Annotated in this window: 50 protein-coding genes and 5 tRNA genes (1 of these 55 running past the window's edge); 28 read left to right on the top strand and 27 right to left on the bottom strand. The window is 41.2% G+C overall.

The window, feature by feature from the left end:
• From AFM12_RS19080 to AFM12_RS19010, 15 genes are all read left to right on the top strand, one after another.
• Positions 1-2,585 carry the 3' portion of a TAT-variant-translocated molybdopterin oxidoreductase gene (locus AFM12_RS19080; RefSeq protein WP_055151957.1) on the top strand. 472 nt of this gene lie to the left of the window's left edge, so only the last 2,585 of its 3,057 coding nucleotides appear in the window; its start codon lies off the left edge, out of view; its stop codon occupies positions 2,583-2,585.
• Between the two features lie 47 nt (positions 2,586-2,632).
• Positions 2,633-3,994, top strand: coding sequence for an NrfD/PsrC family molybdoenzyme membrane anchor subunit (gene nrfD, locus AFM12_RS19075; RefSeq protein ID WP_055151954.1), 1,362 nt, complete (start codon positions 2,633-2,635; stop codon positions 3,992-3,994).
• 30 nt (positions 3,995-4,024) lie between these two features.
• A complete protein-coding gene (locus AFM12_RS19070; protein ID WP_055151951.1) occupies positions 4,025-4,546 on the top strand; it encodes a DUF3341 domain-containing protein in 522 nt (173 codons plus the stop codon).
• 9 nt (positions 4,547-4,555) lie between these two features.
• On the top strand, positions 4,556-5,164 hold the full coding sequence (locus tag AFM12_RS19065) for a c-type cytochrome (RefSeq protein WP_055151948.1): 609 nt from the start codon (positions 4,556-4,558) through the stop codon (positions 5,162-5,164).
• A gap of 51 nt (positions 5,165-5,215) precedes the next feature.
• Positions 5,216-6,571, top strand: coding sequence for a hypothetical protein (locus AFM12_RS19060; RefSeq protein ID WP_055151946.1), 1,356 nt, complete (start codon positions 5,216-5,218; stop codon positions 6,569-6,571).
• Positions 6,572-6,609: 38 nt separating this feature from the next.
• The gene (locus AFM12_RS19055) at positions 6,610-7,710 is read left to right on the top strand and encodes a cytochrome c oxidase subunit II (RefSeq protein ID WP_055151943.1); all 1,101 of its coding nucleotides are present in this window, start codon (positions 6,610-6,612) and stop codon (positions 7,708-7,710) included.
• 33 nt (positions 7,711-7,743) lie between these two features.
• Positions 7,744-9,606 (top strand): cytochrome c oxidase subunit I, encoded by a 1,863-nt coding sequence (locus tag AFM12_RS19050; RefSeq protein ID WP_055151940.1) that lies wholly within the window; start codon positions 7,744-7,746, stop codon positions 9,604-9,606.
• A gap of 85 nt (positions 9,607-9,691) precedes the next feature.
• Positions 9,692-10,624 carry a COX15/CtaA family protein gene (locus tag AFM12_RS19045; RefSeq protein WP_055151937.1) on the top strand — a complete coding sequence of 311 codons (933 nt, stop codon included), beginning with the start codon at positions 9,692-9,694 and terminating at the stop codon, positions 10,622-10,624.
• Positions 10,624-11,505, top strand: a complete 882-nt coding sequence (gene cyoE, locus AFM12_RS19040) for a heme o synthase (RefSeq protein WP_055151934.1) — start codon at positions 10,624-10,626, stop codon at positions 11,503-11,505. Before AFM12_RS19045 ends, cyoE begins: the two co-directional genes overlap by 1 nt.
• Entirely contained in the window at positions 11,502-12,083 is a 582-nt protein-coding gene (locus AFM12_RS19035; RefSeq protein ID WP_055151931.1) for a cytochrome c oxidase subunit 3, read from the top strand. Before cyoE ends, AFM12_RS19035 begins: the two co-directional genes overlap by 4 nt.
• Positions 12,084-12,167: 84 nt before the next feature.
• Positions 12,168-12,899 carry a cytochrome c oxidase subunit 3 gene (locus AFM12_RS19030; protein WP_055151928.1) on the top strand — a complete coding sequence of 244 codons (732 nt, stop codon included), beginning with the start codon at positions 12,168-12,170 and terminating at the stop codon, positions 12,897-12,899.
• 25 nt (positions 12,900-12,924) lie between these two features.
• Positions 12,925-13,260 (top strand): cytochrome C oxidase subunit IV family protein, encoded by a 336-nt coding sequence (locus tag AFM12_RS19025; protein WP_055151925.1) that lies wholly within the window; start codon positions 12,925-12,927, stop codon positions 13,258-13,260.
• A gap of 1 nt (position 13,261) precedes the next feature.
• Positions 13,262-13,951 (top strand): SCO family protein, encoded by a 690-nt coding sequence (locus AFM12_RS19020; protein WP_055151922.1) that lies wholly within the window; start codon positions 13,262-13,264, stop codon positions 13,949-13,951.
• 26 nt (positions 13,952-13,977) lie between these two features.
• On the top strand, positions 13,978-14,502 hold the full coding sequence (locus AFM12_RS19015; RefSeq protein WP_055151919.1) for a DUF420 domain-containing protein: 525 nt from the start codon (positions 13,978-13,980) through the stop codon (positions 14,500-14,502).
• Entirely contained in the window at positions 14,495-14,785 is a 291-nt protein-coding gene (locus AFM12_RS19010; protein ID WP_055151916.1) for a CAMCR motif-containing small membrane protein, read from the top strand. The genes AFM12_RS19015 and AFM12_RS19010 overlap by 8 nt, the downstream gene beginning before the upstream one ends.
• Before the next feature lie 10 nt (positions 14,786-14,795).
• Here the strand turns inward: AFM12_RS19010 and glmM are convergent, their stop codons facing one another.
• From glmM to AFM12_RS18920, 18 genes are all read right to left on the bottom strand, one after another.
• Positions 14,796-16,196: a phosphoglucosamine mutase gene (gene glmM / locus AFM12_RS19005; RefSeq protein WP_055151913.1), complete on the bottom strand. Its 1,401-nt coding sequence runs from the start codon at positions 16,194-16,196 to the stop codon at positions 14,796-14,798.
• Positions 16,197-16,496: 300 nt separating this feature from the next.
• Positions 16,497-20,804, bottom strand: coding sequence for a DNA-directed RNA polymerase subunit beta' (gene rpoC / locus AFM12_RS19000; protein ID WP_055151910.1), 4,308 nt, complete (start codon positions 20,802-20,804; stop codon positions 16,497-16,499).
• Between the two features lie 33 nt (positions 20,805-20,837).
• Positions 20,838-24,695, bottom strand: a complete 3,858-nt coding sequence (gene rpoB, locus AFM12_RS18995) for a DNA-directed RNA polymerase subunit beta (RefSeq protein WP_055151974.1) — start codon at positions 24,693-24,695, stop codon at positions 20,838-20,840.
• A gap of 286 nt (positions 24,696-24,981) precedes the next feature.
• Positions 24,982-25,362 (bottom strand): 50S ribosomal protein L7/L12, encoded by a 381-nt coding sequence (rplL, locus tag AFM12_RS18990; protein WP_055151907.1) that lies wholly within the window; start codon positions 25,360-25,362, stop codon positions 24,982-24,984.
• 41 nt (positions 25,363-25,403) lie between these two features.
• Positions 25,404-25,937, bottom strand: a complete 534-nt coding sequence (rplJ, locus tag AFM12_RS18985) for a 50S ribosomal protein L10 (RefSeq protein WP_055151904.1) — start codon at positions 25,935-25,937, stop codon at positions 25,404-25,406.
• A complete protein-coding gene (rplA, locus tag AFM12_RS18980; RefSeq protein ID WP_055151901.1) occupies positions 25,934-26,638 on the bottom strand; it encodes a 50S ribosomal protein L1 in 705 nt (234 codons plus the stop codon). The genes rplJ and rplA overlap by 4 nt, the downstream gene beginning before the upstream one ends.
• Before the next feature lie 60 nt (positions 26,639-26,698).
• Positions 26,699-27,136 carry a 50S ribosomal protein L11 gene (gene rplK, locus AFM12_RS18975; protein ID WP_055151898.1) on the bottom strand — a complete coding sequence of 146 codons (438 nt, stop codon included), beginning with the start codon at positions 27,134-27,136 and terminating at the stop codon, positions 26,699-26,701.
• Between the two features lie 347 nt (positions 27,137-27,483).
• Positions 27,484-28,038 carry a transcription termination/antitermination protein NusG gene (nusG, locus tag AFM12_RS18970; RefSeq protein ID WP_055151895.1) on the bottom strand — a complete coding sequence of 185 codons (555 nt, stop codon included), beginning with the start codon at positions 28,036-28,038 and terminating at the stop codon, positions 27,484-27,486.
• Between the two features lie 3 nt (positions 28,039-28,041).
• Entirely contained in the window at positions 28,042-28,233 is a 192-nt protein-coding gene (gene secE / locus AFM12_RS18965) for a preprotein translocase subunit SecE (RefSeq protein WP_055151892.1), read from the bottom strand.
• Between the two features lie 16 nt (positions 28,234-28,249).
• Positions 28,250-28,320, bottom strand: a tRNA-Trp gene (locus tag AFM12_RS18960).
• A 72-nt stretch (positions 28,321-28,392) separates the two neighbouring features.
• Positions 28,393-29,610 (bottom strand): TCR/Tet family MFS transporter, encoded by a 1,218-nt coding sequence (locus AFM12_RS18955; RefSeq protein WP_055151890.1) that lies wholly within the window; start codon positions 29,608-29,610, stop codon positions 28,393-28,395.
• Positions 29,611-29,673: 63 nt separating this feature from the next.
• Positions 29,674-30,861, bottom strand: a complete 1,188-nt coding sequence (gene tuf / locus AFM12_RS18950; RefSeq protein ID WP_055151887.1) for an elongation factor Tu — start codon at positions 30,859-30,861, stop codon at positions 29,674-29,676.
• Between the two features lie 107 nt (positions 30,862-30,968).
• A tRNA-Thr gene (locus AFM12_RS18945) sits at positions 30,969-31,040 on the bottom strand.
• 8 nt (positions 31,041-31,048) lie between these two features.
• Positions 31,049-31,121 (bottom strand) — tRNA-Gly (locus tag AFM12_RS18940).
• A 29-nt stretch (positions 31,122-31,150) separates the two neighbouring features.
• Positions 31,151-31,233: transfer RNA gene (locus AFM12_RS18935), tRNA-Tyr, on the bottom strand.
• Between the two features lie 159 nt (positions 31,234-31,392).
• A complete protein-coding gene (locus AFM12_RS18930; protein ID WP_055151884.1) occupies positions 31,393-32,451 on the bottom strand; it encodes an outer membrane beta-barrel protein in 1,059 nt (352 codons plus the stop codon).
• A gap of 18 nt (positions 32,452-32,469) precedes the next feature.
• A complete protein-coding gene (locus AFM12_RS18925; RefSeq protein ID WP_055151881.1) occupies positions 32,470-33,387 on the bottom strand; it encodes a hypothetical protein in 918 nt (305 codons plus the stop codon).
• Positions 33,388-33,401: 14 nt separating this feature from the next.
• The gene (locus AFM12_RS18920; RefSeq protein WP_055151878.1) at positions 33,402-33,968 is read right to left on the bottom strand and encodes an RNA polymerase sigma factor; all 567 of its coding nucleotides are present in this window, start codon (positions 33,966-33,968) and stop codon (positions 33,402-33,404) included.
• Positions 33,969-34,193: 225 nt separating this feature from the next.
• Here AFM12_RS18920 and AFM12_RS18915 point away from each other — a divergent pair, with 225 nt between their 5' ends.
• Positions 34,194-34,664: a thioredoxin family protein gene (locus AFM12_RS18915; RefSeq protein WP_055151875.1), complete on the top strand. Its 471-nt coding sequence runs from the start codon at positions 34,194-34,196 to the stop codon at positions 34,662-34,664.
• 129 nt (positions 34,665-34,793) lie between these two features.
• Here AFM12_RS18915 and AFM12_RS18910 read toward each other — a convergent pair.
• Together AFM12_RS18910 and tgt are read right to left on the bottom strand one after the other, a co-directional pair.
• Positions 34,794-34,867, bottom strand: a tRNA-Asn gene (locus tag AFM12_RS18910).
• Positions 34,868-34,978: 111 nt separating this feature from the next.
• Positions 34,979-36,109 carry a tRNA guanosine(34) transglycosylase Tgt gene (gene tgt / locus AFM12_RS18905; protein WP_055151872.1) on the bottom strand — a complete coding sequence of 377 codons (1,131 nt, stop codon included), beginning with the start codon at positions 36,107-36,109 and terminating at the stop codon, positions 34,979-34,981.
• An 88-nt stretch (positions 36,110-36,197) separates the two neighbouring features.
• Here tgt and AFM12_RS18900 point away from each other — a divergent pair, with 88 nt between their 5' ends.
• From AFM12_RS18900 to AFM12_RS18890, 3 genes are all read left to right on the top strand, one after another.
• Positions 36,198-37,403 carry a glycosyltransferase gene (locus AFM12_RS18900; protein ID WP_055151869.1) on the top strand — a complete coding sequence of 402 codons (1,206 nt, stop codon included), beginning with the start codon at positions 36,198-36,200 and terminating at the stop codon, positions 37,401-37,403.
• 2 nt (positions 37,404-37,405) lie between these two features.
• Positions 37,406-38,071 carry a 16S rRNA (guanine(527)-N(7))-methyltransferase RsmG gene (gene rsmG / locus AFM12_RS18895; protein WP_055151866.1) on the top strand — a complete coding sequence of 222 codons (666 nt, stop codon included), beginning with the start codon at positions 37,406-37,408 and terminating at the stop codon, positions 38,069-38,071.
• A 90-nt stretch (positions 38,072-38,161) separates the two neighbouring features.
• Positions 38,162-39,355 carry a TIM barrel protein gene (locus tag AFM12_RS18890; protein WP_131458492.1) on the top strand — a complete coding sequence of 398 codons (1,194 nt, stop codon included), beginning with the start codon at positions 38,162-38,164 and terminating at the stop codon, positions 39,353-39,355.
• Position 39,356: 1 nt separating this feature from the next.
• On the opposite strand, the gene AFM12_RS18885 is transcribed toward AFM12_RS18890, so the two are convergent.
• Together AFM12_RS18885 and AFM12_RS18880 are read right to left on the bottom strand one after the other, a co-directional pair.
• Positions 39,357-39,977 carry a hypothetical protein gene (locus AFM12_RS18885; protein ID WP_095533247.1) on the bottom strand — a complete coding sequence of 207 codons (621 nt, stop codon included), beginning with the start codon at positions 39,975-39,977 and terminating at the stop codon, positions 39,357-39,359.
• Positions 39,978-40,053: 76 nt separating this feature from the next.
• Complete coding sequence (locus AFM12_RS18880; RefSeq protein ID WP_055151856.1) at positions 40,054-41,151, bottom strand: DUF2911 domain-containing protein; 1,098 nt, start codon at positions 41,149-41,151, stop codon at positions 40,054-40,056.
• A 315-nt stretch (positions 41,152-41,466) separates the two neighbouring features.
• On the opposite strand from AFM12_RS18880, the gene AFM12_RS18875 reads away from it, so the two are divergent.
• Positions 41,467-42,123, top strand: a complete 657-nt coding sequence (locus AFM12_RS18875) for a hypothetical protein (RefSeq protein WP_055151853.1) — start codon at positions 41,467-41,469, stop codon at positions 42,121-42,123.
• 57 nt (positions 42,124-42,180) lie between these two features.
• A complete protein-coding gene (locus AFM12_RS18870) occupies positions 42,181-43,470 on the top strand; it encodes a Gfo/Idh/MocA family protein (protein WP_055151972.1) in 1,290 nt (429 codons plus the stop codon).
• A 228-nt stretch (positions 43,471-43,698) separates the two neighbouring features.
• Here the strand turns inward: AFM12_RS18870 and rpsG are convergent, their stop codons facing one another.
• The 4 genes from rpsG to AFM12_RS18850 all read right to left on the bottom strand — a co-directional run bounded on the left by rpsG (position 43,699) and on the right by AFM12_RS18850 (position 47,916).
• On the bottom strand, positions 43,699-44,166 hold the full coding sequence (gene rpsG / locus AFM12_RS18865; protein WP_055151850.1) for a 30S ribosomal protein S7: 468 nt from the start codon (positions 44,164-44,166) through the stop codon (positions 43,699-43,701).
• 126 nt (positions 44,167-44,292) lie between these two features.
• A complete protein-coding gene (rpsL, locus tag AFM12_RS18860) occupies positions 44,293-44,676 on the bottom strand; it encodes a 30S ribosomal protein S12 (RefSeq protein WP_055151847.1) in 384 nt (127 codons plus the stop codon).
• 204 nt (positions 44,677-44,880) lie between these two features.
• A complete protein-coding gene (locus AFM12_RS18855) occupies positions 44,881-46,422 on the bottom strand; it encodes a YifB family Mg chelatase-like AAA ATPase (RefSeq protein WP_055151844.1) in 1,542 nt (513 codons plus the stop codon).
• A 27-nt stretch (positions 46,423-46,449) separates the two neighbouring features.
• Positions 46,450-47,916 (bottom strand): M28 family peptidase, encoded by a 1,467-nt coding sequence (locus tag AFM12_RS18850; RefSeq protein ID WP_055151841.1) that lies wholly within the window; start codon positions 47,914-47,916, stop codon positions 46,450-46,452.
• 401 nt (positions 47,917-48,317) lie between these two features.
• Here AFM12_RS18850 and AFM12_RS18845 point away from each other — a divergent pair, with 401 nt between their 5' ends.
• Positions 48,318-50,024 carry a DUF6089 family protein gene (locus AFM12_RS18845; RefSeq protein ID WP_055151838.1) on the top strand — a complete coding sequence of 569 codons (1,707 nt, stop codon included), beginning with the start codon at positions 48,318-48,320 and terminating at the stop codon, positions 50,022-50,024.
• 82 nt (positions 50,025-50,106) lie between these two features.
• Here AFM12_RS18845 and AFM12_RS18840 read toward each other — a convergent pair whose 3' ends face one another.
• The gene (locus tag AFM12_RS18840) at positions 50,107-52,518 is read right to left on the bottom strand and encodes an alpha-ketoacid dehydrogenase subunit alpha/beta (RefSeq protein WP_055151835.1); all 2,412 of its coding nucleotides are present in this window, start codon (positions 52,516-52,518) and stop codon (positions 50,107-50,109) included.
• A 216-nt stretch (positions 52,519-52,734) separates the two neighbouring features.
• On the opposite strand from AFM12_RS18840, the gene AFM12_RS18835 reads away from it, so the two are divergent.
• The 6 genes from AFM12_RS18835 to trpA all read left to right on the top strand — a co-directional run bounded on the left by AFM12_RS18835 (position 52,735) and on the right by trpA (position 57,206).
• A complete protein-coding gene (locus AFM12_RS18835) occupies positions 52,735-53,118 on the top strand; it encodes a DUF1573 domain-containing protein (RefSeq protein WP_055151832.1) in 384 nt (127 codons plus the stop codon).
• Between the two features lie 126 nt (positions 53,119-53,244).
• Positions 53,245-54,039 carry an indole-3-glycerol phosphate synthase TrpC gene (gene trpC, locus AFM12_RS18830; RefSeq protein ID WP_055151829.1) on the top strand — a complete coding sequence of 265 codons (795 nt, stop codon included), beginning with the start codon at positions 53,245-53,247 and terminating at the stop codon, positions 54,037-54,039.
• Positions 54,040-54,675, top strand: coding sequence for a phosphoribosylanthranilate isomerase (locus tag AFM12_RS18825; RefSeq protein WP_055151826.1), 636 nt, complete (start codon positions 54,040-54,042; stop codon positions 54,673-54,675). It abuts the gene before it with no gap.
• A 68-nt stretch (positions 54,676-54,743) separates the two neighbouring features.
• Positions 54,744-55,937: a tryptophan synthase subunit beta gene (trpB, locus tag AFM12_RS18820; protein WP_055151823.1), complete on the top strand. Its 1,194-nt coding sequence runs from the start codon at positions 54,744-54,746 to the stop codon at positions 55,935-55,937.
• 18 nt (positions 55,938-55,955) lie between these two features.
• Complete coding sequence (locus AFM12_RS18815; RefSeq protein WP_055151821.1) at positions 55,956-56,375, top strand: Dabb family protein; 420 nt, start codon at positions 55,956-55,958, stop codon at positions 56,373-56,375.
• 57 nt (positions 56,376-56,432) lie between these two features.
• Entirely contained in the window at positions 56,433-57,206 is a 774-nt protein-coding gene (gene trpA / locus AFM12_RS18810; RefSeq protein ID WP_055151818.1) for a tryptophan synthase subunit alpha, read from the top strand.
• The last annotated feature ends 465 nt before the right edge of the window (positions 57,207-57,671 follow it).

The following is a 57,671-nucleotide window of genomic DNA, read 5'->3' as shown; positions in this document are numbered from 1 at the left end:
TTATGGCTGGTCTGTCATCCGCTTCAAACATCAGAATCGTTTCTTCAAGTGTGTTTTCTCCAACCACCAAAAAGGTAGTTGCTGATTTTACTTCGAAATATCCTTCAGCCGTTCATGTAACTTATGATGCTAATTCAGCATCAGGAATCATTGAAGCTAATGAGGCTTCTTTTGGAAAGGCTGCTATTCCTTCGTATAATTTTGATAAAGCCAATGTCATCGTGGGTGTTAACTGCGATTTTCTTGGTACATGGCTTTCGCCAGTTGAGTTTGCCGGACAATGGGCAAAAGGAAGAAAGCTAACCAGTGGTAAGGATGGTAAGCATACTATGTCTCGTCATTATCAGTTCGAGACCGGCCTTACAACAACTGGTGCTTCTGCCGATTATAGAGGTATGATTAAGCCTTCACAAGAAGGAGCATTGTTGGTAGCTCTTTACAATAAACTTGCTGGCAACACCATCGGTAATTCAGCGTTCAGTGATGAGTTGCTTGACAAGTGCGTTGCTGATCTTAAAGCGGCTTCGGGTTCTGCCCTCGTCGTTTCAGGTTCAAATGACAAGGCAATTCAAACTGTTGTCAACGGTATCAACAGTTTACTTGGAAGCTACGGCAATACCATCAGTTTTGCTAAAACATTAAACAATCGTCAGGGAACAAGTGCTGAAGTAGCACAGTTTGTTTCTGATTTGAATGGGGGTAAAGTGGATGCGGTTATCTTTATGGATGCCAATCCGGTTTACAGTCACCCACAAGGTGCTAAAATTGCTGAGTCTTTAGCAAAGGTAAAGACTTCAGTGTCTTTTGCTGACAGAGCTGACGAGACAGCGGCTATTTGTAAATTTATTGCCCCTGCTCCTCATTATCTGGAGTCTTGGGGTGATGTTGAGCCTAAAACCGGCTCTTACTCACTTCAACAGCCTACAATTTCTTTGATATATAACACTCGTCAGGCTCAATCAAGCCTTTTGGCTTGGGCCGGTCTGGATAGTGATTATCATAAATACCTTAAGTCTAACTGGAAATCGAATATCCTAAGTGGTAAGTCTTGGGTTTCTGTTCTTCATGATGGAGTATATGATTCAGGTGCCTCTTCTGATGGTACTGTTTCATTCGCAGGTGATTTGGGTGCTGCAGCGGCTTCAATTGCGTCATCAAAAGATGGTGGTCTTGAAATAGCAGTATTTGAATCTGTGGCTATCGGAACTGGAAATCAGGCAAATAATCCTTGGCTTCAGGAAGTTCCGGATCCTATATCTAAGGTTACTTGGGAAAATACCCTGGCGGTTTCTCAAAAAACGGCTAATGAATTAGGTCTTGAAAAAGGAGACTGGGCGAAACTTTCAGCTGGTGGATATGAAATTGAATTGCCTGTATTGATTCAACCGGGTCAGGCTCACAGCACGGTTTCAGTAGCTATGGGCTACGGCCGTACAGCCGCTGGTAAAGCTGGTAATGTTGGTGCGAATGCCAATCCGTTTACAAATGGTGTGAATTGGACTGGCGGTGCTTCAATTGAAAAAACGAAATCAGGTTACACCCTTGCTCAAACACAAACTCATGAAACAGTTATGGGCCGATCGGCTGTGGTTCAGGAGTCAGTTTTAAGTGAGTACGTAAAAGATAATAAGGCTGGTCGTTTCGAGCCAATGATTGAGACGTCTGAAGGTGCCGTTAAACCTTACACCATTACCTTATGGAATGGTCACGAGAAAAAGAACCATAGCTGGGGAATGGTCATTGACCTTAACACCTGTACGGGATGTGCCGCTTGTTTAGTTTCTTGTCAGGCAGAAAATAACGTAGCTGTTGTAGGTAAAAAAGAGGTGGTTAGAGCTCGCGAGATGCACTGGATCCGTCTTGACAGATATTACAGCACAGATGCAGATACTGAGTATCAGATTAACCCAAGTCATCTGGAGAAAATGGAGCATGCTTCAGAAAATCCGGAGGTGGTTATTCAGCCAATGATGTGTCAGCATTGTAGTAATGCACCTTGTGAAACGGTTTGTCCGGTGTTGGCAACAACACATAGTTCAGAAGGTCTTAACCAGATGACATACAACAGATGTGTGGGTACGAGATATTGTGCAAACAACTGTCCTTACAAAGTTCGTCGTTTCAACTGGTGGAAGTACTATGAGAATGATCAGTTTGACTATAACATGAATAATGAACTGGGCAGGATGGTTCTTAACCCAGATGTTACAGTTCGTTCAAGAGGGGTTATTGAGAAGTGTTCAATGTGTGTTCAGCGTATTCAGGCTGGCAAACTCACAGCGAAGAAAGAGAAGCGTCGCCCGGTAGATGGTGAGATTGAAACAGCATGTTCGCAGTCTTGTCCTACAGGAGCTATCTTATTCGGTGATATGCTTGATCCTAATTCAAGAATCTCCAAGGCCCTGGAGGTTGAGAAAGAGGGAAGAGCATTCCACGTTCTCGAAGAAATTAACGTTCAGCCGCAAATCAGCTATCTGACAAAAATCAGAAACAAAGATTTGGTAGATTCAAAGGCTCCAGGTATGCATAGTGCAACTGAGCATCATGAAGAAGAGGCTCATGCCGAAGAAGAGCATAACGGATAAGAAAAAAGAATTTAAACTAAACATAAAAGGCTAAAAGCGTAGCAATTATGCAAGTAGTTTCGCCAATAAGAGAAAAATTAGTTACAGGTGGTAAGACCTACCACGATGTTACTGAAGACATCAGCAGGCAGGTTGAAGGGCCTGTAACCAAAGAATGGAAAGTTGTCTTTGGTATTTCCTTAATCGTTTTGCTTTACGGTGCCTACTGGGTTTACCAAACATGGTGGAATGGTCTTGGTAACTGGGGTCTTAACAAGACAGTAGGTTGGGCATGGGATATCACTAACTTCGTTTGGTGGGTAGGTATTGGTCATGCCGGTACATTGATTTCAGCCATCCTTTTGTTATTCCGTCAGAAATGGAGAACATCAATCAACCGTGCGGCAGAAGCCATGACGATTTTCGCGGTACTTTGTGCGGGAACATTTATTTTCCTTCACATGGGGCGTCCGTGGTTAGCTTATTGGGCATTACCACTTCCAAATACTTTTGGTTCTCTTTGGGTTAACTTTAACTCTCCTCTCGTTTGGGACGTTTTCGCGATCTCTACCTACCTTTCAGTTTCGTTACTTTTCTGGTATATCGGTTTGATTCCTGACTTAGCAACTATCAGAGACAGAGCAACTGGTATCAGAAAAACAATTTACGGAGCTCTATCAATGGGTTGGACAGGTGGAGCAAGAGCTTGGGCGAGATACGAAGATGTTTCTTTGATTCTTGCAGGTCTTTCTACACCTCTTGTACTTTCAGTACACACCATTGTATCCTTTGACTTCGCAACCTCGGTAATACCGGGATGGCACACCACCATCTTCCCTCCTTATTTCGTTGCAGGTGCAATTTTCTCTGGTTTCGCTATGGTTCAAAACCTGATGTTGATCACGAGAGTTGTTTACAAGCTTGAAGATTACATCACAATGGAGCACATCTCCTTAATGAATAAGATCATTACAGTAACTGGTTCAATTGTGGGTGTTGCTTATATCACAGAGTTCTTTATTGCTGCCTATTCAGGAGTTCAGTATGAAAGCTACGCATTCATCAACAGAGCAACCGGTCCTCTTTGGTGGTCATATGCTGCTATGATGACCTGTAACGTATTGTCTCCTCAGATTTTCTGGTTTAAAAAATTGAGAGAGAACATTGTTGTTTCGTTCGTAATCGCTGTGGTTGTAAACATCGGTATGTGGTTTGAACGTTTTGTAATTATTGTGACTTCATTGCACAGAGATTATCTGCCTTCAAGCTGGACGTACTTTACCCCTCGTATGGGTGATATTGGTGACTATTTATTCACCTTCGGTTTCTTCTTTGTTTGTTTCTTATTATTTGCCAAATACCTTCCTGTAATCAACATGGCAGAGGTTAAGGCGGTTTTGAAATCATCTTCAGAGAAATCAGAAAAATAAGGTTTAGAAAGTTAATTTTATAAGTCAATAATGGCACATAAAAAATACATATTAGGGGTATTTGATGACGAAGAAGAGGTGATGCACGCGGTGTCTGATGTACGCGGACAGGGTGTTAAAATTCACGAAGTTTACTCGCCATTCCCTATTCATGGTCTTGATCAGGCCTTAGGTTATCCAAGAGCTCGTATGGGTGTTCCAGCTTTCCTTTTTGGGATTACCGGGACAACACTGGCCTTTTTATTAACTTTTTGGACTTTAGGTTGGGACTGGCCAATGAATATTGGTGGTAAGAACTTTATTCCGTTCCCTACGAACATTCCTATTGTTTTCGAATTAACTGTTCTTTTGGCCTCTTACGGTATGTCTTTCGTTTTCTTCGGAATGGAAGGATTGAGTCCGGTAGCCAAGCCGGTCATTTTTGATAAGCGTATTACAGATGACAAGTTTGTAATGGCAATCGAATTGAGTAAAAACAGTGCTTCAGAAAAGGAGATTGCAGATGCTTTGAAAGGCTCAGGTGCTTCTGAAGTTAATATTAAAGAGATATAAACAGAAGAGATGAATATTTTGAAAAATAGAATTTCGCTTTTTTCAGCAGTTGCTTTAGGCTTTCTTCTGGTTTCATGTAATGATCCGGAAAGTACAGGTTGGGAGTACGCCCCCAATATGTATAACTCAAGAGCTTATGAAGCTCAGACTCAATGGAGAGCTAACGAAGTAAATCCAAATGGGATGAACATGCGTGAGCCTGTAGAGGGTACTGTAGCAAGAAGAAACTACAACACCTCTTTTGTTCAGGAAGATGGTACGGTGTTAAATGATCTTATGATTTACAACACTCATGCCGATAGCCTTGAATGGGCTGCTGCTAATTTAAGTAACCCTATTCCTTGGTCTGAGGAAGTAGAAGACGAAGGGAAGGTGCTTTATCAAAGAAACTGTCAGCATTGTCATGGTGCAAAGGGTGCTGGTGATGGTAAAGTGGCTGCAATTTACAAGGGTGTGCCAAACTACTCTTCTGACGCCTTGAGCTCTATCAGTGGTGGCCATATTTATCACGTGATTACACATGGAAAGGGTAGAATGTGGCCTCATGCTGCACAGGTTCTTCCAGAAGAGAGATGGAAAATTGTACATTATGTACAACGTTTACAATTGGGTAGCTAAAGTTTAAAATAAATCTTCCTTTACCGGAAAAAGATATACAAGAATAAAGAGATGGCTCACAAGCACGAAATAACTTCTGTTGAAGAAACATTTGACTTCTCTCCCGAGCTGAAGAAGAAATTCCTTATCGGGGGAGTAATTGGCCTGGTTTTAATAGCAATTGGAGCATTTTTAATAAACGCTGGTATCTGGGGTCCTGAAGGCTTTGCTGGTGGTGCTCATGAAGCTGCTGCTCACGGAGCAGAGGCCGCTGGCCACGGTGCTGAAGCTGCCGGCCATGGTGAAGAGCACGGTTCAGGTGCAACTTTACTGACCAGAATCATTGCTAATATTTGGATGAACTCTGTTTATTTCCTGGGTATTTCTGTAATCGGGGTATTCTTTATCTCCTATAATTACGTCGCCAAAGCTGGATGGTACACTTCATTTAAGAGAGTTCCTGAGGCTTTTCCGGCATTTATGATTATACCGGCCGCAATTATCCTTGTTTTATTCCTGGTGCCATCGACAAGACATATGATCATGCACTGGACGCATGATGGTATCATGGACCCTGCAAGTCATCATTACGACAAAATTATTGCAAGTAAAGAATGGTGGTTAAATATGCCCTTCTACATCGTGAGATTGGTGGTGTATTTCGTTGTGTGGTATTATCTGTGGACACAGATTCGTAAGAACTCTTTACTTGAGGACGCTCATGGAGATATTGAGTATTACCATAAAAGCAGACTTTATGCGAAATACTTCTTGGTATTCTTTGCCGTAACAAGTTCTACAGTAGCTTGGGATTTGTCAATGGCTATTGATACACACTGGTTCAGTACTATGTTCGGATGGTATCACTTGGCCAGTTGGCATGTGGCAGGTTTGGCAGCGATCATGCTGGTCGTTTTGACGCTGAAATCTAAAGGATACTTGTCAGGTGTAAATGATTCTGCACTTCAGGATTTGGGTAAACTAATGTTTGGTTTCTCAATTTTCTGGACTTATGTATGGTTCGACCAGTATTTATTGATTTTCTACGCTAACCTTCCAGAAGAAACTATCTATTTCAGAGAAAGAATTAGTGGATACGGCGGTAGATATTTCGCTCCTTTCATGATCAGCTTAGTGTTGAACTTCATTTTCCCTTTGCTTGTTTTAATGGCGAGAGGTTCAAAAAGGAATTATACACTATTGAAGTTAGCTTCTTGGGCGATTTTGATTGGTCACTGGTTTGATTTCTACCAAATGCACATGCCTGGTATCGCTAAAGATCAGGGTGGTATTGGCCTGATAGAGTGGGGTACTACAGCAGTATTTGTTTGCGGGTTCGCTTATGTTGTTCTGAATCAATTGAGTAAGGCAAATATGTACGCTAAGAATCACCCGTTCATTGAAGAAAGTTTACATCACGATATTTAATAGGAAGCAACATTCTATAGCTTAAAGAATTAGAAAAGATGACACTTATTATTGGAATTTTAGCTCTGTTATTTCTGGTATTGACCGTTTTGGTGATTGGAAAGACGCAGGATTTGCTCAAGAGTGTAAAGGGCGTAAAAGAAGTCGAGGACGATTCTGAAGTAGATGGTGCAAACGATTGGAATGCACTTGGATTGATGGTATTCTGGGTATTGAGTGTAGTTGGAGTTGTATGGTCTTTCCTGGATGCTAAGAAAGATTTTCTACCTGAGGCTTCATCACCACATGGTCGCGAAACTGACTATTGGTTCTGGGTTTCAATGGCAGTTATTACAGTAGCTTTTTTCATTGTAAATACTCTTCTGTTTTATTTCCCTTTGAGATACAAGTATAACAAAAACAGAAAGGCTACATTCTATCCTCACAATAATAAATTGGAGGTCATATGGACTGTGATTCCGGCATTAGTAATGGCTGGTTTGGTATTTACTGGTTTGAGAGTATGGAACAGAGTAATGGATGATGCTCCTGAGGACGCTGAAGTAATTGAAATAATGGGTCGTCAGTTTGCCTGGGCTGTTCGTTACCCTGGTGTAGATGATAACGAACTTGGTAATTACGACTACCGTCTTATGGATGATGCCGCAGGTAATAACTTCGGTATTGACTTTACGGATCCGAATTCTTTTGATGATTTTACGAATGGTACAGAAATGCACATCCCAAAGGGTAAGCCTGTATTATTGAAAATCAGAGCAAGAGACGTTTTGCACTCTGTTTTTATTCCTCACATGAGAGTTAAAATGGATGCCGTACCAGGTATGCCCACTAAATTTTGGTTTGTGGCTGACAAGTCAACTGAAGACATGCGTGCCGAATTGAACAATCCTGATTTCAACTACGAGATTGCTTGTACTGAGATTTGTGGTCGTAGCCACTTTGGTATGAAGTTACTTTTAGTAGTTGATGAACCAGAGGAATATGAGGCATGGAAGAAAGAGCAGCAGCCTTTCCTTTCACTTAACCCTGGATTCGTGGAGAAAGTACCTGATAACCTTAAGGCTCGTGCTTTGAAATATGTGGAAACGGAGGATGCTGAAGTAGCAATGGTTACAGAAGAGGTTGAGGTAGTTGAATAATTTTGCAAAAAAGAAAAAAAAGATAAGAAGTATATGGCAACGGTAGCAGCAGCACATTCAGATCACGCTCATGATGAGCACCATGATCTGGGTTTCATTAGATCTTATATATTTTCAGAAGACCACAAAGTAATTGCTAAGCAATACCTTATTTCAGGTATAATTTGGGCTATCATTGGTGGTTTAATGTCATTGGTTTTCCGTCTTCAATTAGGATTCCCTGACATGGATTTGTCTTGGTTAAAGCCAATCTTAGGGGAGTGGGTTAATGAGTCTGGTAAGTTGGATGCTAACTTCTATCTGGCTTTAGTAACCATGCACGGTACCATCATGGTTTTCTTTGTATTGACAGCAGGTTTGAGCGGTACATTCTCAAATTTCCTGATTCCATTACAGATAGGTGCAAGAGACATGGCATCGGGCTTTATGAATATGTTATCATACTGGTTTTTCTTTATCTCCAGTGTGATTATGTTCTGGTCTATTTTCATTGAAACAGGTCCTGCGGGAGGTGGTTGGGTGATTTATCCGCCTTTAAGTGCTTTAGCAGAAGCAAACCCTGGTTCAGGTACAGGAATGACTTTATGGTTGGTTTCGATGGCCTTGTTTATTGTATCATCTTTATTGGGTGGTATCAATTATGTAACAACTGTCATCAACCTGAGAACAAAAGGGATGACCTTTGATAAGATGCCACTGACAATTTGGGCGTTTACGTTTACCGCAATTTTGGGTATTCTTTCGTTCCCTGTATTGTTATCGGCTGCATTATTATTGATTTTTGACAGAAGCTTCGGTACAAGTTTCTACTTGTCTGATATCTATATTAACGGTCAGGCTCTTCCGAATCAGGGAGGTAGTCCGATTTTGTTCCAACACTTATTCTGGTTCCTTGGGCACCCTGAAGTGTACATCGTTATCCTTCCTGCTCTTGGTTTAACATCAGAGATTATCGCCACCAATTCTCGTAAACCAATCTTTGGTTACAAAGCGATGATTTTCTCAATGGCTGGTATCATGTTCCTGGCATTTATTGTGTGGGCTCACCACATGTTTATGACAGGTATGAATCCTTTCCTTGGATCCGTATTCATGTTATTGACCTTAATTATTGCGGTGCCTTCTGCGGTTAAAGCCTTTAACTATATTACCACTTTGTGGAAAGGTAATATAGTGTTTACCCCAGCTATGCTTTTTGCAATTGGTTTGGTTTCTTTCTTTGTATCGGGTGGTTTAACAGGAATTATCCTTGGTAATTCAGCATTGGACATTCAGCTTCATGATACTTACTTCGTGGTTGCTCACTTCCACCTTGTGATGGGATCTGCTGCTTTCTTCGGAATGATTGCTGGTGTTTATCACTGGTTCCCGAAAATGTTTGGGAAAATGATGAACAAAACTCTTGGATACGTTCACTTCTGGGCATCTATCATTGGTGTTTATCTGGTTTTCTTCCCTATGCACTACATCGGTATAGCTGGTTTTCCAAGAAGATATTATCAATGGTCTGGATTTGAGGCATTCAATACGTATGCTGATCTGAATGCATTCATTTCTGTTGCGGCCATTTTGACTTTTGGTGCACAGTTGATCTTCGTCTTTAACTTCATTTATTCAATTTTCTGGGGTAAGAAAGCGTCTGCTAACCCTTGGAAATCTAATACATTGGAGTGGACGACACCGGTTAATCCTGGTCATGGCAACTGGCCGGGTGAGATTCCAACAGTTTACAGATGGCCTTATGACTACAGTAAACCAGGAAGCGAATCAGATTTCATTCCTCAAAATATTCCATTCTCCGCAACTCCTGAGTCAAACTTACCGGAGGAGAATGAGTTGATCGAGGAGGAGAAGGATATAGAAAACATTGAGTACAATTATAACATTCCGGACTAAGGTTTCGGATCTATAAGGTACGATGATAACAAGTACGAAGTATGTGACTTATTGTGCCTCATGCTTCGTACTTTTTTGTTGAGAGATGTATAAGAAACTCGCTTTTATAACTATTGGAGCTGTTTTCTTCCTGATTTTGGTTGGAGGAATTGTCAGAGCTACCGGTTCCGGAATGGGTTGCCCAGATTGGCCAAAGTGTTTTGGTTCATGGGTTCCACCTACAGATGCGAGCCAACTGCCAGATGATTATAAAGAAATCTTTGGTGCAAAACTCAAAGGTGAGGTAGAATTCAATGTCTTTAAAACCTGGACGGAGTACATCAATAGGTTAGCAGGAGTTCTTATAGGTTTTTTGATTTTTGGAACTTTGTTAGCGGCAGTGAAGGAGTACAAAGGAAAAGACAACAAGGTCATTTTATATTCAGGCTTGGCTTTCATTCTTGTAGCATTTGAAGGTTGGTTGGGTTCCAAAGTTGTTTCAATGGAGTTAAGTCCGGCCATGGTTACAGTACATATGCTGCTGGCTATATTGGTCGTTTTTATGCTGATTATGGCTCTTTTGAGAGCGTATTCTTTTGAAGGATTGAAGCTGGGAGGTGTCGATGGTTCGAAATCAGATAGTTTCATCTTGGGTATTTTGCTGGCCTTAAGTACAGGTCAGTTGATTTTGGGGACACAGGTTCGGGAAATGATAGACGAGGCTTACTTGTCTGGATTGGCGAGAGAATTGTGGATTTCAACTTTAGATGGAAAATATTACACCCATATCGGGTTGGCAACAGTTTTATTAGCTCTTAATAGTTGGTATTTCATGAGCCGGAGAAATGAGGCTGAATATAGTGAAGGGAGCTTTTTGAGGTGGATGCTGGTTTTGGTCGTTGGTGAATTTCTGATTGGAGTATTTCTGGGACTGTTTAATATGCCGGCTTTTGGACAACCAATCCATCTGACTTTAGGTACAATGATCATAGCAGTGCAGTTTACTTTGCTCATGCTAAAACGAGAGGAAGCGATTTAATGGAGGCGATTGTAAATAAATATACTTTTTCAGAAAAGCTAAGGGCTTATTTTGACCTTACTAAATTCAGGCTATCAAGTACTGTAGTATTCTCAGGGGCTGTTGGCTTCATTATGGGAAGTGCGGCTTTAAACTATGGTCTTTTGGCTTTATTTGCTGTTGCGGCATTTCTGACTACCGCAGCCGCTAATATTGTAAATCAAATCATTGAGAAGGATCTTGATGTTTTGATGAAAAGAACATCTTCCCGACCACTTCCTTCAGGGCGATTATCTATAAACGAAGCTGTGATATTTGGAGCGATATGTTTGTTGGTTTCGCAGTTTATTTTGGCCTATTTCTTCAATATGAAAGCCATGGGCATTGCTCTCCTTTCTTTTGTTTTATATGGGTTTGTTTACACCCCGTTAAAAAGAAAAGGTCCAATTGCTGTTGCAGTTGGGGCCTTGCCAGGTGCGTTTCCTCCAATGATTGGCTGGTTGGCGACGACAAATCAATTTGGATTAGAGCCCGGAATACTTTTCGCAATTCAATTTTTCTGGCAGTTTCCACATTTCTGGGCCATTGCATGGGTATTGGATGAAGATTATAAGAAAGCAGGTTTTAAACTATTGCCATCAAGCGGTGGACGTGATTTGAATTCGGCTATTCAGATAATGATTTATACGGTAGTGTTATTACCACTTTGCTGGGTGCCTTTTTATCTGGGTATGACAGGTATTCATTCGGCAATGTTTGCCATGCTACTAGGTGTTCTCTTTTTAGTTCAAACGTTCCATTTGATGAGAAGAGTTGATAAGAAGGCAGCATTACAATTGATGTTTGGCTCTTTCATCTATTTACCTTTTGTACAAATTGCTTACTTAATTGATAAATTATGACGGCAGAAAATAATATTACAGAAAATGTAAAGCCGGTGTTGAGCATCAATAAATGGAAATTTATTACCTGGCTTTTCATTATTACCATTGTGATGCTTTTTGCATCTCAAACGTCGGCCTATTTAGTAAGAAGGGCAGAAGGGAACTGGACAGAGTTTGAGATGCCGTCTATATTTTACTGGAGCACTTCGGTGTTGATCGTTAGTAGTGTATTGATGTTTTTGGCTCAAAGAGCGGCTAAGTCTGACGATTTTGGCAAGCTCAAGACATACATTGCTGGTGCTTTCGGCTTTGGGACGGCTTTTTTAGTAATGCAGTATATTGGCTGGACACAGCTTCAGGAAACCGGAATTTACCTCAAAGGAAATCCCTCTGGGTCGTTCCTTTACATTTTGACCGGCTTGCATGCATTTCACCTGATTAGTGGATTGGTCGTTTTGATTTTCGCCCTGGTGGCCGCTTTTAGAACAAGGATTCATTCAAAGAATTTGATACAAATAGAGGTTTGTTCAACATACTGGCATTTTTTGGACATCCTTTGGGTGTATCTGTTTGTGTTTTTATTGTATTTCAGATAATTTTTTAACCATCAAGTCGATTTCAAGGCATTTCTGTAAAAGATGTTTAAATTTGCCCTGATATCGTAATCTTATTTACCGTTTATGGCAACAACACATGCTTCTTCTACTCCTGACCATTTGATCTGGAAAGGCGGAGTTCAACCTATGAAAGTGGGATATGGTAAGCTGATGATGTGGATTTTCCTCCTATCAGACACATTTACCTTCTCAGCTCTACTGATCTCTTATGGTCTTGTAAGATTTAGCTTTCCAAGTTTTCAGGATGCTAATCCGGGTAGTTCAATTAACGATTTTACGTTTTCTCAAACCTGGTGGCCTACGCCTGAAAGAGTATTTGAGGCCGTACCATTCTTACATGGAGTAAGTGCTCCACTGGTATTCGTTGGTATCATGACCTTTATCTTAATCTTTAGTTCAGTTACAATGGTACTGGCGGTAGAAGCGGGACACAGAAGAGATAAGGCTGATGTTGAGAAGTGGATGCTTTGGACAATTCTTGGTGGTTTTACTTTTCTTGGTTCTCAGGCATGGGAGTGGTCTCACTTCATTCACGGAACAGGGGGTGGTGGAGCCAATCTTGTTTTTAACGAGTATGGTCCTGCGGCATTCGCAGACTTCTTTTTCTTTATTACCGGATTCCACGGTACGCACGTATTTTCTGGTGTTATTCTGAATATCCTTATTTTTTATAACACGGTAAACGGAGTTTACGAAAAAAGAGGTCATTATGAAATGATTGAAAAGGTAGGTCTTTACTGGCACTTTGTAGATCTGGTGTGGGTATTCGTTTTTACCTTCTTCTACCTTGTTTAATTAAAATTACTTAAGAAATTATATCATGGCAGCTCATATAGAAAATACTACAGGAGAAAGACAAAAACCACAAACCAAGGCTTTGTGGAGAGTATTCTGGATTCTTCTTATCGTTACTGCGGTTGAATTCGTTATTGCATTCACCATTTCTGCGGATTCGGATTTTGGGAAATGGTTTAAGATCGGAACTTTCATTATTCTGACATTTGTAAAGTCGTTCTATATTGTAGGTACATTTATGCACCTTAAGGATGAGGTGAAATCGCTGATTTGGTCTATCGTTTTACCGGTCATTTTTGTGATTTGGTTTTTGGTAGCCCTTGTTCTTTTTGAAGGTGGTTATATAGGTACAGTAAGATAATATGTCGAAAAGACTTTTAAAGGCCGGGATACTAATCGCAGTATTAGTACTTCCGGCTTTTGTATTTATATTCCTCAATGTTTTCGGTGAAAACAGGTTTGATTTGCCTTATTACTTTCCTGAATTAAATGAATCAGGTAGGCCTCAGGTAGTTTCAGGTGATACTGTATATCATAAGGTTCCCGATTTTACTTTGATAAATCAAAATAATCAGGAAATAGCATTGAAAGACTTGAGTGATATTAAGATTGCAAATTTCTTTTTCACTCGTTGTGGTACTATTTGTCCAGTAATGAATAGCAATATAGCCCGCGTACAGAATCAGTTTGATCATACGGGTCAGGTGAGTTTTATTTCTATTTCCATTGATCCGGAACATGATTCTGTAATGGTTTTGAAAGACTATGCGGCCACTTTTGACGCGTTAGAATCTAACTGGAACTTTTTAACCGGTAAAAAGGATTACATATACGGTCTGGCCATTAAAGGTTTTAAACTTCCTGTTTCTGATGCCTCGGTGTATGATCCTGAAATAACCAATATTGATGATGCTTTCATCCATTCAGAAAAGGCTCTCCTTTTGGATAAGGATAATTACATCAGAGGTATTTATGACTCCACTAGTAAGCCTGATATGGAACGATTAAACGTGGAAATTAAAGTTTTGCTTGACAGTTACGAAAAGCAGTAAATACATCATCAACAATTACATATTCAATGAAAGAGAAAGACTCTTCAATGAGAACCATCAATATCATTTCGGTGGTAATTCCTGTGGCTGTTGCGGTTCTCCTGGGAATAAGAACTAAACCTGACCTGGGGGAATGGACTAAAATACTACCTCATTTAAATGCAGTAATTAACTCGCTGACGGCTCTGCTTTTGATTGTAGGATTCTATTTTATCAGGAATCAGAAAAGAGAAGCTCACCGCTGGGTAATGACAACAGCCTTTATTTTAGGAGGGGTGTTTTTAATTTCTTACGTTTTGTATCATTTAACTAATCCTTCTACGAGTTTTGGTGGAGAGGGTGCTGTGAAGTACGTGTATTACTTCATTCTGATTTCCCATATACTTCTATCTCTGGTGGTACTTCCTTTAGTTCTTAGAGCATTTTATTTTGCTTTGAAAGCTGATTATCAGAGGCATAAAAAATTAGTTAAATTTGCATATCCAATCTGGTTATACGTTTCTATAACAGGTGTGATCGCTTATTTAATGATATCTCCGTACTATGCATAAGTCAATATTTAAAAAAGTACTTTTTTTGACGGCCTTGGTTGTGCTTTTGGCTTTGGGTGATTCTATGGCTCAATGTGCAATGTGCAGAGCTACTGTGGGTAGTAATCTGAGTGAGGGTAGAGGTGTTATAGGTACCGGCCTTAATTTTGGGATATTATATCTTCTGTTGACTCCATACCTGCTCGTTGGTGGATTATTCTTCTTCTGGTTCAGAGCAAGCAAAAAAGAGCTTGCAAAGAAGCTCTCTCTTTCAAATCGTTTGAATCAAATCTACAGTAAATAGGATCGGAATTTTAAGCGGTTTTATTAACGATCTCCTTGATATCACTGATAATTTTATCTGCAAGGTTATCTGCCGTGGTTTCAAACTCAGACTCTGCGTATATTCTTACGATCGGTTCTGTGTTTGATTTTCTCAATTGCACCCATTCTTTTTCAAACAGAATTTTAATCCCATCCTGAAGGTCAATGGGGTATTTCTTGTATTTAACGGTGATCTGTTCAAGGATATGGTCAACGTCCATAGATGGGTCCAGATCAATCTTTTTCTTGGCAATAAAATAGTTGGGGTATGTTTTTCTTAAAAAGCCCACAGGCTTATTGAAATGAGCTAAATGAGACAAAAACAGGGCCACTCCTACAAGTGCATCCCTTCCGTAGTGAAGTTCTGGGTAAATAATACCTCCGTTACCTTCACCGCCAATCACAGCACCTACTTCCTTCATTTTATTCACCACATTTACTTCGCCAACGGCTGAAGCAAAGTATTCGCCGCCATGTTTCTCAGTAATGTCTTTTAATGCCAGGGTGGAGGAGAGGTTAGAAACCGTTTTGGCTCCTTTGGGAGTTTTAGAAAGAATGTAGTCTGCCACAGCCACCAAAGTGTATTCCTCTCCGAAAAGCTCACCGTTTTCATTGACAAAGGCCAGTCTGTCCACATCTGGGTCAACAACTATACCTAAATCAAAATCACCTTTCTCCATTTCGTTTGAAATGTGAGTCAGATGTTTTGCCAATGGTTCAGGGTTATGAGCAAAATGACCATTTGGCTCTTCATTAAGTACTTTTATTGAAGTAACTCCCAATGCTCTTAGCAATTCTGGAATTGCAAAAGCACCGGAGGAATTGATACCATCAACAACGATAGAGAAATCAGCTTTTTTGATGGCATCTACATCTACCAAAGCAAGGTTTTTGATATCCTCAATATGCTTTTGTAGATGGGTGTCATCCTTCCGGTACGAGCCCAGCTTTTTAACATCTTCAAATTGGAAGTCTTCCTGATCAGCGATGGAGAGTAATAGTTTTGCATCCTCTGCTGAAATAAACTCTCCTACTTCATTTAAAAGTTTAAGAGCATTCCATTGGATTGGGTTGTGACTTGCTGTGAGAATAATCCCACCAGCTGCATTTTCCTTTGGCACCGCCACCTCAACAGTAGGTGTAGTCGATAATCCGAGGTCAATTACTTCAAACCCTTGTGCAATTAAGGTGTTGGTTACTAATCCCGAAATCATTTCTCCGGAGATACGGGCATCTCTACCAATTACTATAGTATTTTTTTGAGGGTTAGATTTTCTGAGGAAGCTGCCGAAAGCTGCAGTGTATTTCACAACATCAATCGGGCTCAAAGTTTCAGATGGTTTACCACCGATGGTGCCGCGAATACCGGAAATAGACTTAATTAATGTCACTGGATTGGGATTAAGTTTGAAAGGCAAAAATAACTTCTTTTACCTTCTTTCAGAAGAATAATGGTACAATTGATCATTACTATTTATTCACAAAAAAAGACATTCGGGATACCCAAATGCCTTTCCAAGACGAAAATACTTTAACCTATGATTAGTTCACCTGGTGAACGATTAATCCATTATTAATAATAAGTGTCAAAAGAACACTTTACCAAATGTATTTAAAACAAATGGAATTCGGAAAAGAAGTCGACGAATTATAAAAAAAAGCCCCTGCTTCTCAGAAGCAGGGGCGATTAATTAGTCTACGTATTCACGTTTCCGGTTCTCGATGAGTATCCGTTCCTGAGCGGCCTCAACTTCTTTCTTGGAAGCGACCATCAGGTTTTGATAATTTCTTCGACCAGTACCAGCTGGAATCAGGTGACCAACGATTACGTTCTCTTTCAAGCCTTCCAGAGTATCTTCTTTACCCTGAACAGAAGCATGTGAAAGAACTTTAGTTGTTTCCTGGAACGATGCCGCTGAGAAAACTGATTCAGTTCCCAGTGAGGCGGTAGTAATACCCTGAAGGATTATTTGAGAAACTGCCGGTTTCGCATCACGAATTTCCATTTGCTTCAAATCTTCTCTCTTCAATCTACCATTCTCATCTCTGAACTCACGGTTTGTCAACATCTGACCCGGCTTGTAAAGCTGAGAATCACCAGCGTCAACTACCACTTTCATATCCATGATTCTGTCATTCTCTTCGCGGAACTTCCACTTATCAACAGCTTGCATTTCAAGGAAGTTGGTATCACCGGCATCAATGATATCTACTTTCTGCATCATTTGACGTACAATTACCTCAATGTGTTTATCAGAAAGTTTCACACCCTGCTGACGGTATACAGCTTGAGTTTCATCTACCAAATACTCCTGAACTGCGGTTGGTCCTTTAATTCTAAGGATATCTGCCGGAGTGATTGCACCATCAGAAAGCGGCTCACCTGCTTTGGTGTAGTCACCTTCCTGAACAAGGATTAGCTTAGAAAGCGAAACCATGTATTTCATCTTAGTACCATCTTTCGCTTCAACGAATACCTCACGGTTACCACGCTTAATACCACCGTATGAAACCACACCGTCGATCTCAGAAACAACAGCAGGGTTAGATGGGTTACGGGCTTCGAAAAGCTCAGTTACACGCGGAAGACCACCGGTAATATCGGCGTTCATATTCACTGCACGAGGGATTTTCGCAAGAACGTGACCAGCTTTAACTTTCTGGCCATTTTCTACCATCAGACGGGCACCTACAGGTAAGTTATATGACTTTTCGTCATCTTTCTTGCCTTTGATCACCACAGCAGGGTTCTTGGTTTTATCTTTCGTATCAGTAATTACCTTGTCTTTGAAACCGGTTTGCTCATCAGACTCTTCACGGAAAGTAATACCCTCTTCAATGGCATCGTACTCGATAGAACCATCCATTTCAGAGATGATTACGGCGTTGAACTGATCCCACTGGCAAATCATATCGCCTTTTTCAAGCTTCTGACCATCTTTGATATGAAGGTGTGCACCGTAAGGGATAATGTTTGTGATCAAGATCTGATTAGTTTCAGGATCTACGATTCTAACTTCACCTCTACGACCTAGAACTGTAGTGACAGGGTTACCTTCCTTATCGGTTGTATCAATTGTTCTAACCTGATCAAAGCTTGCGATACCGCCAAATTTGGCTTTGATGTTGGCATCAACTGAAACGTTCATCGCAGTCCCACCCGTGTGGAACGTACGAAGTGTCAGCTGTGTACCCGGCTCACCGATTGACTGAGAAGCAATTACACCTACTGCCTCACCAACTTCGGTCATTCTATTGGTAGAAAGGTTTCTACCATAACATTTCGCACATACACCTTTTTTAGTTTCACAAGTCAAAGCTGAACGAATTTCAACTGAATCAACCGAAGAGTTCTCAATGATTTCAGCGATTTCTTCAGTGATTTCTTCACCAGCCTTAGCAAGAACTTCCTTCGTCACGTGGTCAACCACATCACTTACGGCAGTTCTACCAAGAATTCTCTCAGATAATGGCTCAATGATATCTTCATTCTCTTTCAACGCAGAAACAGTAATACCTCTTAGAGTTTCACAGTCTACCTCGTTAACCACAACATCTTGTGCCACGTCATGAAGACGACGGGTAAGGTAACCCGCATCCGCTGTTTTAAGGGCGGTATCTGCAAGACCTTTACGTGCACCGTGTGTAGAGATAAAGTACTCAAGAACATCAAGACCTTCTTTGAAGTTAGAAAGAATTGGGTTCTCAATGATTTCTCCTACTGAACCTGCGATGTTTTTCTGTGGTTTAGCCATCAGACCTCTCATTCCACCAAGCTGACGAATTTGCTCCTTAGAACCACGGGCTCCGGAGTGCATCATCATATATACTGAGTTAAAGCCCTGATCGGTATTTTCCAACTGGTCAAGAAGCGTTTCTCTCAATCTGGTGTTTACACGGGTCCAGATATCGATGATCTGGTTATAACGCTCACGCTCGGTGATAATACCAAACATGTAATTGCTTTGTACTTCTTCTACCTCGCCACGGGCATTCTCAATCAGACTCTGTTTTTCTTCAGGAATCATGATGTCACCCAAACCAATAGAAAGACCACCGGTGTAGGCTGATTGGAAACCAAGAGTTTTGATCTCATCAAGGAAAGCTGCCGTACGGGCAAAGCTCACCTCTTTGATCACCTGACCAATAATGGTCTGCAGTTTTTTCTTGGTCAATAGCTCATTGATATAACCTACTTCTTCCGGAACGTATTGGTTGAATAGAATTCTACCCGCTACGGTTTCAATAACTTTATCTTCAAGCTCACCAGCTTCATTTTTGACTTTAACCTTACACTTAATGTAGGCATGTTTTGAAACTACACCTTCGTTAAGGGCGATGATTACCTCTTCCGGAGAGTAGAAGGTCATTCCTTCACCGGCAATTTTCTCATTTTCTGTAGACTTCTTACCTTTTGTTACATAGTAAAGGCCAAGAACCATGTCCTGAGAAGGTACGGTAATAGGAGCACCGTTCGCAGGGTTAAGAATGTTATGAGAAGAAAGCATCAAAATAGAAGCTTCCATTACGGCTTCATGACCTAATGGTACGTGAACGGCCATCTGGTCACCGTCAAAGTCAGCGTTAAACGCTGTACATACTAACGGGTGAAGTTGAATTGCCTTACCTTCAACCAATTTTGGTTGGAAAGCCTGGATACCCAAACGGTGAAGAGTAGGAGCACGGTTTAGCAATACAGGGTGTCCTTTCAATACATTTTCAAGGATATCCCATACCACCGCGTCTTTACGGTCAACGATTTTCTTCGCAGACTTCACAGTTTTCACAATACCTCTCTCAATCAACTTACGGATAATGAAAGGTTTGAAAAGTTCAGCAGCCATTCCTTTAGGAAGACCACACTCGTGAAGTTTAAGCTCTGGACCTACTACGATAACCGAACGACCAGAGTAGTCAACACGCTTACCCAATAGGTTTTGACGGAAACGACCCTGCTTACCTTTCAGCATATCTGAAAGTGATTTCAATGCACGGTTTCCATCAGATCTTACGGCGTTAACTTTTCTTGAGTTATCAAAAAGTGAATCAACTGCTTCCTGAAGCATACGCTTCTCGTTTCTTAGAATTACTTCGGGAGCTTTGATCTCAAGAAGTCTTTTCAGACGGTTGTTTCTGATGATTACACGTCTGTAAAGGTCATTCAAGTCAGAAGTTGCAAAACGACCACCATCCAAAGGAACAAGTGGACGAAGCTCTGGTGGAATAACCGGTACCATTTTGATCACCATCCACTCAGGGCGGTTTTCAATACGGGTATTCGCATCACGGAAAGCCTCTACAATTCTCAAACGTTTCAAAGCCTCAGCTTTTCTTTGCTGAGAAGTATCAGTAGCTGCCTGATGACGAAGCTGGTATGAAAGCTCATCCAGGTTTAATCTCGCCAATAGCATTTCAAGAGCTTCAGCACCCATTTTTGCGATGAACTTTTGAGGATCATCGTCAGGGAGCATTTGGTTTTCTCTTGGAAGCTTATCTACGGTATCAAGATATTCTTCTTCGGTAAGGTAGTCCATGTATGCAAGACCATCTTCCTCTTTGATACCTGGTTGAATAACCACATAACGCTCGTAATAAATAATTTGATCAAGCTTCTTAGAAGAAAGGCCTAATAGGTAACCAATCTTGTTCGGAAGGCTTTTGAAATACCAGATATGAGCTACAGGAACCACCAATTCGATGTGTCCCATACGCTCTCTACGAACTTTCTTTTCGGTAACTTCCACACCACAACGGTCGCAGATGATACCTTTATAGCGAATACGCTTATATTTTCCACAGTGACATTCCCAGTCTTTGGTCGGGCCGAAAGTACGCTCACAGAAAAGACCGCCCATTTCAGGCTTGTACGTTCTGTAGTTAATAGTTTCCGGCTGCGTAACCTCACCATAAGAGCTCTCCAGAATTGATTCCGGCGAAGCAAGACTTATGGTTATGCTGTTAAAGTCGCTGTTGAGTTTTTTGTTTTTCTTTAAAGACATTTTCTATATGTTTTAATGAAAATGATTCAAAAATTATTTCAAGGTGATTTCAAGAGCCAAGCCTCTCAATTCATGTACAAGTACATTGAATGATTCTGGGATACTTGGTTTCGGAAGGTTTTCTCCTTTCACAATAGCCTCATAGGCTTTCGCACGACCAATCACGTCATCAGACTTCACAGTCAGAATCTCGCGAAGGATATGCGATGCACCAAAGGCCTCAAGTGCCCAAACCTCCATCTCACCAAAACGCTGACCACCAAACTGAGCTTTACCACCCAATGGCTGCTGTGTAATCAATGAGTATGGTCCGATAGAACGGGCGTGCATCTTGTCATCAACCAGGTGACCTAGTTTCAGCATGTAGATAATACCTACTGTAACTTTCTGGTCAAACTTCTCACCGGTTAAACCGTTGTAAAGCTCTGTACGACCAAATTCTGGTAAGCCGGCTTCAGTTAATTCAGCAGAAACCTCATCAGCAGAAGCACCATCAAAGATTGGCGTAGCATACTTTCTTCCTAGTTTTCTACCGGCCCAGCCTAATACAGTTTCGTATAGCTGACCGATGTTCATACGGGAAGGTACACCAAGCGGGTTAAGAACGATGTCTACAGTAGAGCCGTCTTCAAGGAATGGCATGTCTTCGTCACGAACGATTTTCGCAACCACACCTTTGTTACCGTGACGACCGGCCATCTTATCACCCACTTTAAGTTTACGCTTCTTAGCGATGTAAACTTTGGCCAGTTTTACAATACCTGCAGGTAGTTCATCACCAACTTCCAGGACAAAACGCTCACGCTTAAATTCACCCATTATTTCACTACGCTTGCTCAGATAGTTTTTCACAAGTCTGATCAGCATGGCGTTGGTATGGTCGTCCTTAGTCCAGCCTTCAAGAAGGATATCACCCAAAAGGTTTGACTCTTCAGGCACACTATAGGTACTTTCGTCAACGTATGGGTTTTTCTCCGGGAATAGGTTGTTTGTAATGTTTGACTTGTTGAATTTCACTCCTTTAGAGATCAACTCATCACCAAACTTATGCTTCACACCCTGAGAAGTTTTGCCAGAAAGAATGTTCACCATCTTGTCGATCATGATTTCTTTCAATTCAGAAAGGTTTTTGCTGTGAGATTTCAACAACAATTTCACCTCTTCTTTATGCTTGGCTCTTTCTTCTTTGCTTGGTCTTGAGAATAGTTTGGTGTCAATCACCATACCTCTTAATGACGGAGAAGCTTTCTTAGAAGCATCTTTCACATCACCGGCTTTATCACCGAAGATAGCACGAAGAAGTTTCTCTTCAGGTGTTGGATCAGACTCACCTTTTGGAGTGATCTTACCAATAAGGATATCACCTTCTTTGATGAATGTACCCGTTCTTACGATACCGTTTTCATCAAGGTTTTTAACCGCGTCTTCTGATACGTTTGGTATCTCAGCAGTTAGCTCTTCCTGTCCACGTTTAGTGTCTCTAACCTCAAGGTCAAACTCTTCAATGTGAATTGAAGTAAAGATATCGTCTCTTACTACTCTTTCAGAGATTACGATCGCATCCTCAAAGTTATAACCCTGCCATGGCATGAAGGCTACCATCATGTTTCTACCTAGGGCAAGTTCACCGCCTTGAGTAGCGTAACCTTCTACAAGTACCTGACCTTTCTTCACTCTGTCGCCTTTGGCAACAATCGGTCTTAGGTTAATACAAGTATCCTGGTTAGTTCTACGGAACTTGATAAGTGAGTATTCCTTCTGGCTGGTATTGAAGTTAACCATTACGTCCTCTTCAGTCCAGTCGTAATTAACAACGATTTTGTTGGCGTCAACATAATCAATTGTTCCTTCACCTTCAGCCACAACCATTGTACGGGAATCACGTGCAATACGGCTCTCAAGACCAGTACCTACAATAGGTGCCTCTGGACGAAGCAATGGAACTGCTTGACGCTGCATGTTTGAACCCATCAGGGCACGGTTGGCATCATCATGCTCAAGAAAAGGAATAATGGAGGCCGCAACAGACACAATCTGGTTTGGAGCGATATCCATATAGTCAATTTCTTTAGGATCTTTCAGAGGGAAGTCACCTTCGAAACGACATTTCAATGAGTCAGTGGTAAAGGCACCATTCTCCTTCACATCAGGAGTAGCCATGGCAATGTTTTTACCATCTTCAGATTCAGCAGTTAAATACTCGACTTCACCTGAAAGTTTACCATCAACAATTTTATTATACGGGGTCTCAATGAAGCCCATTGAGTTAATCTTGGCATAAGTACAAAGAGAAGAGATCAAACCAATGTTTGGACCTTCAGGAGTCTCAATAGTACAAAGACGACCGTAGTGCGTATAGTGAACGTCACGAACCTCAAAACCTGCTCTTTCTCTTGAAAGACCTCCAGGCCCAAGAGCTGACATTCTTCTTTTATGCGTAATCTCAGCCAGTGGATTCGTTTGATCCATGAACTGTGAAAGCTGGTTAGTACCAAAGAACGAGTTGATTACTGAAGACAAAGTACGGGCGTTGATCAGATCAACCGGCTTAAAGTCTTCGTTATCTCTAACGTTCATTCTTTCTTTGATGGTACGAGCCATACGGGCAAGGCCTACGCCAAACTGGCTTGAAAGCTGCTCACCTACTGTACGTACACGTCTGTTAGAAAGGTGGTCAATATCATCGACAACCGCCTTGGCATTGATCAAAGTGATCAGATACTTTACGATACGAATGATATCTTCAGTAGTCAATACACGCTTAGAAAGCTCAGTGTCTAACTTAAGTTTGGTGTTAACTCTGTAACGACCAACTTCACCTAAATCATAACGTTTCTCAGAGAAGAACAGACCCTGGATAATTTCACGGGCTGTAGCCTCATCAGGAGCCTCGGTATTTCTCAATTGACGGTAAATCTGCTCTACCGCTTCTTTTTCTGAGTTTGAGCTATCTTTCTGAAGTGTATTATAAATGATATTATAATCAGCAAGGTTTGCATCTTCACGGTGCAAAATCACTGACTTAGAATCGGTATCAAGGATCAGGTCAATGTCCTCATCAGTAATGATAGAGTCACGCTCCATAATGACCTCGTTTCTGTCAATAGAAACTACCTCACCGGTATCTTCATCCACGAAATCCTCAGTCCATGTTTTCAAAACACGGGCAGCAAGCTTACGGCCAACTGCTTTTTTAAGGTCTTTCTTGGTAGCCTTAATCTCTTCGGATAATTCGAAAAGGTTAAGGATGTCTTTATCAGTACCAAAACCAATAGAACGAAGCAATGTGGTTACCGGGAATTTCTTCTTACGGTCGATGTACGCATACATCACATTGTTTACGTCGGTTGAGAATTCAATCCATGATCCTTTCATTGGGATAACACGGGCTGAATAAAGCTTGGTACCATTAGTGTGCTTACTCATTGAAAAGAACACACCCGGTGATCTGTGAAGCTGAGAAACGATAACACGCTCAGCACCATTGATGACGAACGAACCTCTTTCAGTCATGTAAGGAATGTTTCCAAGGAAAACTTCCTGCTCCATGGTTTCGAAATCCTCATTGTCTTCGTCATTACAAAGCAATCTTAGCTTTGCTTTCAGAGGAACTGAGTAGGTTAGTCCTCTGTCTATACACTCATCAATTGAGTATTTTGGGGGGTCAACTGTGTAGTCAACGAATTCTAAAACAAAGTTCTCACGCGAGTCTGCAATCGGGAAATTGTCCATGAACACCTTGTAGAGGCCTTCGGCACGGCGGCTTTCAGCGGGTGTGTCGATTTGGAAAAACTCCTGGAATGATTGAAGCTGAATGTCCAGAAAGTCTGGATATTCTAAAGCGGGATGAACACTGGCAAAAGTCTTCCTTCCGGTTTCTGTCAAATTCAAGGCTTTAAATCGTTTAAAAAGTGAATAATTTAAATTACTTGAGCTTATCTGGCCTGCCGCCTGATAATCCAAAAAACTCGAGGTGAAGCCAAATCAAGTCCCTGTGCAACTGTCCCACGAAAAACAGAAGTGTATCGGACTAAATTTTTTACGGATCAGAACTGTAACGTCCTAATATTCTTTAAGTTGTGTTTTTTGAGTAGTGGGTCTTTTATTTACAGCAAAAGACTCGACCGATTTTCATTTGAAAACCGGACCGAGTCTGATGTGTTTTTATGCTTATAGCTTAAGCTAGCTCTACTTCAGCACCAGCTTCTTCAAGCTGCTTCTTCAAAGCTTCAGCTTCGTCTTTAGCGATACCTTCTTTAACAGCCTTAGGAGCACCGTCAACTAGTTCTTTAGCTTCTTTAAGACCAAGACCAGCAAGATCTTTAACAAGCTTAACTACCTGAAGTTTGCTTCCACCAGCAGCTTTAAGGATTACGTCAAAAGTTGACTTCTCTTCAGCAGCAGGGGCATCACCACCAGCAGCAGGACCAGCCATCATAACAGCTCCACCAGCAGCAGGCTCAATACCGTACTCATCTTTAAGAATGTCTGCTAACTCTTTAACTTCCTTAACAGTTAGGTTAACTAATTGCTCAGCAAAATCTTTTAAATCTGCCATTATTGTAAAATTTTAAATAGTTTTAATTTGATTAATAAAAATTAGGCGGCTTCTTTCTCTGAAAGAGTTTTAAGAATACCAGCCAGGTTGCTGCCTCCACTCTGCAGACCACCAATAACGGTTTTGGCAGGAGATTGAAGCAACATGATCACATCGCCAATAAGCTCAGTCTTAGATTTCAGTTTCGCAAGGTTATCCAACTCGCCATGACCGATAAATAGGTCACTTTCGATTGATGCACCTTTCAGCTTAATTGAATCTTTGTTGTCCTTTAAAAAGTCCTGAATAAGTTTAGCGGCATCTTTCCCTGACTCAGGGTGAAACATGATACCTGAAAAACCTTTCAGTACTGACTCTTTGAATGGCGTGTAATCAGCTTCGAGTGTTTCAAGAGCTTTCTCGATCAGCGTATTTTTTACCACTTTGTACTCTATACCTCTTTCAAAACAAAGTCTTCTCAACTTGTTTGTTTTGGCTACAGACATGCCACTGGCATCTGTAATATAGAAGTACGGGTTATTGGCAAACTTTTCAGCCAAATCCTGAATAACAGCTCCTTTTTGTTCTTTATTCATGATTGCAATCCTTTAATAGAGGTTCTGTCAATCTTAATACCCGGACTCATTGTGCTAGACAATGTGATTCCTTTCATGTAGGTACCTTTTGCAGAAGATGGTTTTAATTTGATGATCGTTTGGATCAACTCATTCGCGTTACCAAGGATCTGCTCAGCACTGAAAGAAACTTTACCCACACCAGCGTGAACGATACCAGTTTTATCAACTTTAAAGTCGATTTTACCAGCTTTCACATCCTTAACTGCTTCACCTACATTAGGAGTTACAGTACCTGCTTTAGGGTTTGGCATAAGGCCTCTAGGGCCTAATACTCTACCCAGACGGCCAAGCTTGGCCATTACAGCAGGCATAGTGATGATCACGTCAATGTCTGTCCAGCCCTTCTCAATTTTTGAGATGTAGTCATCAAGGCCAACGTGGTCAGCTCCGGCATCTTTAGCTTCCTGCTCCTTATCAGGAGTACAAAGCACTAATACCTTAACGTCTTTACCCGTTCCGTGAGGAAGAGCAACAACGCCACGAACCATTTGGTCGGCTTTACGAGGGTCTACACCCAAACGAATATCCAAATCAACTGAAGCGTCAAATTTTGTGTAAGAAATCTCTTTCAAAATTTCGGCAGCTTCTGATAAGGAGTACTCCTTTGAAGGGTCGTACTTTTCAAGAGCCTCTTTTCTTTTTTTACTAATTCTTGCCATAAGAAAATGTTGGTAATAACGTCACGCTCAAGGCGTGACTCCCATGTTAATTGTTTAATACTAAAACGGTCTTTCGCCTTTGATTCTTAAGCCCATATTTGCTGCACTACCAGCTACCATTTTCATGGCAGACTCAATGGTGAAACAGTTCAAGTCAGGCATTTTCGTTTCAGCAATTGTCTTCACCTGATCCCAAGTAACGGAACCAACTTTAGCACGGTTTGGCTGATCTGAACCTTTCTTAACTTTCGCTGCATCCAATAATAGTACGGCAGTAGGAGGGGTCTTAATTACGAAATCAAATGATTTGTCGGTATAGTATGTTACTAAAACCGGAACCACTTGTCCCATTTTATCTTGAGTTCTGGCATTAAACTGCTTACAGAACTCCATAATATTAATACCCTTAGAACCTAGGGCAGGACCAATCGGAGGTGCTGGGTTGGCCTGGCCACCCTTTGCCTGCAATTTTAAGTATCCTGCGATTTCTTTCGCCATTGTTTATACTATTTTAATGATGAGAAATACGAAATGACGAACCACAAAATGTTTTAACTAATCTAGTCACAATCAATTAGTTAAATGGCAAATTGCTCATTCGTTTCTCCATAAAATCAATCTGTTCTCAGGGGAAGCCTAACAGTTACTTTTTCAAGAAAACTGACAAGAAATAAATTGACTTTACGCCATCTCAAAAAACTAGGTTTTCAGAAACGGACTGCAAAGGTAGAATAATTCTCCGGAATTGACAATAAGTCTTTGAAAATAAAATGAATACAGAAGAGTCTGAAAGAAAAAAGCCTGCTCTTTTCAGAACAGGCTTTCATAACAAGTTTATCTTGAGATTACGATAGCTTTTCTACCTGAAGATAGCTCAATTCTACCGGAGTGCTTCTTCCAAAAATCTTAACACTTACATTTAGTTTCTTCTTGTCTTCAAAGACTTCTTCCACACTTCCTTCGAAAGTGGAGAATGGTCCGTCAATCACTTTGACAGATTCGCCAACTGCGAACGAAATATTAGAATCAATCGTCTCTTCCTCTTCTTCATTTTGAACACCAAGGAATCTGTTGATTTCTGATTGACGAAGGGGTTCAGGTTCAATCGATGAGTTACCATCTTTACGCAAAAATCCAATAACACCAGGCAAGCTTTTTACCATGTGCATTACCTCACCATTGTTGAGGTCTGCCTGGATAAGCATGTAGCCTGGGAGATAGTTCTTTTCACGAACTCTCTTTTTGCCGTTTCTGATTTCAACTATTTTTTCCGACGGAATCAGAACCTGAGGGATAAAGTCAGTGAGGTTTTCTCTGGCTGCTTCATTCTCAATGTAGTTTTTGATCTTTTTTTCCTGACCAGAAACCGCTCTGATTACGTACCAATTTAACTCGCTCATGTCTTAGAAGGATTGATACAGTAGCTTAAGGCCATTGTCTATAAGGAAGTCAATAGCTCCCACCACAAGTGCGAAAATTACTGAGGCAACTAATACCAATGTGGCACTGGACTGTAGTTCGCTGAATTTTGGCCAGGTTACCTCTTTGGTAATCTCGTGCCAAGACTCTTTAATAAACTTTTGTAATTTATCCATGATAATAGATTAAAAGCACGGGCACAAGGATTCGAACCCTGATCAACGGTTTTGGAGACCGCTATTCTACCATTGAACTATGCCCGTGTATAAAAAAAGATACTCCTTGTGAGGAGCATTCAGGGCTGCAAAAATAGGTATAAAATTATTATTTGCAAATCACTTTTGCTTTTTATAATAAATCAGGCGATAGGTGAAGCCAATGCTGAGAAGGCAAAGAATTGAGCCGGCCAGAAAAGGAGCACCCGGGAAGTAAACGGCGTTTTCTTTATTGGTAAAATGGCCAAATAACCAAAGCATTAAAGGTTGACCAATGATAGCAGCGAGGGCAACAACGGAGGTGAGAGCACCTTGTAACTCTCCTTGCTCGGTATCTGGGACCTCATTTGAAATAAGACCCTGAAAAGCAGGATTTGAAAGTCCACTTAATGCAAAAGGAACCATGATCACATACATCATCCATCCCTCAGTTACTATCGAGAATGCAAACTGGCCTATTACATTGATAATTAGTCCAAGAAATAGAGCCTTTACCTGCCCAATTTTTGGAATAATAACCCGAATGAGACCACCCTGAACGATAGCGATCATTAAACCAACAAAACCAAGAGAAAGCCCAATCTGTAACTCAGACCACTGGAACTTCTCAATAGTATAAAATGACCATACAGCCTGTGGAGCATAGCCCGCGATATAGACTAAAAACAAAGAAGCTACTAAACTCAACACTAACGGATATCGACTGAGGTTTTTTAAAGAACCAAATGGGTTAGCCCTTTTCCAGTTAAACTTTCTTCGTTTTTCAATGGGTAATGATTCGGGTAAAATCAAGTATCCATAGAACCAGTTTAGAATAGAAAGAACAGCTGAAGCAAAGAAAGGAACCCTTGGGCCAAATGAACCAAGCAGACCACCAATTGTAGGACCGATGATAAAGCCCAAACCAAAAGCAGCTCCAATCATACCAAAATTTTGGGACCTCTTTTCCGCAGGGCTGATATCTGCGATGTAGGCATTTGCTGTGGTGAAACTGGCACCTAAAATTCCTGAAATGGCTCGCCCGAGAAAAAGCCAGCTAATGGTCGGGGCCAAAGCTTGAAACAGTGAGTCAATAGCGAAACCTAAAAGGGTTATCAAGAGGATTTTACGTCGTCCATACTGGTCGCTTAGTCCCCCGATAACCGGAGAAAAGAAGAACTGCATAACTGCATAAAGCAAAACCAGCCAAAGGGCATATTGACTTGCCTCACTAGTGGAGCCACCTGTCAAATCCTTGATCAGAGCCGGGATGATCGGTATTACGATTCCGATACCGATTACGTCGATCAGAACTGTAATAAAGATGAAAATGATGGCTGCGTTCTTCGAAGATTTCATGCTTTGAAACACAAAAAAAGCACTCCTGTGAAGGAGTGCTTTTGTATATGAATAATTCTAAAATTACTCGATAATTTCAGTAACCTGACCAGCACCTACTGTACGGCCACCTTCTCTGATCGCGAAACGAAGACCTTTGTCCATCGCTACAGCGTTGATAAGAGTTACTTCGATAGTTACGTTATCACCTGGCATAACCATTTCTACGTTTTCCGGTAGCATGATTTCACCTGTAACGTCAGTAGTTCTTAGGTAGAACTGAGGACGATACTTGTTGAAGAATGGAGTGTGACGACCACCTTCTTCTTTTGATAGTACGTAAACTTCAGCCTTGAATTTGCTGTGAGGCTTCACAGAACCAGGCTTACAGATTACCATACCACGTTTGATATCGGTTTTCTCAATACCTCTAAGAAGTAGACCTACGTTATCACCAGCCTCACCTCTGTCAAGGATCTTACGGAACATTTCCACACCAGTTACGGTAGACTTAAGGTTCTCAGCACCCATACCAAGGATGTCTACTGCTTCACCAGAGTTAATTACACCAGTCTCGATACGACCAGTTGCAACTGTACCACGACCTGTGATTGAGAATACATCTTCAACAGGCATTAGGAATGGCTTATCAGTAGCTCTTTCAGGAAGTGGAATGAAGCTGTCAACAGCATCCATTAGTTCTTCGATAGTTTTTACCCACTTCTCTTCACCGTTCAAGCCACCAAGAGCAGAACCTTGAATTACAGGGATGTTATCACCATCAAATTTATAGAATGACAATAGTTCACGAATCTCCATTTCTACTAGTTCAAGTAGTTCAGGATCATCAACCATGTCAACTTTGTTCATGAAAACAACAAGCTGAGGTACACCTACCTGACGAGCAAGAAGGATGTGCTCGCGAGTCTGAGGCATTGGACCATCAGTAGCGGCAACAACAAGAATAGCACCGTCCATCTGAGCAGCACCTGTTACCATGTTTTTAACGTAGTCGGCGTGACCCGGACAGTCTACGTGAGCATAGTGACGATTTGCTGTCTGATACTCCACGTGAGAGGTATTGATAGTGATACCACGCTCTTTTTCTTCTGGTGCGTTGTCAATTGAAGAGAAATCTCTCAACTCAGAAAGACCTTTTTGTGCAAGAACAGTTGTAATTGCAGCTGTCAAAGTAGTCTTACCGTGGTCAACGTGACCGATAGTACCAATATTTACGTGGGGTTTACTACGGTCAAAATTTGCTTTTGCCATATTATTATAAAATTAAATTGTATAAAATTTCAAAAATAAAAATTCAAACGATTTTCCGGAAACTCAAAAAAGCCCCGAAAAGGCCTCGAATCTCAAATACTAAGCAGAGCCTTCGAGCAGATTTGAACTGCCGACCTCTTCCTTACCAAGGAAGTGCTCTACCCCTGAGCTACGAAGGCTTAAATTGAGCGGGCGACGAGGTTCGAACCCGCGACCTACAGCTTGGAAGGCTGTCGCTCTACCAACTGAGCTACGCCCGCATTCAATGTAATACATCCATTAAGATGAGTGGGGGCGGATGGATTCGAACCACCGTAGGCGTAAGCCAGCAGATTTACAGTCTGCCCCATTTGGCCACTCTGGTACACCCCCAATTACTCAGTATTTCTATTCAAAGAACTTCTCCCCCGAAAAAGGAGTTGCAAAAGTATGGCGTTTTTTTGTTTTGGCAAAATTACCCCAAAAAAAACTTCATCTTTTTTCAGATGAAGTTTTTTGATCTTAAAAACTCTTTGTTTTCAAGTCATACTCTTAGAGTCTTAAGCCAGCACTAAAGGCTTGTAAATCATTGACGTTTGTCTGATTTGACCGGAAAGTTTTGGTGAGGTCATATCTAAAAAATAGTGTCAATCCATTCTTTCGGCCAAGCTCCGCGGTGAGGCCATATGGAACGTTATTGAAACCATATGTCGATTTATTCTTCTCTTTGTTGCCGTTGGTATCTTTTGTTTTGGTGTAACTTCCAATTCTGTATCCTATATATCCCCCAACTCCGAACTTAAACTTGTCTTCTTTGAAGCCGAGGTTGAGCAAAACAGGAAAATTGAGGTAGGGCATCACAAGCTTTGACTTTGAGGTTGAAAAATCAGCATCATCGAAACGTACCTGCTCATTATTATAATAGGCAGTTTTACTATTCTCAAACATAAAATTATACCAGGCAATTTCCGGCCCATAACTTAATGCGAGGTCCGCAGATTTTCCACGAAGTAAAGTGGCGTTTTTACGGAATGACAAAGCTACATATCTTGAACGCCATGTTCTAAGTTCTGGGAATGTTGAATTGCCAGATGAGGCGTTGACAAAATTATTCAGACCGATATAAAACCCGAAGTCACTTTTCGAAAAGAAGCGTTTCGGTTTTTCTTCACGCTTTTGATTTTGTTGTTTGTCCCAGTCATTACCTGAGTTCCATTGATCAGGTTCCCTTTCATTTGATATAGGGGGCTCTTGATAATCATCGACTATAGTTGTGTCCTTGGCTCTATTGAGAAGCGGCTGTTTTGTTACAATCTGAATTCTCTGACCGGATTGAGATATCAATAGCAAAGTGTCTTTCTTTCCATTATCTTCTCCTAACAAAACCAGAGCTTTTTCTCTTTCGGTGGTATCTATTCCAAGTTCTTTAAGAACTTCGTTAAGATCCATGGATACCGGTAAGTCTATTTCCTTTTCACCTGTACTTATGACAGTGATTCTTTTATTGACTTTTTTATCAGAAAACTCAATTATTGTAGTATCTCTTTTGATCTCTGCCCGGGCGGCAAAGGTGCATAAAAAGACCAGGGTGGCAAGTACAAAGTTTTTCATTAGTTAAATGATGGTTTACTATTTAGAGAGTTTGTCTTTGAGCCAGTTTACTTTTTGCCTAAGCTCCATTGCTTCATGTCCAATAAAGGTATCCTCGTTATACGCCACCTCTATGTGTTCATCTATTTTATCGAGAGCTATTTTCTCCCCGTGTTTGAAGTGTTTAATCTCGGTGAACACTTTACTGATGAAAGTCTTATCAATACCCATTTTATCTTCACCAATCTCAGTGGCTTCCGCCATGCTTATGGGTGAGTCTTCATTGATTTCAGGCAGGTATATTTTTTCTTCTTTTTCAAAGTCTGAGGCTACTATAATAATGGTTTCACCAGCAGCCTTTGTGAAAATCCCGTCTTTAATTTTATCATTCCGACTCGCTTCCTGTTTTTCTTTCCTCACTGACGACTCAAGGGCAAGAGTGAGTTCGTCAGGAATACGTTCATCAAGTTCTAAAACACCAGTGGCTGATACCATTGGTTGAATTTTACGGGCCTGATTTAATTCCTCGTTAGAAATCTCATGAACCTGTTCAACTTTTTTTACAGAGTTTTTCTTTGTCGGACTTTCGGTGTCCTGTGGAAAGGATGCTAATTGTTTGGAGAATTCCTCATTAATCAACTCAGGCTCAGAAGTAAGTTCAATATTTGGCTTATCAGCAGTTTTTTCAACAGCCGCCGGGGCATTTGTTGCCATGTTTTGAGTTTTGTGATCAAGGCTGTCATAATTATAGGTATAAAATGACCAACCCAGACCTAGAATCAGTGCAATAGAGGCTGCCGCTGCGAAATAGGGCCTCCAAACGACAAATCCGCCTTTTTTCTGTTCTTCCTTTTCCTCTAAATGCTCAAGAAATCGCTTTCTGAGGTCATCAGATGAAGAAGCTTCAAAGTCTTTGAGCTGCCGATTAAATAAGTCATCAATAGGATGTTTTTTCATTTTACTTATCGATGTCATTTTAAGGTTTGTCTTAATTCATTGTCTAGTCCGGCGAGCTTTTCCTGAAGAAGAGCTCTTGCCCGGCTTAATTGAGACTTTGATGTGCCTTCAGAGATACCCAGTTGCGTTGCAATTTCGGCATGGCTGTAACCCTCAATGGCGTACAGGTTAAAAACTGTTCTGTAGCCCTGAGGGAGACTCTGAATCATCTTCATCAAGTCTTCCCGCTCCAGTGATGTAGTCTCGTTCGTCTTAAAATTCGATGCCGAGACCTCGTCCATATCAACTTCAATGTTCTTTACAGAACGCAGTTTCATCAGGGCCTCATTCACCATTATGCGTTTTATCCAACCCTCAAAACTGCCGTTAAAGCTAAACTGGCCAATTTTGTCAAAGATTTTCATAAAGCCCTGAATCATTACATCTTCCGCCAACATTTTATCACCGAGATAACGTTGGCAGATGGCCAGCATTAATCCGGAATAGCGGTCATATAATAAGGTTTGGGCTTTTCTATCACCCTGTTTGATTGCTTTGGCGAGTTCATACTCTGAATCAAACAGCGATAAAATCTTTGTCATAAATCGCCGGTTTCACTGACTAGATGCAGACATGGTTCGATATGGTTGCATTCTAAAGCCAAATAAGATCAAAATTCTTTTTGGTTCGTCAAAATATGTTTTAAATTAATCAATAGATAATGTTTAAAGTGCTCTGAAAAGGCTTATATCGTGCAGGTTAATACAAGATTAGCTCCTTTGGCACGTTTATTGAATTCGAAACTACTACCTAAGTGTACGTGCAAAATGAAAAGAGTAATTTCCATCCTGTTAATAAGTGTGATGCTGCATTCGGTAGTATACGCTCAACAATCTAAAAACAGTCAGGTGGAGTTCTACAAAGGCTCCTATGACAATTTCCTCAGAAAAGCTCAGCAGCTAAGCAAGCCGGTTTTAATCGAATTCTGGGCAAGTTGGTGCGGTCCATGTAAAAAAATGGAGGCTGAAACTTACAGTGATGCCAATCTTGCAGATTTCGTAAATAAAAACTTTCTGGTTTATCGGATTGATATTGATTCTAATGAAGGAATGGAGATTGTTGAAAAGTTTGGAATCAAGGTTTTTCCAACAGTATTGGTCGCCGATTACCGTGGTAAGGAAATTGCTCAGCTTTCAGGTTTTTACAGTGCTAAGTATTTTGAGAACTCACTGGAAAAGCTAAATGATGAACATTTTTTATATCATGATAACGAATACAAAGATTACGCTTCAAACTAAATAGCTTTCCTAAAATACGAATTGAAAGGCCGGTGCAAATGCTGCATCGGCTTTTTTGTTTAAGGAATTTCAGGACGACCTTGATATGAAAAAAGCCTGACAATCAAATGATTGACAGGCTTTTAGATGCTCCTCCTCTTGGGCTCGAACCAAGGACCCTCTGATTAACAGTCAGATGCTCTAACCAACTGAGCTAAGGAGGAATATTTCCTCGACTTGAAATCGAGTTGCAAAAGTATAAGAAGTGGATATATCCGGCAAATATTTCATGAAAAAATATCGATAAAATTTGTCGATATTTTTAGGCTCCGACCTTACAGTCTCTGCATCAGCTTTTTAGTCATTTCGTTTTTCCAGCTAGTAAAGTCACCTGCAAGAATATGTTCACGAGCTTGCTTCACCAGCCATAAATAAAAAGCAAGATTATGAATACTGGCGATCTGAGCTCCCAGCATTTCCTGACATTTGATCAGATGTTTTAGATATGCTTTTGAGTAAAAATTGCTGGCATAATTATCTAACCCCGGGTCAATCGGACTAAAATCATCTTTCCACTTTTTATTCCGGATATTGATAATGCCTTCGGTAGTAAAAAGCATTCCATTGCGGGCGTTTCGGGTTGGCATAACACAGTCAAACATATCAGTACCCAGAGCAATGGCCTCAAGAATATTGGCCGGAGTGCCTACACCCATTAAGTAGCGTGGTTTTTCTTCTGGCAGTATATTATTGACCACCTCCAGCATTTCATACATATCTTCGGCTGGCTCACCTACTGAAAGACCTCCAATGGCATTACCTGCCTGATTTTGCTCGGCAATAAATTCTGCTGAAGCTTTTCTTAAGTCTTTATAAACGCTTCCCTGAACAATCGGGAAAAGGGCTTGCGAATAACCATATTTGCCTTCCGTTTCATTAAAGCGGTTGATACATCTTTTTAGCCAGCGATGTGTCAGATGCATCGAGTTTTCTGCGTAATCATATTCACAAGGGTAGGGAGGGCATTCGTCAAAAGCCATAATAATATCTGCCCCGATAGTACGCTGAATATCCATCACATTTTCCGGGGTAAACAGGTGTTTTGAGCCATCAATATGAGAGTTGAATTTGACCCCCTCTTCAGTAATTTTTCTGATTTCTTTGAGTGAAAAAACCTGATATCCACCGCTGTCGGTTAAGATTGGTCCATCCCAGCCATTGAATTTATGAAGTCCACCAGTCTGCTGAATAATTTCAAGGCCTGGCCTCAGATACAAATGGTAGGTATTTCCGAGAATAATCTGAGCTTTTATATCGTCTTTTAGTTCTCTTTGGTGAACACCCTTAACCGTACCTGCGGTACCAACGGGCATAAAAATGGGAGTTAAAATTTCACCATGATCAGTAATGATTTTACCCGCCCGAGCCTTAGAACCGGCATCTTTTGTTGTTAGCTCAAATTTCATCCGGCAAAATTATGCTTTAATCTGCCCACATAAAATTTAAGTTTCAATGAATACGTATATTTGGCCAAATTTAAACACCACTATTTAAGTGATTTGGGAGTATGTGATTCCTGCCATCTTCGGAGTGGCCATTTTGGTTCAGTGTATTTATCTGCTTTTTGTTTTTACGGCTCTGATACGGCATAAAAATAAAGAGGAAGAGCCTGAAAATTTTCCCGGAGTTTCAGTGGTGATAGCCGCATGGAATGAGCTTTATAATCTACAGGAATTGCTCCCAATGCTTGATTCTCAGGATTACCTCGATTTTGAGATTATTGTCGTGGACGACCGCTCATCTGACGGAACTTACGACTATCTACGCACTAATGAAGGTAATTTCAAAAATGTGCAGTTTGTCCACGTGAAGGCTTTGCCTGAGCACTTTACGGCAAAAAAATATGCTGTTACCATGGGGATTAAGAAAGCCACAAAAGAGCTGGTTTTATTAACTGATGCTGATTGCAGACCAAACTCTGATCAATGGATCAGGAAAATGGCCTTACAAAATTCTGATGGGGCCGATGTAGTACTTGGTTTCTCCCCCTATTATAAGTATCCCGGGGTGCTCAATGCCTTTATCCGGTATGAAACTCTTCAAACGGCCATTCAGTATCTATCTTTTGCAAAGTCGGGTTTCCCGTTTATGGGTGTTGGAAGAAACCTGATGTACAAACGGGAAAACTTCTGGAAAGTCAATGGTTTTACCACTCACCTCGGTCTTCTGAGTGGTGACGACGATCTGCTTGTTAATGCCATGGCCAACCGTCAAAATACCGGAATAAGTACTGATCCTGATACTTATATGTACTCAGAGCCAAAACTGACCTATAAAGATTGGGTCACTCAAAAAAGGAGGCATTTATCGGTGGGTAAACGTTATAAATTCAGAGATAAACTGACCATTGGTTTGCTTTGGTTTAGTTTCATCTTTTCATGGCTTTTTGTTGTGCCCGCATTTTTCGCAGGTCCGGAGTGGTTTATTTTACCTGAATGGCTTAAAGTAACCAATGAGTGGTTAGAACCTTACGGTTTTGAGCAATACACACCTTATTCTAACTGGATGCGTGTTATAACCGGAGTCTTTTTGGGTTGGCAGTTTTTACGTTGGCTCATCCTTTATTTGTGTAACAAAAAGCTCAGTTTCACAGTGAACTCATGGAAATTACCCTACCTTGATTTTCTCTATCTATGGTATTTACTGATCTTTGGGATTGTAACGGTTTTCTCAAACCCGAAAAAAATTAAGTGGCGTTAGGCATGGATATCATTCTCAAATATTTCCCGGGTATTACGGATCATCAAAAAGACAAGTTTGCTCAGCTTCAGGAGTTATACGGTATCTGGAATTCTCAGATCAACGTGATCTCAAGAAAAGATATTGACACCCTTTATGAGCGTCACGTGCTTCATTCGCTGGGCATTGCAAAAGTCCATCAATTTGCCCCGGGCTCAAAAATTCTGGACGTTGGTACTGGTGGAGGTTTTCCTGGAATTCCTTTAGCTATCATGTTTCCTGATAGTTCATTTCATTTGGTCGATTCCATCGGCAAAAAAATTAAGGTGGTAAATGAGGTTTCTACGGCTATTGGTTTGACAAACCTAACCTCTCAGCACGAAAGGGCCGAAAAGGTTAAAGGCAAATACGATTTTGTGGTGAGCCGGGCGGTAACCCGTATGAAGCCGTTTATCCAGTGGATTCATAATAAATTTGAGGATAGATCAATCAATTCGATTGATAATGGCATTTTATATCTCAAAGGCGGGGACCTGGACGAAGAGCTGAATGAAACCAAGAGGCCGTACCAACTCAATGAACTCTCAAACTTTTTTGAAGAGGAGTTTTTTGAGACAAAAAAGGTGGTTTATATGCCTTTTAAAGAAACCTTTTTCCTGGACAACAATCCCCGAAATTTCACTTTTTGACGATCTCCTTTCAAGGAATCACCATCTTCTCTCTCATTGTTGGGACGCTTTTGTTTTATTTTGAATAAAACCCTTATTGAAATGAAACAAATGAAAGCACTACTAACATTGGCTTTGATAGCCATTTGTACTCTCCAACTGCAGGCTCAGGAGATTGGAATTATTATGGGCACTGCCCGGGATTATATGCGTTCCGAGGGTGTAGAGTCCACCTTAATAAAACTCAAAAACATGGGCATAAAGTATCTGGAAGGTGGCGGAGCTAGGGGTATGTCTCGTGAAGAATACAAGGCTTTGCTGGATAAACATGGACTTCAGGTGATGGCTATGGGTACCGGTTTTGAAAATCTTGAAAAACCGGAAGAAGTGGCCAAGCACATTGATAATGTTAAATTCTACGGTGCCAAGTATGCTGTCTGTTATTGGATTCCTCATAAAGGTGATGATTTCACCTTTGAGGATATGAAAAAGGGAATCAGAGTCTTTAATGCTGCGGGGAAACAATTCGCTGAAGCCGGCATAGAATTCCTTTATCATGCTCATGGATATGAATTCAGACCTTACGACGGGCCGGGTACTATGTTTGATTATATGATGGAAAACTTGGACCAAAGGTATGTAAATCTGGAGATGGATGTTTTCTGGATGCGTAATCCAGGGCAAAATCCGGCCAAACTAATGCGTAAATATCCTGGCAGGGTTAAGGTAACTCATCTGAAAGATAGGATGCACGGGTCAATCGATAATCTGAACGGAAGACAGGATAAAGAGAGAAATGTGGTACTGGGAGATGGAGACGTAAATATTGCGGAGGTGATGAAGGCGGCTCGTGAAACAGGCGTTCAATATCATTTTATTGAGGATGAGTCGGCCAGAACCGGGGTTCAACTGCCCATGCATCTTGCTTTTTTGCGTACACTTGATTTGAATTCAAAAGCTTTGGATCAGTCTGTTTTGCAATTTCACGAGGCTCTGGTGAAACCGGATTCCATGGCACTGACTTATTTGACGGCAGAGGAACTTACGTATGGCCACTCCAGTGGAGTCATTGAAGACAAAGATGCCTTCAGAAATAACTTGCTGACCGGACAGACCAATTTTACCAGAATTGATTTTACTGATCAGGAAATTACCATAAAAGGAGATGTCGCCTGGGTAAGAGGAGTTATGGACGCCGATTTGTTAAGTGGTCAGAATACCTCGAATATTAAACTAAAAATACTTTACGTCTGGACCAAAGACAGCGGGATCTGGAAGCTTCTGGCCAGACAGGCGGTGAGGTAATTTAGTTAACAACTTTCATAGGTTTTTCAGGTAATAGCCGAGGGTTATATTGATAACCCTCGGCTACCTGTATCATGGAGATTCTAACTCGGGTTGGGAAAAACTTTTCGTGATCCTTTCTTTTGTGGGCGTGCCCCTGGCCTCCACTTTCATCTTTTATAACAAGGTCCATTTGCTTGATGCCTTCAGTCCAGATGATGGATTGGTTCTCCCAGAAATCATGCATGCTTACGTCCTTCTCAAAAACACCTTCGCTGGTGAATAAGTCAGTAGACGTACAGCCATAACCATTGTCTTGTCCCCGATTTGGGATATAGCAAATGGTCCATTTAGTAGGCTCATTTCCCATGGGCTTTTCAATCACGTCTATTCTGATATGAACCAGACCGTCTCTGAAATTAACAGGGGAAGTCCAATCAACAGGGCGATTTGGATTGATTAAATGATTTTTGACATAGAAGTGAGATTTGCTGGGGCTGGAGTTTTCAGCATCCGACTTAGAGTATGAAAACTCAACGTCAAATAAGGTAAACTGACTTTTTCTATCTGCTAATTCCTGAGCGAAGGCTTGGGGAAAAAGAAGTATATAAAAAGGTAAAAAGTAGAGGACAACTTGTTTCAAATGGCTTTCTATTGATACTTCAAATTAGAGAAAAGAAGATCAAAAAGGGAGGCAATTGTCTCCCTTTTTGTAATAACTACTGTGCTATTTCAACTCCCAGTTCTTTTAATAATTTCAAACTATTGGCCTTTACTGCAGCCGGCGGGTTTAGTGAAAGTGATTTTTTTAGATTTGCGATAGCTTTGTCTTTCATTCCTGCCTGTTTGTAACCTTCACCCAAGCTGTCAAATACGTTAGCATTGCTTGGGTTATTTTTTGCATTTAGCTCAAAGACCTCAATGGCTTTATCAAAATTCTTTTGACCAAGTAGCTGGTAACCAAGGGTGTTTAACTGGGCCATATTAGCCATTGAAATTGCCTCATCAAGAGCCTTGTCGGCCTCTCCGGTATCACCTTTAGCTTTTAGTATGGCTGATTTTGTCACCAGGTTTTGAAATGTTTTCTGACTGAAAAAGTTGCCGGCAATAGCGGCATTGATCCATTGCTCTGCCTGATCGATTTCTCCAGCTCGTAAAGCATATCCGGCAGCCTGTTCCCAGCTTTGGCGTGAAAAACCAACTTGACTTCTGAGGTCATCCTTTATTCGTGAAATAACCAAATCAGTGGTTGGTACTTCTATCTGAACCGGAATTTGCTTTTCGGACCAAAATAAGGCGAGTGTCGTCTTGTCGTTTCCAACCGAAATAAATTCATAAGTAAGCATTTCGTGGTGTGGTGCTTCTTCTGACATAACTTCTACTCTCAAGGCATCTTCAGCTTCATTATAGAAGTAACTGCCCCACGAACTTGAATTATTGCTAAAGATGACAGTGAATGAACCATCTTCTTTTGGAATCATATGCAGACCGTAAGTGCCCGACTTAAGCTCTTTGCCTTCCACTTTCACATCAGCCGGAAAATAAATGGTAGTATTTTCGTTTGCCCCCGCACGCCAGGGAATTTCAGCGGCAGTCCCGAAATTATTGGGCGAAAGACCATACGGCACCAGATTGCCCCAAACTACCCTATCCTTCACCTGAGGTCTGGAGTACTCTACAACAATGTCGGTGATGCCTACCCTCTGCATCACTTTGGCTCGTGGGCTTCCTTGTGGGAGATAGTTTAATTGGGCGATTGCTCCTGTAGAAAGAAGAAGCATGGTGAATAGGAATAAAGTTTCTTTTTTGAAAATCATGATGATTAGGGGTTTAATTGAAATGAATAGAGGACAGGTTTTTGTTTTGGACGTTGCATTTAGAATTGAATGCTAATCGGTTGAAAGAAAGGGAAATAAGCGTTAGTAAATACACCGAAAAAATAGGTAAATTGTACTTTCAAATTCTGTGCTATTTATTCACAAGGCAAGAAATGTAGACTCTCTTGTTTGAAATTTAAATCGGCTAAAATCCTGTTTTTGACCACTTTAGGTTAAAAAAATTGAAATAAAGAGTGGGTTTGTGGACGAATTGGCCTCATTATTGTCTTTTGTTTAGAAACTTAAGATTTCCTAATGATGAATAACCTTACAAAACTGACTTCAATTGTACTCATCGGTGCAGCCGCTCTGACTTCTTGTAATTCTGATAACGGCTCAACCGATATTGTAAATACAAGCTCCTCCGCGGCTACGACAACACCAAGCCAACCGATTGATTTGAGTGCTACGACAGCCTCAAATTCTGCCGAACTCGCAGTTCAGCCCGTTTCTACTCCAACTCAAAGAACCTCTGTAGGTACGGTTAAACACCCACCTACCAAATTGGGTAATCTCATGAATCTTGGGGCCCAGAGGTCGACATTTACAACAGCTTCTTCTGGTCTGAATCCAGCTCATGGAATGCCAGGTCATGATTGTAGCCTACCTGTGGGTGCCCCTTTAAACTCAGGAGCGGCGGTACAAACTCAGCCTGTACAGCCGGTGGCACAACAATCAGCCGCTTTGACCAATATTGCTCAGCCTGCAGCTCTACCGCAGCCTAATTCCAAGGCTAATCAGAATGTCAAGCTAAATCCTGCTCATGGTCAACCGGGTCATGATTGTAGCGTGGCTGTTGGAGCTCCTTTACCTTCAAGTGGCACTACTGCATCGAATGTCAAGATCAATCCTGCACATGGTCAGCCGGGTCATGATTGTAGTGTGGCAGTAGGGGCACCATTACCAAGCTGAAACTGAAAAGTCAATAGTTTTCATTATTTTCAGGAGGTAAAACCCTTAATGAAAACTATGCTAATAGAAACAAATAGACGGACCTTCATAAAGAAAGCCGGCCTTTCAATGGCCGGCTTTTACTATTTCCCCCACCTGATGCGTAAGCCGGCTCCCTCAGATACGGTTAGAGTGGCTCTCATCGGCATTAATGGAATGGGATTAAATCACCTCCGTTGGTTTGCAGGTATCACAGAGGTGGAAATTGCTGCCCTTTGTGATGTGGATGAGAATCATCTGAAAAAAGCTGCTGAAACGCTTAAAGAAATTCGCCCGGATGCGAAACCAAAACTATTCACTGATTTCAGAAGAATTCTTGATGATCCTGAAATTGATGCCATCAGCTGTGCCACACCAGATCATTGGCATGCTCAGGTGGCTATTATGGCTTTCCAGGCTAGTAAAGATGTATATGGTGAAAAACCATTATCCTATACTTTGAGAGAAGGTGAGCTGATGTTTGAGGCCATGAAAGCCAATAATCGTATTTTTCAATTGGGGACTCAAATACATGCCGGTGATAATTATCATCGGGTTGCTGAACTCATTCAGGCCGGCGTTATCGGCAAAGTGCATAATGTTAAACTTTGGAAAACCGGAAGTCCACCAGTTTTTGAGAAAGCCACTTATCAGGACGTACCGAAGGAACTCAACTGGGATTTCTGGCAAGGTCCGGCTCCTGAGCGGAGGTATCACCCCGAAAGGTGTCATGTTTCCTATCGTTACTTCTTAGATTATTCAGGGGGCATTTTTCAAGATTTCTGGTGCCATATTGCTGATATTGTTTGGTGGAGTATTAACCCTCAAAAATTGGAGAGTATTTCGGCAACAGGTTCTAAATCTGCCGGTATTGGTGATACACCCGATAGTATAAATATTGAGTATAAATTCAAAAAGCTAGACTTAAGCTGGAGTTCTGAAATTCCTGATGTGCCGGGTGCAGGTACAAAACATATCGGAGCTTTTTTTACCGGAGACAAAGGAACAATGTTGGCCGATTACAGCAGTCGTGAAATCAGAATTGATGGAGAAGTCTTGAAGGATATCGAGGATATCCCAAAAACAATTCTTCGTTCACCAGGGCATCAGCAAAACTTTATCGACTGTGTAAAAACCCGACAACAACCGGAGAGCAATCTGGCCTATGCCAAAGAAATGACTAAGCCCATGCACCTGGGTCTTATCTCTTGGAAACTGGGCAGGCCATTGGCTTGGAATTATAAAAAGAACGAATTCAAAGGAGATATCGAAGCAAACAATTTGCTTTTCAGGCCATATCGGGATGGGTACAATTGGATTGGGGCCTAGGTTTAGTTTTCAGTGTGCAAGTAGAAGTATGGTCTTCAACCTTAAAACTCAGAATTTCTGCAGGTCTATGGCTTTGACTGTCATGGGCCTAAGTATAGCTCGGTCATAGGTTATCAGTCATTCAGTCAGCTAATAACATTGACGTCGGATATCCATCACCGAACATTTGACAATAAAAAAACCTTCTCGGGAAACCGAGAAGGTTCTGTTAAGACTTTTAAGTCGATCTTACACTCTGAAGTGAGAGAATGCCTTGTTGGCATCCGCCATTCTATGTGTATCGTCTTTCTTCTTCACTGCGGCACCTTCGCCTTTTGAGGCAGCGATGATTTCACCTGCAAGACGCTCAGTAATGGTCTTCTCACCACGCTTACGAGCGTAGCTGATAAGCCATTTCATACCTAATGACTGACGTCTTTCGGCACGAACTTCGATAGGCACCTGGAAAGTAGCACCACCAACACGACGGCTTTTTACTTCTACAGATGGGCTAACATTGTTAAGAGCTTTTTTCCAGGTCTCAAGACCATTTTCTTCGGTACGCTTCTCTACTAATTCAAGAGCTCCGTAGAAGATGCTGTAAGCAAGGCTTTTCTTTCCTTGAAGCATCAGATTGTTTACGAATTTCGTTACAGTAGTATCTCTGAACTTAGGATCAGGCAGTACGTAACGCTTCGGTGGTTTTCTTTTTCTCATCTTTCTGTTTTTTTAATGAGGTTTCGTTTTTGAAAAACTAATTCACACCACGCTGGCGTGGCATTACTTCCCTGTATATATCTTAAACGGAGGCGAACCTCCTACTAAAATCTATAACAATGGGAATTACTTAGCAGCGACTTTAGGTCTCTTAGCACCATACTTAGAGCGACCTTGCTGACGGTTAGCCACACCTGCTGTATCCAATGCACCACGAACGATGTGATAACGTACACCCGGAAGATCCTTAATTCTACCGCCTCTGATCAATACGATCGAGTGCTCTTGTAGGTTATGACCTTCACCCGGAATGTAAGCGTTCACTTCTTTCTGGTTTGTAAGGCGAACACGAGCTACTTTTCTCAAAGCCGAGTTTGGCTTCTTAGGAGTAGTCGTATAAACACGAGTACAAACCCCACGACGCTGCGGGCAAGAATCCAATGCAGGAGATTTCGACTTACTTTTAAGCTGCTCTCTTCCTTTTCTTACTAATTGCTGTATAGTAGGCATTGTAAATTGTTAAAAATGTTTACTTTATTTATACGTCCCCAAAAAGGGAGTGCAAAGGTAAGCGAAATGTTTTGAAAATAAAACCCTGATTCTGAACAAAATAATTGAGCACAAATAACCCCTTATTTGTCCAGATAAATTAATCGAATCTGGTTAGGTAATAAGAAAGAAACTCAAGAATTCCCTTGAGAATTTTATTCAGCTCTACCCTGCCCAATTCTCCCTATCCAAACTACGGTATTGAATGGCCTCGGCCAGCTGTTCGTTTCTGATCTCTTCAGTGCCAGCTAAATCCGCGATAGTTCGGCTTACTTTTAAGATGCGGTCATAAGCACGGGCAGAGAGCCCCAGGCGTTCCATGGCTTTTTTGAGAAGAGCTTTTCCAGCTTCGTCTATCCGGCAGATTTCTTTGACCATCTCCGGCGGCATCATGGCGTTACTATGAATATTGGAATAGCCTTTAAAACGTTCAATCTGAACTTCACGGGCTGCCACCACTCTTTTTCTAATCTCCTCTGAGCTTTCATTTTTTCGGGTGGATGATATTTGATCAAAACTCACGGGAGTTACCTCTACATGTAAATCTATACGGTCTAAAAGCGGTCCTGAGACTTTGTTGAGGTATTTCTCAACGGCACCCGGTGGGCAGGTGCATTCTTTTTCCGGATGGTTATAATATCCGCAAGGGCATGGATTCATGCTGGCAATTAGCATAAAGCTGGAAGGAAACTCCACCGAAAGCCGTGTCCTGGAAATACTCACCTTTCGCTCCTCAAGCGGCTGTCGCATCACTTCCAGAACCGTTCGTTTAAATTCGGGTAGCTCATCCAAAAAAAGGACGCCGTTATGAGCCAATGAGATTTCGCCGGGCTGAGGGAAACTTCCGCCACCAACCAAGGCGGCGTCGCTAATGGTATGATGCGGATTCCTAAATGGCCTTCTGGAGATGAGAGAAGCCCGCTCACCTAATTTTCCGGCTACCGAGTGAATCTTGGTGGTTTCCAAAGCTTCAGTCAGCGTAAGTGGAGGTAAAATAGATGGTAGTCGCTTGGCCAGCATGGTTTTTCCGGCACCGGGAGGGCCTATCATGATGGCATTATGACCGCCTGCTGCGGCTATCTCTAACGATCGTTTGATATTTTCTTGTCCCTGCACATGTGAGAAATCGGCTTCATAATCATTGATGGTATGATAGAAGATATCTCGGGTATCGGTCACTAAAGGGGCAATGTTAATTTTACCAGTCAGGTAATCAACGGCCTCACTTAAAGATTCTACACCTATGATTTCAACATCATTTACAATTGACGCTTCGCTTGCATTTTCTTTCGGCAGAATAAATCCTTTTTTGCCCTGTTTTCTGGCTTCAATGGCTATTGGCAATACTCCTTTTATGGGTCTTAGACTACCATCCAGAGCCAATTCTCCAAGAATTACATATTCAGAAATATCTTTGGCATAGGTAACACCACAGGCAATGGTTGTCAGGCAGAGGGCAATAGGTAAATCATAAGAAGAGCCCTCTTTTCGGATATCTGCTGGTGCCAGGTTAATGACAGTTTTCTTTCTGTCTTGCGTGTAACCCTCATTTTTAAGAGCCGCATCTATTCGTTGTAAACTTTCTTTAACGGCATTATCAGGTAAGCCAACCACACTGGTTCCGGCTCCTTTGATAAGGCTTATTTCTACGGTAATAAGTGTGGCGTCAACACCATAAACGGCGGCACCAAAAGTTGTTGCGAGCATTTTCTATTAAATCAAATTAGGTGGAACTTACCATCGCCATTTTTTACCCAGAATTAGTTCTTCTTTGAGGTTCTGAGCAATCAGATAATCTCTGGTTTCTTCAGCGTTTTTGTGTTTTGGTAAAGATTTGGCATTGGCCAATGCATACAGCATCATAGATACGTACTTGACATTATTTTCAATTTCAGATTTATTGATCAGGTCGAATGAATCACAGTCGGCATGATAGCAATTTAATACGTCTTCCGTCAATTTCCCTGAAGGCACACAAACAGGAACGCCTGCAAGCATAAAATACTCATGATCGCTGTGCAGGCCTGCATGGTTACTATTGTTGTTCCCATATTCCCCGAACATTTCTGAGATTATGTCACCGGTCTCATCAATCATTGTCTTTAATTCATCATTGCCAAAAGCATTGAATCCGCTACAATTATTTAGCATGTCAAGATTAATCATGAGGCCGATATTTTGCAGTTCTTTATGCTCAATGGCATGATTTACATAGGCCTTAGAGCCCAGAAGACCTTGCTCTTCTCCCATGAAAAAGGCGAACTCTATTGGTCGCTTTGTTTTGAGTTTTAACTCCGAGAATACTCTGGCAATATCGAGAATTGAGAATGCTCCGAGTCCATTATCCACGGCTCCCTGAGCCAAATCCCAGGAGTCAAGATGGGCCCCAATCACAATTTTCTCTGAAGCATTTTTGGCTTTATCGTTATGGATTGCCCTGACATTCCTGGCCTTTACCGGTCTGAAAAAGTTGAGCATATCAATATCCGCAGTGATATTCTTTTCATCATAGATCCAATGACGAATGTTTCTGCCACTATCATATGAAATACAAATGGCAGGAATATCAATCAATTCCCCTGTCACGGAGGCCGTGCCCGTCAACAGGACATCTCCTTTAACTTTATTGATTAAAATAACTGCCACAGCTCCATGCTTTATAGCCAATGCTGTTTTCTCTGACCGGTGAAGGTTTTTCTTGCCTTGGTTTTTACTGGATCTGACATCTACATTGAACATAGCAACTTTGCCATTTAGATCAACGGCAACTTTCTCAAAATCTTCATAAAGTCCGTCTCCACAGTCAACAATTTTTGCCCTTACATGGGCCGCTTTTGGAGAGTGCCCTAGCGAAACAGCATCTACTTCTCTGAAGTTATCACTGTTGTCAGGCACAATAACCAAATCGAGTTTTCCACGGCTCCAAGAATTGACTTCAAAAGGCTGGAAGTCAGTATTTGAGTACCCATAGCTTTTTAAAGTATTCGCGATAAAATCTTCTGCTTTCTTACCATTTTCTGATCCGGTGAGGCGATGACCTATTTGCTGAGTGGCTAGTTTTAGGTTTTCAAAAGCGTTGCTTTTACGATCGACATTTTTGTTGATCGCTTTAAAAGTGGATTCAGTCTTTCCTCCAAAATTCTGAAAAGAGCTTAGAAGAATTAAACTCAGAAAACCGAAAATGGATAGAAATTTGGTCATTCACTGAAATTTTATGTGAGCTTAAAATTAAGACTATTCGGGGAATACCATGAAAACAGGATCATCTTTAACTATTGCTTTCGGAGAAAATGTGTAGAAATGGGGAATTTGATGCCCTTGTTGTTGCTCTTTATTTTGGTTTTGAGATATTTGACTAAGGAATGGCTTTTTACTTTGCAGTTACCTAAAAACCATAGGATGGAGCAGACACGATAAGAAAATTGAAAGAGAAGGGCTTTGAGTTGTTTTCGGAAATGTATCCATTAATTCAGGGGGCTAAAAAATAGGATTTGTTTTGCTATCAATCCCTTAAAAAATGCTTAATTTACTATATAATTGAGTTCTGCGGAACTAACTTTACGAGTTGAAAGAGGAATATCTTTAAAATACATCAATTACACATGAAAAAAGGTTTATTCGCCCTCATCGCAATTTTATCACTGGCGAGCTACAATGTTCAAGCACAACAGGACACCTGTAAGGTATGTAAACCGTTTCCTTGGGAAATAGGAATACCACTAGGTCTGACACAATATTTCGGAGATGTTCACTGTAGTATGCCATATGCAGCCGGTAATCGAATTGTTTCTGGTGTTTTTGCCAGACGCCATCTCAGCGACTATTTCGCTGTTCGTCCGCAAGTTTTGGTTGGTGGGTTAGCCGGAAACGACTTTTCTCAGCCTGACGGCTACTGGGACTACAGAGGTCTTAAATTTAAAACACCTTTAGTAGAGGCGTCCTTACTTGGCGAAATTTACCCTTTTCAGGAAAGAAAGTTTACTTGTGATGGGTTAACGAGAAAAACGCTTGCTCCGTACCTCTTTGGTGGAATCGGGGTTACGTACACCAATCCAACCGTTGAAGTTCAGCCAGGTACTGCATTTCCTCCACTACCTAGAGACTTACAGGCTGATCAGGATAATTTGCAAAAATGGGCAGCGGTAATTCCGTTTGGTTTAGGTGTAAAGTGGAATCTGGCTGAAAGATTTGCATTGGGTCTTGAAGGTGGATACAGATATTCTCTATCTGATTACCTCGATGGTATTAGTATGGCGGCAAATGATCAGAGAAATGATGGTTATTTTCTTGGCTTGCTTACCGGTTCTTATCGTTTTGGCGACAAAGACACTGACAAAGACGGGACGGTTGACAAATGTGATGCCTGTGTAAACACTCCTGGTCTTCGTAAGTTTCAAGGCTGCCCTGACACAGATGGTGATGGAATTCCTGATCAAATGGATGAGTGCCCTACTTTAGCGGGTCCTGCTTCGTTAATGGGTTGTCCTGATTCTGACGGTGACGGTATTGCAGATAAAGATGATGAATGTCCAACGCTATATGGTTTAGCTTCTTTGAATGGCTGCCCGGACAGAGATGGTGACGGTGTGGCTGATAAGGACGATGAGTGTCCTGATTTAGCAGGTGTAGTGGAACTGAACGGCTGCCCTGATACTGATGGAGATGGTATTGCTGATAAAGATGATCAATGTCCGAACTCTCCGGGCCCTGCTTCTACAAACGGCTGTCCTGATAAAGATGGAGATGGTGTTGCAGATACTGATGATGACTGTATAAATGTAGCGGGAGACGCTGACAATGGCTGCCCTGATTCAGATGGTGATGGCGTTCCAGACAACAAAGATCTTTGTCCTGATATCCCAGGTTTGATTTCAAACGATGGCTGTCCTGAAGGTTATGTTAACGGTGAAGCTCCTTTCATGGGTTACAAAACGGAAAGTGGTTGTGAGATATCTGCTGCTGAACTTGACGAATTGAATTATGCTGCACAGCAAGTTGAGTTTTACAGTGGTACCAACAAAATTCGCCCAACATCTTACAAGTCTCTTCAGAGAGTTTGCGATTTGTTATCAAGATGCCCGGATGCTTCAATTCACGTAAACGCCTACAACGATGGAGCAGCTACATCAGCGAATGTGAGATTGGCAAAGCTTAGAGCATGTGCCCTATACACTTATTTCTTACAGAAAAAGTGTTTGACTAAATCTCGCGTTTCTTATGACGGTTTTGGAGATGAAGATACTTCAACTTACTACACTAATGCAGATGGTAAGCGTACCGGAACCAGAATTGAGTTTATTTTGAGATAAGCTGATATAAACATCAAATATTGAAAAGCCTGCCTAGATTATTCTAGGCAGGCTTTTTTTAGTGTACAGCTTCAATTTTAATTTAAAGCTCAGGGAAGTCTGAGGGTTTTGACTCTCTCATTATTGAGTATCCGGCATCAAAAATGTCATCAACATTCGGCTTAGTAAAGTAATCACCGTCTGAGCCATAAGGTGGGCGGTGTTCTTTAGCCGATATGGTAAGTGGTTTGCTATCAAGGTACATATAACCGTTTTGATGCTCTATAATTTGCTGCATCATATATGCCGAAGTACCTCCAGGCATATCTTCATCTGCAAAAATAATACGGTTAGTTTTCTTCAAGGAATCAAGAATAACTCCATGAAGGTCAAAAGGAAGAAGAGTTTGAACGTCTATCACTTCCGCCTGAATACCATATTTTGCCAGTTCTTGTGCTGCTGAGAGTACAATATTGCACATGGAGCCATAGGTTACGATAGTTACATCTTTCCCTTCTTTTAAAATATCTGGTCTGCCGAGAGGTACACAGATATCTCCAAGATTTTCAGGAAGTTTCTCTTTAAGTCTGTAAGAGTTTAGCGGCTCTATCATCAGTGCCGGGTCCTCGCCTTTTAATATGGTGTTGTACAAGCCAGAAGCCTGAACAAAGTTTCTTGGACAAAGAATATGCATTCCACGGAGTGAATTGATCATTACTGCCAATGGTGAGCCCGAGTGCCAGATGCCTTCCAGGCGGTGGCCTCTTGTTCTGACAATAACCGGAGCCTGCTGCTGGCCGAAGGTTCTATATCTTAGACTGGCCAGATCGTCAGTTAATACTGAAAGGCAATAATAGATATAATCAAAGTATTGAACTTCAACAATGGGCTTTAAGCCTCTCATGGCTGCACCAATACCTTGACCGATGATTGTATCTTCCCTTATCCCGGTATCATCGATTCGTAAAGAACCAAATTTAACCTGAAGGCCAGCAAAACCCTGGTTAACGTCACCAATATTACCGACATCTTCGCCAAGAGCAAAAACCCTTTTATCTCTTTCAAAAAGCTGGTCAAAATACTTATTGATGATCTGATAACCACTAAGAACTTCCGGTTCTTTAGAGTAAACGGGTTTAACTTCTTTAACTTTCAGCGGTGAATTATCAAACTCGCTGTAAAGATGACTATGATATTCGATTTGCGTTTGCTTCTCAATTTTTTGAAGAAAAACTCTGACTTTAGGCGAAACCGGGTTTTTATCTTTCGATAAAATTCTCAAAAGTTGTTTTGCGGCACTCGTCGCATCCTTTCTAATGGCCGATTTACCTTTGAGTTCTTTTTTGAGGTTTTTTATGACCGCTTTTTTCTTGCTGAATCCGGCAGCCTCATCCAGTAATTTTACAACCTCGTCAATATCTTTGTTTACAAAGCTTTTATAGGCTTCCCATGCTTCATGTCTGGCAGACTTGGCGGTTTCTTTGGCCTCTTGTTCGATTTCCTCCAGCTGGTTTTCTTCTGCTATTTTTTCTTCAAGAATCCACTCTCTGAACTTTAGGTTGCAGTCCATTTCGTTTTCCCACTCCAGCCTCTCTTTTGACTTATACCGTTCATGAGATCCACTTGCAGAATGTCCCTGAGGTTGCGTTAATTCATAGACGTGAATCAGACACGGAATGTGTTGGTCACGGGATAAACGGGCAGCTTTTTGGTAGGCTTCAATTAGAGCCACATAATCCCATCCTTTGACTTTTATGATTTCAAAACCTTCTTTTTCCTCATCCCTTTGAAAACCTGAAAGAGCTTCAGAAATGCTTCCTTTGGTCGTTTGGTATTCCGTAGGAACAGAGATGCCGTAGCCGTCATCCCATACTGAAAAAATTACCGGAATTTGGAGTACACCTGCGGCGTTGATAGCTTCAAAGAACTTTCCCTGCGAAGTAGAAGCATCTCCAATTGTGCTGAAACAAATTTCATTTCCATTTTTAGAGAAATTGTCACTGCCTTTTAGCTCAGGGTTATTGCGGTAAAGTTTAGACGCAAAACCTAAACCAACGCTTCTCGGAATTTGCCCTGCCGTGGATGAAACATCCATGACATGATTATAAAGTTGAGTTTGGTTTAACCAGTTTCCTTTCTCATCAACCCACGCATTCCCATAGTGGGCGTTCATAGATCTACCACCTGAAAAAATATCATATTTGAGGTCAGCATGAGCATAAAGTTGAGAGAAAAGCTGAGTCCAGGTAAGGCCACCTAAGGCGGCTACCAGCGTTTGATCACGATAATAACCTGATCTGAAGTCTCCCTTTCTGAAGACTTTTGACATGGCTATCTGAGCTACCTCTTTACCATCTCCGAAAATACCAAATTTGGCCCTGCCCATGAAAACGTCTTTTCTGCCAAGCAGACTGACTTCACGACTCTCAACCGCTAGCCGGTAATCAGCAAGAATTTCTTTAGTGTCCACGATAAAACCACTTGATAAAGAGGGCTTTGTTGCGTATTCGCTCATACTTTAGGAATATTATTCGGTCTTAGTCGCAATAAGGGTATTTTCAACTGCAAAGATACCAGTTTATATTGAACCTTTCAATGAAAGCTTTGATCTCATTTACAGGTTTTAGGCGTGTTAAGAACCTGTTAAGAATTTGTACCAGGCTTAGTTTGGTTGTTTATTTGTATTGCTAGTTTGTAATTAATTTGTTCATAAAACTAAATAAGACAAGAAATGAAAAGAGTATTATTCACCTTCGTAGCAGTGTTATTTTTCGCCGTGGCATCCCATGCTCAGGGTGTTTTAAAGTTTGAAACTGAGTCTCATGATTTCGGTACCTTGGCTGAAGGCCCTGTGGCTACTTATTCTTTCAAATTGACTAACACCGGTACTGCACCTGTCGTTATCTCCAGAGCAATGGCCTCTTGCGGATGTACCACTCCAGAGTGGAGCAAAGACCCAATCATGCCGGGTGCTACCAGCGAAATTAAAGTAGGATACAACACTTCAGGCCGTCCTGGTGCTTTCAAGAAAACTATCACAGTAACCAGCAATGCTGAGAATTCAACAGTTATTTTGAGAATCAACGGTACTGTAACTCCTAAGTCTTCTAAATAAGACGAATATAGAAATTCTGAAAAGCCGCTGTGCCAACGCATAGCGGCTTTTTTGTGTTTAGTCAGAAACAGAGTGTTTCTATTTCAAAAAAATGGCACAAATTGCAGCCCCAAATACAGAATTTGAATGACAATCTTAGAAAAGATCAATCAGCATAAGCGAGAAGAAGTATTTACATCGAAGTCGATAACTTCAGTAGATGAACTGAGAAGCAGCAAATATTTTGACCGTAAATGCAATTCTTTGAAGGCCTCACTTATGGCCGAGGGCTCGTCGGGTATTATTGCAGAGTTCAAACGAAAATCTCCGTCAAAAGGGGAGATAAACCCAAATGTGGATGTGGAGGAAGTGACAGCCGGTTATGCCCTTTCCGGAGCTGCAGGTGTAAGTGTTTTGACTGATAAAGCGTTTTTCGGTGGTTCAAAAAATGATTTGATAAAGGCCCGTAGTAAAAACCCGGATATACCTCTTCTTAGAAAGGATTTTATGATTGACCCATATCAGGTTTGTGAAGCCAAAGCCTGGGGGGCAGATGTTGTTTTATTAATTGCCGCCTCTTTAACACCTGAAAAAATAAATGAGTTGGGTGCTAAAGCCCATGAACTAGGCATGGAGGTACTACTTGAAGTTCATAACGAAGAGGAGCTGATTTCTAGTCCGATGGAATATGTCGATATTGTTGGTGTCAATAACAGAAATCTTAAAAACTTTAATGAAAGTAACTTCAAGGCATCACTTGACTTGTCTTCTCTCATTCCTACAGATAAAGTTAAAATCTCTGAAAGTTGCATTAATGACCCTTCTGTAATCAAAGATTTAAGGAAGTCGGGATATCAGGGTTTTCTGATCGGAGAGTCTTTCATGAAAACCAAAGACCCCGCGGCGGCGTTATCAACCTACATTATAGAAAGTAAGGGGTAGATGAAACTACTATGGAAAGTCTGTGGAATGCGTGATGAGCAAAACATCAAAGATGTAGCTGCTCTTCAGCCGGACTTCATGGGTTTTATCTTTTTTAAAAAGTCGAAACGGTTTGTTGGAGATGATTTCGATGCTCAATCTCTCCATTCTATTCTATCGAAAACAAAAAAAGTCGGTGTCTTTGTCAACGAAGACCCCGAAGTTGTCAGGTCAATTGTATCTAAGTATAAACTTGATTTCGTTCAGCTTCATGGCCACGAATCTGCGGAAGAATGTAATTCTCTGAAAGAAAGCGGTATTGGAGTGTTCAAGGCATTCGCTGTTGACGAAGATTTTGATTTTTCAATATTAAACGAGTACCAGGGAAAAGTTGACTACTTCCTCTTTGATACCAAAGCCAAAGGAGGTTTTGGTGGGCATGGGATCACTTTTGACTGGTCACTTCTTGAGCAATATTCGCTCAAGACTCCATTTTTATTGGCGGGTGGTATTGATTTGAGAAATATCCCGGAAGTAAAAGAACTGAATCATAAGATGCTGGCTGGGATTGATGTCAACAGCAAATTTGAAATTGAGCCAGCTTTTAAAAACATTGAAATGCTCCGGGATCTCAAGGGTCAGTTGAAATTGTTTTAGTTTAAATCTCAACGCTTTTGGCTCTGATTCCCTATTTTTACCCTTCGTTTAGAAACACCTATTAATTAATGCTGCAGATTGAGAACTCGGCTTTTGCCGTTGATGAAAGAGGGTATTACGGAAATTTTGGTGGAGCCTGGATTCCTGAGATGCTATATCCTAATGTAGAAGAGCTTCGTCAGAATTATCTGGATATTATCTACACTGAAGATTTTCAGGCAGAATTTAATCAGTTGCTGACTGATTATGTTGGTCGGCCAACACCTCTTTATCTCGCCAATCGACTTTCTGAGGAATATAATACTACCATCTATCTCAAAAGAGAGGACCTCTGCCATACCGGAGCTCATAAGGTTAATAATACCATAGGTCAGATTTTACTGGCCAAGAGATTAGGCAAAAACAAGATCGTCGCTGAGACTGGAGCCGGTCAGCACGGCGTAGCCACTGCTACGGTTTGTGCACTTATGGGAATTGAGTGTATTGTATACATGGGCGAGGTGGATATAGAAAGGCAGGCACCGAATGTGGCAAGAATGAAAATGCTTGGTGCTACTGTAGTTCCGGCCAAAAGCGGTTCGCGAACTTTGAAAGATGCTACTAACGAGGCCATGCGTCATTGGATTAATAATCCTGTTGATACTCATTATATAATAGGTTCTGTTGTAGGGCCACACCCGTACCCGGATATGGTCGCTCGTTTTCAGTCAGTCATTTCAGAAGAAATCAGGAAGCAGCTTTTTGAGAAAACCGGATCTGAGAATCCTGATTATGTCGTTGCTTGCGTAGGTGGAGGATCCAATGCTGCAGGTACCTATTTTCATTATTTAGATGAGCCTTCTGTAAAGATCATTGCTGCTGAGGCTGCCGGGCATGGGGTAAAAACTGATAAATCCGCTGCCACTACCTTTCTGGGGAAGCCGGGAGTTTTACATGGGAGTAAAAGCCTGATGATGCAAACCCTTGACGGGCAGGTCGTGGAGCCTCATTCTATTTCGGCAGGTCTTGATTATCCGGGAATAGGCCCTTTGCACGCTCATCTTTGGGAGTCTGGCCGGGCTACTTTTTATGGAATAACTGATGACGAGGCCATGAAGGCAGGCATGAAACTCTCCAAGTTAGAAGGTATTATTCCAGCCATTGAATCATCTCATGCACTTGCTGCCTTGGATTACCTGAAACCGGGATCTGATGAAACGGTCGTAATCAGCTTATCGGGTAGGGGTGATAAGGATCTGGCAACTTACATGAAGTATTTATAACCCTATAATCTAATAGAAATGAAAAAAATAATGGTTTTGGCTATGGTCGCTTTAATTACGGCCTGTGCCTCAAATGAAGAAAGTACTATGGCAACAGAAGATACAGCGGTGGCCGAAGTAGAAGAGAGCTCCCCGAAATTACGTCATGTCGTGATGTTCAAATTCAAAGATGAAAGCACAGATGAAGATATTCAATCGGTGGTTGATGCCTTTGCTAACCTTCCGAACGAAATACCCGAGATCAAAGGCTTTGAATGGGGAATTAATAATAGTCCTGAAGGCTTAAACGAAGGGCTAACGCATTGTTTTACCTTGACGTTTGATAGTGAGGAGGGGCGTGCCGTGTATTTGCCACACCCGGCTCACAAGGCTTTTGGCGAAATTCTTGGGCCACACCTTGATAAAGTAACAGTGGTTGATTATTGGACACAGGATTAATCTACACAAATAGGAAAAGTACAGAACACGATTTGCTCAACGGAGCGAAGTTAAAAGATGAACAGACTGGAAAAGCTTTTCATTGAAAAGCCCAAAGACATACTTAATATATATTTCACGGCGGGTTTCCCGGGAATAGAGGACACCATGCCTCTGCTGAGGGCTATTGAAAAGGCCGGTGCCGATATCGCCGAGATTGGTATTCCGTTTTCCGATCCTGTTGCAGACGGAGAGACTATTCAAAAAGCCAATACTCAGGCACTGGATAATGGAATGACGGTGGAGTTGCTTTTTTCTCAACTAAAGGAAATGCGGAATGAGATCAAAATTCCTATTATCCTCATGGGAGATGTCAATCCGCTGATACAGTATGGGCTTGAGCCTTTTTGTAAGAAATGCCAGGAGGTAGGTGTCGATGGACTTATTCTTCCTAATCTACCGATGGATGAATACCTATTAGAGTTCAAACCGGTTTTTGAGAAATATGGCCTTTTCAATATTTTCCTGATTACACCTCAAACATCAGAAGATCGTATCCGGAGAATAGATGAAAACTCTGCAGGCTTTATCTATATGGTGTCTTCGGCCAGTACCACGGGTTCTACCTCTGGTATTACAGATGAAATGCGAGACTATTTTGATAGGGTGGATCAAATGAAACTGAAAAATCCGAGGTTAATCGGTTTTGGTATTAAAGATCATTCTACTTTCACCGAGGCCAGTCATTATGCAAATGGAGCAATCATTGGTTCTGCTTTTATAAGGGCTATTAAGGATTCGGAGTTTCCGGCAGAGGCTGGGTCAGAATATATAAAGTCTGTGCTCGGTTAATCATCTTTAGACCTTCTAATGTTAAAAAAGCTTTGAGTGAAATAGCTCAGAGCTTTTTTATTTTCAACAAATCAGAAACTTCCCGGAGGACATTAAATCTGTTCATTAATTGTACTATTCAAAGAATAAGTAGGTGTGACAAAAATATTTCAAAACTGCTTTTATTGATAATAAGGAACTTAGCAGTTTAGTGTCAAAAAACTTTGAAATGGGGCTTGTGCATTACAAAATGATTCTACTATCTTTGCACTCCCAATTCAGAAAAGAGGCGGGGTTTAGTTCAAAGACATGTTGAGATGAAGAAAAAATAAATTAAATTTTTTCGCGATTTGTTTTGTAGTTAAAAATTAATCTTTCATCTTTGCAGCCCGTTTGGAAATAACGACTGAAATAAGCCAACGGTTAAGACATAAAATCAGTCACTTGCTCTGATAAATTTCAGGGATAAAGTTCATAGACTTATTG

Origin of the sequence: Jiulongibacter sediminis, from assembly GCF_001306455.1 — a bacterium.
Taxonomy (GTDB): domain Bacteria; phylum Bacteroidota; class Bacteroidia; order Cytophagales; family Spirosomataceae; genus Jiulongibacter; species Jiulongibacter sediminis.
The sequence above is the reverse complement of the archived record's forward strand: the minus strand, read 5'-3'. Positions and strand labels throughout refer to the sequence as shown.

Coding starts and splice junctions, on each gene's coding strand:
- nrfD (WP_055151954.1), top strand. CDS start 2,633: ATGCAAGTAGTTTCGCCAATAAGAGAAAAATTAGTTACAGGTGGTAAG.
- AFM12_RS19070 (WP_055151951.1), top strand. CDS start 4,025: ATGGCACATAAAAAATACATATTAGGGGTATTTGATGACGAAGAAGAG.
- AFM12_RS19065 (WP_055151948.1), top strand. CDS start 4,556: ATGAATATTTTGAAAAATAGAATTTCGCTTTTTTCAGCAGTTGCTTTA.
- AFM12_RS19060 (WP_055151946.1), top strand. CDS start 5,216: ATGGCTCACAAGCACGAAATAACTTCTGTTGAAGAAACATTTGACTTC.
- AFM12_RS19055 (WP_055151943.1), top strand. CDS start 6,610: ATGACACTTATTATTGGAATTTTAGCTCTGTTATTTCTGGTATTGACC.
- AFM12_RS19050 (WP_055151940.1), top strand. CDS start 7,744: ATGGCAACGGTAGCAGCAGCACATTCAGATCACGCTCATGATGAGCAC.
- AFM12_RS19045 (WP_055151937.1), top strand. CDS start 9,692: ATGTATAAGAAACTCGCTTTTATAACTATTGGAGCTGTTTTCTTCCTG.
- cyoE (WP_055151934.1), top strand. CDS start 10,624: ATGGAGGCGATTGTAAATAAATATACTTTTTCAGAAAAGCTAAGGGCT.
- AFM12_RS19035 (WP_055151931.1), top strand. CDS start 11,502: ATGACGGCAGAAAATAATATTACAGAAAATGTAAAGCCGGTGTTGAGC.
- AFM12_RS19030 (WP_055151928.1), top strand. CDS start 12,168: ATGGCAACAACACATGCTTCTTCTACTCCTGACCATTTGATCTGGAAA.
- AFM12_RS19025 (WP_055151925.1), top strand. CDS start 12,925: ATGGCAGCTCATATAGAAAATACTACAGGAGAAAGACAAAAACCACAA.
- AFM12_RS19020 (WP_055151922.1), top strand. CDS start 13,262: ATGTCGAAAAGACTTTTAAAGGCCGGGATACTAATCGCAGTATTAGTA.
- AFM12_RS19015 (WP_055151919.1), top strand. CDS start 13,978: ATGAAAGAGAAAGACTCTTCAATGAGAACCATCAATATCATTTCGGTG.
- AFM12_RS19010 (WP_055151916.1), top strand. CDS start 14,495: ATGCATAAGTCAATATTTAAAAAAGTACTTTTTTTGACGGCCTTGGTT.
- rpoC (WP_055151910.1), bottom strand. CDS start 20,804: ATGTCTTTAAAGAAAAACAAAAAACTCAACAGCGACTTTAACAGCATA.
- rplL (WP_055151907.1), bottom strand. CDS start 25,362: ATGGCAGATTTAAAAGATTTTGCTGAGCAATTAGTTAACCTAACTGTT.
- rplJ (WP_055151904.1), bottom strand. CDS start 25,937: ATGAATAAAGAACAAAAAGGAGCTGTTATTCAGGATTTGGCTGAAAAG.
- rplA (WP_055151901.1), bottom strand. CDS start 26,638: ATGGCAAGAATTAGTAAAAAAAGAAAAGAGGCTCTTGAAAAGTACGAC.
- rplK (WP_055151898.1), bottom strand. CDS start 27,136: ATGGCGAAAGAAATCGCAGGATACTTAAAATTGCAGGCAAAGGGTGGC.
- nusG (WP_055151895.1), bottom strand. CDS start 28,038: ATGAGCGAGTTAAATTGGTACGTAATCAGAGCGGTTTCTGGTCAGGAA.
- secE (WP_055151892.1), bottom strand. CDS start 28,233: ATGGATAAATTACAAAAGTTTATTAAAGAGTCTTGGCACGAGATTACC.
- AFM12_RS18955 (WP_055151890.1), bottom strand. CDS start 29,610: ATGAAATCTTCGAAGAACGCAGCCATCATTTTCATCTTTATTACAGTT.
- tuf (WP_055151887.1), bottom strand. CDS start 30,861: ATGGCAAAAGCAAATTTTGACCGTAGTAAACCCCACGTAAATATTGGT.
- AFM12_RS18930 (WP_055151884.1), bottom strand. CDS start 32,451: ATGAAAAACTTTGTACTTGCCACCCTGGTCTTTTTATGCACCTTTGCC.
- AFM12_RS18925 (WP_055151881.1), bottom strand. CDS start 33,387: ATGAAAAAACATCCTATTGATGACTTATTTAATCGGCAGCTCAAAGAC.
- AFM12_RS18920 (WP_055151878.1), bottom strand. CDS start 33,968: ATGACAAAGATTTTATCGCTGTTTGATTCAGAGTATGAACTCGCCAAA.
- AFM12_RS18915 (WP_055151875.1), top strand. CDS start 34,194: ATGAAAAGAGTAATTTCCATCCTGTTAATAAGTGTGATGCTGCATTCG.
- tgt (WP_055151872.1), bottom strand. CDS start 36,109: ATGAAATTTGAGCTAACAACAAAAGATGCCGGTTCTAAGGCTCGGGCG.
- rsmG (WP_055151866.1), top strand. CDS start 37,406: ATGGATATCATTCTCAAATATTTCCCGGGTATTACGGATCATCAAAAA.
- AFM12_RS18890 (WP_131458492.1), top strand. CDS start 38,162: ATGAAAGCACTACTAACATTGGCTTTGATAGCCATTTGTACTCTCCAA.
- AFM12_RS18880 (WP_055151856.1), bottom strand. CDS start 41,151: ATGATTTTCAAAAAAGAAACTTTATTCCTATTCACCATGCTTCTTCTT.
- AFM12_RS18875 (WP_055151853.1), top strand. CDS start 41,467: ATGATGAATAACCTTACAAAACTGACTTCAATTGTACTCATCGGTGCA.
- AFM12_RS18870 (WP_055151972.1), top strand. CDS start 42,181: ATGCTAATAGAAACAAATAGACGGACCTTCATAAAGAAAGCCGGCCTT.
- rpsG (WP_055151850.1), bottom strand. CDS start 44,166: ATGAGAAAAAGAAAACCACCGAAGCGTTACGTACTGCCTGATCCTAAG.
- rpsL (WP_055151847.1), bottom strand. CDS start 44,676: ATGCCTACTATACAGCAATTAGTAAGAAAAGGAAGAGAGCAGCTTAAA.
- AFM12_RS18855 (WP_055151844.1), bottom strand. CDS start 46,422: ATGCTCGCAACAACTTTTGGTGCCGCCGTTTATGGTGTTGACGCCACA.
- AFM12_RS18850 (WP_055151841.1), bottom strand. CDS start 47,916: ATGACCAAATTTCTATCCATTTTCGGTTTTCTGAGTTTAATTCTTCTA.
- AFM12_RS18845 (WP_055151838.1), top strand. CDS start 48,318: ATGAAAAAAGGTTTATTCGCCCTCATCGCAATTTTATCACTGGCGAGC.
- AFM12_RS18840 (WP_055151835.1), bottom strand. CDS start 52,518: ATGAGCGAATACGCAACAAAGCCCTCTTTATCAAGTGGTTTTATCGTG.
- AFM12_RS18835 (WP_055151832.1), top strand. CDS start 52,735: ATGAAAAGAGTATTATTCACCTTCGTAGCAGTGTTATTTTTCGCCGTG.
- trpC (WP_055151829.1), top strand. CDS start 53,245: ATGACAATCTTAGAAAAGATCAATCAGCATAAGCGAGAAGAAGTATTT.
- AFM12_RS18825 (WP_055151826.1), top strand. CDS start 54,040: ATGAAACTACTATGGAAAGTCTGTGGAATGCGTGATGAGCAAAACATC.
- trpB (WP_055151823.1), top strand. CDS start 54,744: ATGCTGCAGATTGAGAACTCGGCTTTTGCCGTTGATGAAAGAGGGTAT.
- AFM12_RS18815 (WP_055151821.1), top strand. CDS start 55,956: ATGAAAAAAATAATGGTTTTGGCTATGGTCGCTTTAATTACGGCCTGT.
- trpA (WP_055151818.1), top strand. CDS start 56,433: ATGAACAGACTGGAAAAGCTTTTCATTGAAAAGCCCAAAGACATACTT.